The sequence below is a fragment of the Pseudomonas sp. efr-133-TYG-103a genome (assembly GCF_030209235.1).
Taxonomy (GTDB): domain Bacteria; phylum Pseudomonadota; class Gammaproteobacteria; order Pseudomonadales; family Pseudomonadaceae; genus Aquipseudomonas.
In genome coordinates, this window is record NZ_JARVSK010000034.1 from 1 (window position 1) to 43,145 (window position 43,145).

30 protein-coding genes are annotated in these 43,145 nt (G+C 61.4%); 9 read left to right on the forward strand and 21 right to left on the reverse strand.

Translation table 11 applies throughout. The features are described from left to right. Positions 1-213: 213 nt before the first annotated feature. Positions 214-1,668, reverse strand: a complete 1,455-nt coding sequence (locus tag QRN36_RS23960; RefSeq protein ID WP_373568796.1) for an MFS transporter — start codon at positions 1,666-1,668, stop codon at positions 214-216. 230 nt (positions 1,669-1,898) lie between these two features. Beyond that, positions 1,899-3,140, reverse strand: a complete 1,242-nt coding sequence (locus tag QRN36_RS23965; RefSeq protein ID WP_285426338.1) for a glutamine synthetase family protein — start codon at positions 3,138-3,140, stop codon at positions 1,899-1,901. Between the two features lie 422 nt (positions 3,141-3,562). Between QRN36_RS23965 and QRN36_RS23970 the strand changes: the two genes are divergently transcribed. Beyond that, positions 3,563-7,063, forward strand: coding sequence for a glycosyltransferase (locus QRN36_RS23970; RefSeq protein ID WP_285426317.1), 3,501 nt, complete (start codon positions 3,563-3,565; stop codon positions 7,061-7,063). A 9-nt stretch (positions 7,064-7,072) separates the two neighbouring features. On the opposite strand, the gene QRN36_RS23975 is transcribed toward QRN36_RS23970, so the two are convergent. Then, positions 7,073-8,098 carry an AraC family transcriptional regulator gene (locus QRN36_RS23975; protein WP_285426318.1) on the reverse strand — a complete coding sequence of 342 codons (1,026 nt, stop codon included), beginning with the start codon at positions 8,096-8,098 and terminating at the stop codon, positions 7,073-7,075. 189 nt (positions 8,099-8,287) lie between these two features. Here QRN36_RS23975 and QRN36_RS23980 point away from each other — a divergent pair, with 189 nt between their 5' ends. Then, complete coding sequence (locus tag QRN36_RS23980) at positions 8,288-9,472, forward strand: acetyl-CoA C-acyltransferase family protein (protein WP_285426319.1); 1,185 nt, start codon at positions 8,288-8,290, stop codon at positions 9,470-9,472. A gap of 14 nt (positions 9,473-9,486) precedes the next feature. Beyond that, positions 9,487-10,338, forward strand: coding sequence for a 3-hydroxybutyryl-CoA dehydrogenase (locus QRN36_RS23985; RefSeq protein ID WP_285426320.1), 852 nt, complete (start codon positions 9,487-9,489; stop codon positions 10,336-10,338). A gap of 119 nt (positions 10,339-10,457) precedes the next feature. Here the strand turns inward: QRN36_RS23985 and QRN36_RS23990 are convergent, their stop codons facing one another. The 9 genes from QRN36_RS23990 to QRN36_RS24030 all read right to left on the reverse strand — a co-directional run bounded on the left by QRN36_RS23990 (position 10,458) and on the right by QRN36_RS24030 (position 22,280). Next, a complete protein-coding gene (locus tag QRN36_RS23990; RefSeq protein WP_285426321.1) occupies positions 10,458-12,839 on the reverse strand; it encodes an RND family transporter in 2,382 nt (793 codons plus the stop codon). 27 nt (positions 12,840-12,866) lie between these two features. Further along, positions 12,867-13,967, reverse strand: coding sequence for a YCF48-related protein (locus tag QRN36_RS23995; RefSeq protein WP_285426322.1), 1,101 nt, complete (start codon positions 13,965-13,967; stop codon positions 12,867-12,869). A gap of 511 nt (positions 13,968-14,478) precedes the next feature. Further along, the gene (locus QRN36_RS24000; RefSeq protein ID WP_285426323.1) at positions 14,479-15,438 is read right to left on the reverse strand and encodes an omptin family outer membrane protease; all 960 of its coding nucleotides are present in this window, start codon (positions 15,436-15,438) and stop codon (positions 14,479-14,481) included. Positions 15,439-15,733: 295 nt separating this feature from the next. Further along, positions 15,734-18,400, reverse strand: coding sequence for an aminopeptidase N (gene pepN / locus QRN36_RS24005; protein ID WP_285426324.1), 2,667 nt, complete (start codon positions 18,398-18,400; stop codon positions 15,734-15,736). A 32-nt stretch (positions 18,401-18,432) separates the two neighbouring features. Beyond that, on the reverse strand, positions 18,433-19,263 hold the full coding sequence (locus tag QRN36_RS24010; RefSeq protein WP_285426339.1) for a DUF2797 domain-containing protein: 831 nt from the start codon (positions 19,261-19,263) through the stop codon (positions 18,433-18,435). Continuing rightward, positions 19,260-19,520 carry a YeaC family protein gene (locus tag QRN36_RS24015; RefSeq protein ID WP_093459806.1) on the reverse strand — a complete coding sequence of 87 codons (261 nt, stop codon included), beginning with the start codon at positions 19,518-19,520 and terminating at the stop codon, positions 19,260-19,262. Before QRN36_RS24015 ends, QRN36_RS24010 begins: the two co-directional genes overlap by 4 nt. A gap of 29 nt (positions 19,521-19,549) precedes the next feature. Continuing rightward, positions 19,550-20,422 (reverse strand): rhomboid family intramembrane serine protease, encoded by an 873-nt coding sequence (locus tag QRN36_RS24020; protein WP_285426325.1) that lies wholly within the window; start codon positions 20,420-20,422, stop codon positions 19,550-19,552. Next, positions 20,419-21,390 (reverse strand): metallophosphoesterase, encoded by a 972-nt coding sequence (locus QRN36_RS24025; protein WP_285426326.1) that lies wholly within the window; start codon positions 21,388-21,390, stop codon positions 20,419-20,421. The genes QRN36_RS24020 and QRN36_RS24025 overlap by 4 nt, the downstream gene beginning before the upstream one ends. Next, entirely contained in the window at positions 21,390-22,280 is an 891-nt protein-coding gene (locus QRN36_RS24030) for an NAD(+) kinase (protein WP_093459812.1), read from the reverse strand. Before QRN36_RS24030 ends, QRN36_RS24025 begins: the two co-directional genes overlap by 1 nt. A 181-nt stretch (positions 22,281-22,461) precedes the next feature. On the opposite strand from QRN36_RS24030, the gene QRN36_RS24035 reads away from it, so the two are divergent. Beyond that, positions 22,462-23,460 carry a DUF1853 family protein gene (locus tag QRN36_RS24035; protein WP_285426327.1) on the forward strand — a complete coding sequence of 333 codons (999 nt, stop codon included), beginning with the start codon at positions 22,462-22,464 and terminating at the stop codon, positions 23,458-23,460. Here the strand turns inward: QRN36_RS24035 and QRN36_RS24040 are convergent. The 6 genes from QRN36_RS24040 to QRN36_RS24065 form a co-directional block, all read right to left on the reverse strand. Continuing rightward, entirely contained in the window at positions 23,423-24,706 is a 1,284-nt protein-coding gene (locus QRN36_RS24040; RefSeq protein ID WP_285426340.1) for an arsenic transporter, read from the reverse strand. The two genes, QRN36_RS24035 and QRN36_RS24040, sit on opposite strands and share 38 nt — an antisense overlap. Then, positions 24,706-25,911, reverse strand: coding sequence for an MFS transporter (locus tag QRN36_RS24045; protein WP_285426328.1), 1,206 nt, complete (start codon positions 25,909-25,911; stop codon positions 24,706-24,708). Before QRN36_RS24045 ends, QRN36_RS24040 begins: the two co-directional genes overlap by 1 nt. A 242-nt stretch (positions 25,912-26,153) precedes the next feature. Next, positions 26,154-27,494, reverse strand: coding sequence for an MFS transporter (locus QRN36_RS24050; protein ID WP_285426329.1), 1,341 nt, complete (start codon positions 27,492-27,494; stop codon positions 26,154-26,156). Between the two features lie 282 nt (positions 27,495-27,776). After that, complete coding sequence (locus tag QRN36_RS24055) at positions 27,777-28,682, reverse strand: 1-aminocyclopropane-1-carboxylate deaminase/D-cysteine desulfhydrase (protein ID WP_285426330.1); 906 nt, start codon at positions 28,680-28,682, stop codon at positions 27,777-27,779. 550 nt (positions 28,683-29,232) lie between these two features. After that, positions 29,233-31,272 (reverse strand): NADPH-dependent 2,4-dienoyl-CoA reductase, encoded by a 2,040-nt coding sequence (locus QRN36_RS24060; RefSeq protein ID WP_285426331.1) that lies wholly within the window; start codon positions 31,270-31,272, stop codon positions 29,233-29,235. A gap of 250 nt (positions 31,273-31,522) precedes the next feature. Next, complete coding sequence (locus tag QRN36_RS24065) at positions 31,523-32,350, reverse strand: alpha/beta fold hydrolase (protein WP_285426341.1); 828 nt, start codon at positions 32,348-32,350, stop codon at positions 31,523-31,525. Positions 32,351-32,858: 508 nt separating this feature from the next. Here QRN36_RS24065 and QRN36_RS24070 point away from each other — a divergent pair. Then, complete coding sequence (locus QRN36_RS24070; RefSeq protein WP_285426332.1) at positions 32,859-33,950, forward strand: SLAC1 anion channel family protein; 1,092 nt, start codon at positions 32,859-32,861, stop codon at positions 33,948-33,950. Positions 33,951-34,071: 121 nt separating this feature from the next. Here QRN36_RS24070 and QRN36_RS24075 read toward each other — a convergent pair whose 3' ends face one another. Genes QRN36_RS24075 through QRN36_RS24085 form a run of 3 tightly spaced genes read right to left on the reverse strand, consistent with a single transcriptional unit; the run spans position 34,072 to position 37,631 of the window. Beyond that, a complete protein-coding gene (locus QRN36_RS24075) occupies positions 34,072-35,706 on the reverse strand; it encodes a GMC family oxidoreductase (RefSeq protein ID WP_093459826.1) in 1,635 nt (544 codons plus the stop codon). Beyond that, on the reverse strand, positions 35,703-36,245 hold the full coding sequence (locus QRN36_RS24080; RefSeq protein ID WP_285426333.1) for a sugar dehydrogenase complex small subunit: 543 nt from the start codon (positions 36,243-36,245) through the stop codon (positions 35,703-35,705). Before QRN36_RS24080 ends, QRN36_RS24075 begins: the two co-directional genes overlap by 4 nt. 15 nt (positions 36,246-36,260) lie before the next feature. Beyond that, positions 36,261-37,631, reverse strand: coding sequence for a cytochrome c (locus QRN36_RS24085; protein ID WP_285426334.1), 1,371 nt, complete (start codon positions 37,629-37,631; stop codon positions 36,261-36,263). Between the two features lie 625 nt (positions 37,632-38,256). Here QRN36_RS24085 and QRN36_RS24090 point away from each other — a divergent pair. The 4 genes from QRN36_RS24090 to QRN36_RS27760 form a co-directional block, all read left to right on the forward strand. Further along, the gene (locus QRN36_RS24090; RefSeq protein ID WP_285426335.1) at positions 38,257-39,897 is read left to right on the forward strand and encodes a methyl-accepting chemotaxis protein; all 1,641 of its coding nucleotides are present in this window, start codon (positions 38,257-38,259) and stop codon (positions 39,895-39,897) included. 226 nt (positions 39,898-40,123) lie between these two features. Further along, positions 40,124-41,275: a carbon-nitrogen hydrolase family protein gene (locus tag QRN36_RS24095; protein ID WP_285426336.1), complete on the forward strand. Its 1,152-nt coding sequence runs from the start codon at positions 40,124-40,126 to the stop codon at positions 41,273-41,275. Positions 41,276-41,278: 3 nt separating this feature from the next. Continuing rightward, entirely contained in the window at positions 41,279-42,319 is a 1,041-nt protein-coding gene (locus QRN36_RS24100; protein ID WP_285426337.1) for an AraC family transcriptional regulator, read from the forward strand. A gap of 750 nt (positions 42,320-43,069) precedes the next feature. Then, positions 43,070-43,145 (forward strand): hypothetical protein (locus QRN36_RS27760; protein WP_373568797.1); only part of this gene is annotated, 76 nt, incomplete at its 3' end.

Here is a 43,145-nt window from a genome sequence, read left to right on the forward strand (position 1 = left end):
ATACGTGAGCAAAACGGCCTGAAAACCGTTGTTTGCAACCATAGAATCTCCCACAAGGTTCGCGCAAGCATCGGATGCCAAGTCGTACGCTGGATTTCTGTGGCTCTCACCCGCTCGCGCAAGCATCGGATGACGGCAACACGCAGAACTTATGTGGGCTTGCTCGCGAAGAGGCCGGGAACCGGGCGGCGTTTGCAGCCGCCAAGTCTCGCGTCAGAGCGGGCGGTCGACGCCGACATCCCGCGATGCATCGTGAACCGCGTCGGGCCGGGCGTCTTGCGCGTCGGTGGTGACATCGCCATCGACCACCGCAACCGGCCGCACGACGCCTTCGCCTGACGGCACCACGCGTTCCGGGCCGGCTTCGGTTTCGGCACCGGGCTGCTCCGGTTCGGTCGCGTCGGTCGCGGTCTGCATCTGGTCCTGAACCACTTGTTCATCGACCCGAGGGTCAAGCGCCACGACCAGCGGCGAGCTGGACATGCTGTCCGGCATGGCAATGTGATGCAGCGGCGCATCCTCCACCTGGTGCAGGTTGGTGACGGCTTTGGGACGAATACGCAGCACCAGCACCAGCGCCGTGAAGCAGACGAAGGCGTACAGCATGTTGCTGCCGAACATCTTCATCAGCACACCCGAGACCAGCGGCCCGATACTGGCGCCCACGCCGTAGGTCATCAGCAACATGGCCGTCAGCGACACGCGGCGCTCGCCTTCGACGTGGTCATTGGAAAAGGCGACCGCCAGCGGGTAGAGCGAGAACTGCAGCAGCGATGCCACGAACCCGACCGCCAGCAACACCTCCATCGGCACGCTGGGGAAAATCGCCAGTGGCAGCGCGGCCAGCACCAGCAACCCCGCCACACCGCGAATCAGCCAGGCACGATCGTAGCGGTCCGACAACCTGCCCAACGGGCCTTGCACCAGCAGGCCTGCGCCGATGCAACTGGCCATGAACATACCGACATGTTCGGTGGACAGCCCCTGCTGCGCGGCATACAGCGGCGCCAGGCCATAAAATGAGCCGATGATCAGACCGGCGCTCAACACCGTGGTCAGCGACTGCGGTACGCGGCGCATGAAGAACAAGGGTTCGAGCGGGGCCGGACGCATCGGCGCCGGGTGAATACTGCGGGTCATCGCCACCGGCACCAGGCACAGGGTGAAACACAGCGCCACCAGCATCAGCAGTTCGGGGCCCAGCTGCGGATGGATCACCAGGATCAGCTGGCCGAGCACCAGCCCAAGGTACGAGGCGATCATGTAGCCACTGAAGACCAGACCGCGCTGCTTGGGCGATGCCTGCTCGTTCAGCCAGCTCTCGATAACCATGTACTGGCACATCATCCCGAGGCCGACGATCATGCGCAAAAAGATCCACGCCGGCAGGTAATCCACCAGACCATGCCCCAGAACGGCAGCGCCGACGATACCAGCGCACGTCGCATACGCACGAATGTGCCCGACCCGGCCGATCAGCCGGTGGCCGATCTTGCCGCCCAGCGCCAGACCGACATAGTTGGCGGCCATCAGCGCACCGACCCAAAGGCCATCGACCTGATCGGCCGCCAGACGCAAGGCAAGGTAGGTGCTCAAAAGGCCCGAGCCGATCAACATCATCAGCGAGGCGAAATACAGCGCTCTAAAGGACTTCCAGATTTGGCGCATCGGCTTTCCAAAAACGGGAAGCCCCCATCAGAGAGGATTCCCGAACCGCGGTTCTTGAGCCTGGGTGCTTCAGGCTGTGTGAAACCATCATGAACAAACGTCAGACGTCGCACAGAACACGCGATAAGGCCGCAAGCGCCCTACCTCGGGCGCTCTGATCGAGCCTGCTCGCCTGTTTCCAACGACGTACCACGTGCATCACTCCGAAGGAGCATGGCTCGCAATGGTGTTCACACATCCTGGGCCAATACTCGGCGCTCCCAGGGCGTGATTTCATCGAAGAAACTGGTCAGTTCCAGGGTCTTCGATGCGATGTAGCCTTCGATGAATTCGGTCCCAAACAGTTCCTTGGCCAATGGGCTGCGTTTCAGACGCTCCAGAGCGGCATGCAAGGTACATGGCAGGGAAAGATTATCCGGCACGACAAACTCCCCTTGAATCGGCGCCGACGGTTCCAGTTTCTGCTCGATTCCGTACAGCCCGGCTGCAAGACTAGCTGCAATGGCCAGATACGGGTTGGCATCTGCACCGGGGAGCCGGTTTTCCACCCGTCGGGCAACCGGCGCGCTGGCCGGAATGCGAAGGCCGGCGGCGCGATTGTCGTGTGACCAACAGGCATTGTTCGGCGAGGCGAACGGATGGCACAACCGCTGGTAGGAATTGACGTTGGGCGCGAACAGCGCGGTGAAGTCCGCCATCGCCGCCTGCTGCCCGCCGAGAAAATGGTGGAATTCGGCGGTGGCCGCGCCCTGCTCGTCACTGAAAATAGTGTTGCCGGTCGCCGTCTCCACCACGCTCTGATGAATGTGCATGGAGCTGCCCGGCGTGTGCGCCAGCGGTTTGGCCATGCACACCACGGTCAGACCATGCTTGAGCGCGATTTCCTTGAGCAGGTGCTTGAACAGGAACGTCTGATCGGCGAGCAGCAACGGGTCGCCGTGCAGCAGGTTGATCTCGAACTGGCTGACGCCCATTTCGTGCATGAACGTGTCGCGCGGCAGGCCTAGAGCAGCCATGCCCTTGTAGACCTCGCTGAAGAAGGGTCGCAGGCCGTTATTGGAACTGACGCTGAACGCCGAGCGTCCTTCTTCGCGACGGCCGTCCAGCCCGACCGGCGGCTTGAATGGTTGAGTCGGGTCGCTGTTGGGGGCGAACACAAAGAACTCAAGCTCGGTCGCGACCACCGGCGACCAGCCATGGCGGGCGTAACGGGCGATTACCGACTTGAGCTGGCCGCGGGTCGAGAGACTGGAGCTTTCGCCGGTCAACTCGTCTGCATCGCAGATGGCCAGCGCACGAGGCTCGTCACTCCAGGGCAGGCGGTGAATCTGTTGCGGATCGGCGACCAGCGCCAGATCACCATCGTCGCTGCCGTAGAATTTTGCAGGCGGGTAACCGCCCATGATGCATTGCAGCAGCACGCCACGGGCCATCTGCAGGCGTCGGCCTTCCAGAAACCCTTGCGCCGTCATCACCTTCCCGCGTGGCACACCGTTGAGGTCCGGGGTGACACATTCAATTTCATCAATGCCCATCAATCGCTGCGCGAGTGAATTGTGGCCATCGCTACTCATGACTCAAATCCTTTGTTTTTCTGGCAGACCGCACAGCGGCAAGGCGTACAAAATAAGCGTCAGCCGTTCGAAATATCAAGCAAAGTCGGCAAACGTCAGCCAACGGACTGGCCGGTTTTTTGCTGCGCCTGTCAGTTATCGGCAGCAGCGCCCAGATACTGACGCGACGACGCAAACTGTCAGTGCGCTGCGAAGAGCCCGGCGGCGAAGTTGATCTGAAGAATAGCGACCGGCGGACGATAACCTTCTATCCCAAGAAAATTTCAGTGCCTGAGAGCAGGTTTCAGGCACCGGGCAATGAATTCAAATCAGGCATCCAGATGAACGCTCGTCGATTGGTCAGCATCGTAATTCCGGCGCAAAAGCCCGACTTCCTCGAAGCCGCGCTGCGCAGCGCCTTCAGTCAGACCCATGACGCCGTAGAAATCATCGTCTGCGATGACTGCCCCGACGACGGCGTGCAGCAAGTCCTCGAACAGCTGCGGCCTCACAGCCCCTGGCCGCTTCGCCACCTGCGCAACGACACGCCGCTGGGTGAGTCGCTCAGCCTCGTGCGCGGCATCCGCGAAGCTCAGGGCGAGTACATCAAGTTTCTGCACGACGATGCTCTGCTGCAGCCGGAGAACGTGAGCTCACTGCTGGCGCAACTGGAATCCCGTGATGGGCTGACACTGGTCAGCTCCCGCCGCCACGTCATCGACGCGCATCAGCAGGTCCTGCCGGACACTCGGGAAAGCGGCTTTCCGTTCAGCCACGACCTGCTTTTTACCGGCATTCCACTGGCATCGTTCCTTGGCCAGTTCCCGGTCAACCTCATCGGCACACTGAGCTGCGTGATGGTCCATCGCGCCGATGTGCTGGCGTTCGGCGACGATCTGCTGTCGCTCAATGGCGCGCCAATGGCCGAACAGGGCGATCTGGCGCTGTACCTCAAATTGTTGCGCCAGGGCGACCTGGTCATGCTCGAAACGGCCTTGTCGTTCGTCCGCGCCTCCAGCGCCGACGGCGTGCAGCCGCTCAGGACGCTGGAGCAGGCGCGTGGTCCGTTGACCCAGCGCGTGAACGAACTGGGCTGGGCGCACAGTCTTGATGAATACCGGATGCTCAAGGTCTCGACGCTGGACGAAGGCGCGTGCATCAACGAAGTCGACTTGCTGTCGTATTTCGCCGATGTGTTCCCTGGCGAACAGTTCGGATTCGGCGTGGGAAAATGGCTGGAGCAGCGCAAGATCAATCCGGTTCAGCAGCAGCTGATCAATGAACGGATCGATGCCAGCAGCGCAGGCTCGTCGTTGCTCGTGGTGGTGCTCGATCCGGATCGACAGACCCGCAAAGTGATCGCCACGCTGGAGAGCATCCTGACCCATCAGTCCCTGTCGCAGGACCTGAACGTGGTGGTGCTCTCGGCCAGCCCGGTGCCTGAGGATTTCCCGGTCAGCGCACTGGTGCAATGGAGGACATCGCCGTCTTCCCTGCTGGTGCCGTCGCTGAACCCACTCATCGAAAGCCGCGCGTGCGACTGGTTCATGGTCGTCGAAGCAGGCGCAGCCTTCACGGCCCAAGGGCTGTCCCGGGTGCGTCTGGAACTGCCGCAATTGCCTCATTGCACGGCGCTGTTCGCCGATGAACTGCATCGCTCGCCCGACGGCACGCTGGCACCGGCTTTCCGCCCTGATTTCAATCTGGACTTTCTGCTCAGCTACCCCTCGGCACTGAGCAAACACTGGATTTTCCATCGTCACACGTTCATCGGCCTCGGTGGTTTCGACGCCAGCTTCGCCCACGCGATGGAGCTGGACCTGATCCTGCGCCTGATCGAAAACGAGGGTGTCGGCGATCTGCATCACCTCGCCGAACCGCTGCTCACCTGCGACGCCTGGCCCGAGCAGAACGAGGACGAAGTCCGCACCTTGAGCCGCCACCTGCAGGTGCGCGGCTACGCCGACAGCCAGATTTTCCAGACTGACGTCGGTCACTATCAGATCCGCTACAACCATGCCGCGCAGCCGCTTGTGTCGATCCTGATTCCTACCAAGGATCAGTTGGGCATTCTCAGCCGCTGCGTCGAGAGCGTTCTGGAGAAAACCGCCTACAGCCACTACGAAATCATCATCATCGACAACAACAGTGAAGAGGCCGATGCGCTGGAGTGGCTGGCCGGTGTGGAGTCGATGCAGAGCGAAAAGGTACGCGTACTGCGTCATCCTTTTCCCTTCAACTATTCAGAGATCAACAACGTCGCGGCGCAGCACGCACGCGGCGAGTATTTGGTGCTGTTGAACAACGACACCGCCGTGCTGCACCCGGAATGGCTGGATAACCTGCTCAACCACGGTCTGCGGCCGGAAGTCGGGATCGTCGGCGCCAAGCTGTATTACCCCAGTTCGACGATCCAGCACGCCGGCGTCGTGATGGGCATCACCGGGCCTGCTGGCCACGTGTTCAGCAATGCCGGCCGGGACAGCGCAGGTTACATGCAGCGCTTGCAGGTCGATCAGAACTACAGCGTGGTTACTGCCGCGTGCCTGATGGTTCGCAAATCCTTGTACGAAGAAGTCGCAGGCCTGGACGAGGTCAACTTCAGGATTTCCTACAACGATGTCGATCTGTGTCTGAAGGTACGTGAAGCAGGCTATCTGGTGGTGTGGACGCCTCACGTGAAGCTGCTCCACGAATCCAGCGTGAGCCAGATCAATACGGACACCACGGCGTTCAAGAAGAAGATCGAACGCTTCCAGGGTGAACAACTGGCGATGTACCGCAAGTGGCTGCCGATCATGGCCGCCGATCCCGCCTACAACGCCAATTTTGCGCTGACCGGCAACGGTTTCGAACTGGAAACCAACGTCGAGCTGACCTGGCGACCGCTGCCATGGCGGCCGCAGCCGTTGGTGCTGCTACAACGGCAACTGCGCTGGGAATCGGCCGACCATCGTGTGACAACGCCGCTCGACGCCCTGCGCGAACGGGCATTGCTGGACGGCGCGGTTTCCACCCGCCTGCTCAGCATTGCTGAGGTCGAGCGCCTGCGCCCTGCTGCGATCGTGTTCCAGCAAACGTTCGAGGAGCCTGACTTCCACGCCCTCGAGGTGCTCGCAGCCGTGTCGCCGGCGCTGCGCGTGCTGGATCTGGACCGCTTGCCTGAATCCGGGACGGACGATCCGGCGTTCCTGCGCACGCTGGGGCTGATCGATCGCGTCGTGGTGCCGGTCCCGGCACTGGCCGGTGCGCTGGAGGGTTTGCACAGCGACATTCGCGTGGTGGCCGACTATCTGCCGGTCGACTGGAAAAAGAACCTGAGCCCGCAGCGACGCGTGAGCCAACGGCTGCGCGTCGGCTGGTGTGGCAACGACCCGACGCTGGATCTGACGCTGCTCGCCCAAGTGTTGAGCGCGCTGGCCACTGACGTGGATTTTGTGGTCATGGGCGACTGCCCCGTCGAGTTACGCGCGCATGTCCGCGAATACCATCCTCAGGCCGCGCGGGAATCACTGCCTGCAGCGCTGACCGAGATGAAGCTCGATGTGGCCCTGCTGCCGCAGCTCGACGACTTGCGCAAGGGCCAGAGTCTGGCCCAGCTGCTGCGGTTCGGCGCATGCGGCGTTCCGGTCATTGCCTGCGCTCGGCGCGGTGACGATGCCAGCCTGCCCGTGACGCACCTGCCCGCAGACGCAGCCGTGTGGATCGAGGCGATTCGCGCGCTCATCGCCGACGCTGACGCCCTCGCAGGTCAAGGCGATGCCCTCAGGCGGGTCGTTCATGAGCAATGGGTACTGGATGAGGATCGGCAGCACGTCTGGCGCAATGCCTGGCTGCCTTGACCTCCCGCGTCAGCGCCTGTCCGCAGGCACGGGCATCGCCGCCGCGCGGTAATGCCCCGGGCTTTCTCCCGTCCATTTCTTGAACGCCCGGTGAAACGCGCTGGGCTCCTGAAAGCCGACCAGCGCGGCGATGTCCACCACGCTCATGTCGGTTTCACGCAGCGTCTGCTGCGCGATGCCACGCCTGACATCGTCCTTGATGCCCTGAAACGCACAGCCCTCACGCTCCAGACGGCGCCGAAAGGTGGTCGGGCTGAGTTTCAGTTCATCGGCCATTTCCAGCAGGGTCGGCCAGTGACCGTAATGGCTGTTGCGAAGACGCTGATACACCTGCGCCGCCAGCCCGCGCTGATTGCGGAAGCGGATCACCAGCCACTGCGGCGCGGTGCGCAAAAACGATTTGAGCGACGGCAGCGACTGCACCACCGGCAGTCGCAGGTAATGACTGGAGAACTCGATCTCGGTGCGCTGCTCGCCAAAACTCAGGTTGAATCCCCACAGCAGCGAGTCGTCGCTGAGTCGCTCGCGGTGCTGGCGAAACTGCGCGCGGTCAATGGTGATCCGTCGTCCGCCCAGCCAGCACAGCAGGCTGATCATCAGCAGCAGAAAGGTTTCTTCGCCAAAGCGTTGCTTGACGGGATCCTCCGTGCGGGTTTCCACGGCAATCACCGCTCGCTGGCCGCGCACGATGAGGCTGCCGCGAAAATCGCGCAGGAACAGGCCAAAATTGTTCAGGCACTGACGCAGCGCTTTTTCAAGGTTCGGTTCCTGGATGAGCGCCCGGCAGATCAAGGCGAAGCTGCCCAACGGCATGCCGTGCGAGTCGAGGGCGAAAAACTCATCGCCCAGCTCCTTGATCTGAATGAGCCACAGCGCTGCGAACGCGCTGGCCGACACCCTGGCGGCCGGATCATCGAGCAGGGCCATGTCGATGCCCGCCGCTTCCAGCACCGATTGCAGGCGTAACGGTTCGTCCCGCAAGGCGTGCACCACCAACTGGACGAAGTAAATCGACACTGAATCCTTTTCCCGCATGAGCAGCTTTTCCTCTTATTGGTATGCGCCACTGGCCAGACCGTGATGGTAAAGAACGCCAGCTGATCTGGACAGTTTTGGCATAGGCCCGCTGCAAACGTCGATCTAGACTTGCCCGCAATCAGCCCTGGCCGAAATGCCGTCTGTCGGTGCTGCCCACCCTAAATACAAAAGGTTTCAGGAGTCGACATGAGCACTACCGAAGTTTTCGTCGTCAGCGCGCTGCGCACCGCCATCGGTGGATTCGGCGGTTCCCTCAAGGATGTCTCGCCCATCGAACTGGGCACCCAGGTCAGCCGCGCTGCCATTGCCGGGTCGGGGCTCGCCGCCGAGCACATCGGCCACGTGGTCATGGGTCATGTCATTCCGACAGAAGTGCGCGATGCCTACCTGTCCCGCGTCATCGCCCTTGAAGCGGGCCTGACCAAGGAAACCCCGGCCATGAACGTCAACCGCCTGTGCGGCTCGGGCCTGCAAGCCATTGTGTCGGCCGCCCAGTCGGTGATGCTCGGCGACGCAAAAGCGGTGCTGGCCGGCGGCGCCGAATCCATGAGCCGCGGCGCTTACATCATGCCGCAAGCCCGCTGGGGTGCGCGCATGGGCAACGTTCAGGCGTACGACTACATGCTCGGCGCGCTGCACGATCCGTTCGCCAACATTCACATGGGCATCACCGCCGAAAACATCGCAGAGAATTACGGCATCACCCGAGCCGACCAGGATGCACTGGCGCTCACCAGCCAGCAGCGCGCGGCCCGGGCCATTGCCGAAGGCCGCTTCGCAAGTCAGATCGTGCCCATTGAAATCGCCAGCCGCAAAGGCACCGTGACCTTCGCTCAGGACGAACACGTGCGCGGCGATGTCACCGCTGAGCAGCTGGAAAAGATGAAAACCGCATTCAAGAAGGACGGCACCGTGACCGCCGGCAACGCCTCGGGCTTGAACGATGGCGCCGCAGCGCTGGTGATGGCCAGTGGCAACATGGTCCGCGAACAGGGCCTCAAGCCGCTCGCGCGCCTGGTCGCGTACGCGCACGCCGGGGTCGAGCCGTCGATGATGGGCCTGGGGCCGATTCCCGCCAGCCGCAAGGTTTTGGAACGCGCAGGCCTGACCGTCGCAGACCTGGACGTGATCGAATCCAACGAGGCATTCGCCGCCCAGGCCTGCGCGGTCGCCCGCGAGCTGGGTTTCGATCCGGAAAAGGTTAACCCTAATGGCTCCGGTATTTCGCTGGGTCACCCGGTCGGCGCGACGGGCGCCATCATCGCGACCAAGGCGATTCACGAGTTGCACCGGACTCAGGGCCGCTACGCACTGGTGACCATGTGCATCGGCGGCGGTCAGGGCATCGCTGTCATCTTCGAACGCGTTTGAGCGAGGAGTCTCCAATGAGCCTGCAACACATTGCCGTGATCGGCGCCGGCACCATGGGTAACGGCATCGCCCAGGTGTGCGCCGTCGCGGGTTTTGACGTGATCTTGGTGGATATTTCCGACACGGCGCTGGAGCGCGGTGTCGCGACCGTGCGCAAGAACCTCGAACGTCAGGTGAACAAGCAGACGATCGACAACGATCTTGCGCAAGCCGCCTTGCAACGTATTCAGACGACCACCGACTACGCGCAGCTGGACGGCGCGCAACTGGTGATCGAGGCAGCCACCGAGAACCTGGACCTCAAGCTGCAGCTGCTGAAGATGATCGCCAGTCATGTGGGGCGGGACTGCGTGATTGCCTCCAACACCTCGTCGCTGTCGATCACGGAGCTGGCGGCCAGCGTGGAATTTCCGGAGCGTTTCATCGGGCTGCATTTCTTCAATCCGGTGCCGATGATGGGCCTGATCGAAGTCATCCGCGGCTTGCAGACGGCCGATGAAACCCACGTCGCCGCGATCAAGCTGGCCGAACGCCTGAACAAGACGGCGATCACGGCAGGTAACCGCCCAGGCTTTGTGGTCAACCGGATCCTGGTGCCGATGATCAACGAAGCGATTCTGGTGTTGCAGGAAGGCTTGGCGACTGCACAGGACATCGACGACGGCATGCGCCTGGGCTGCAACCAGCCAATCGGTCCGCTGGCCCTGGCGGACCTGATCGGCCTGGACACATTGCTGGCCATTGTCGAAGCGTTCCATGACGGCTTCAACGACAGCAAATACCGCCCTGCCCCGCTGCTCAAGGAAATGGTCGCCGCAGGCTATCTGGGACGTAAGAGCGGACGAGGTTTCTTCGTCTACAACTGACAGGCTGGGCGAAAAATACAGGTCAGCTGTACCGGGCAGTTGCGGCGAACGCCTCGTTCTTCGCCCTCATAAAAAACCGCAGGCTGCGTACGGCCTGCGGTTTTTTTGTTCCCGGTCGATCAGTGCGAGAACAGCGAGTTGCCGACCTTGCCGGCCATCTTCTCCGGTTTGATGAGGAAACGCGCCAGCGCTGGCAACAGCCACAGGGCGCCGAACATGTTCCACAACAGCATGAACGTCAGCATCAGGCCCATGTCGGCCTGGAACTTGATCGCCGAGAAAATCCACGTGCACACACCGATCGCCAGGCACAGGCCGGTGAACAGCACGGCCTTGCCGGTCGATTTCAGCGTCTCGTAATACGCCTCCTGCAACGGCAGCCCCGCACGCAGGAAACTCTCCAGACGGCTGTAGATGTAGATGCCGTAATCGACGCCGATCCCCACGCCCAGCGCCACCACCGGCAAGGTCGCGACCTTGACGCCGATGCCCATGAACGCCATCAGCGCGTTGCCCAGCACCGAGGTCAGTACGAGCGGCAAGACGATGCACAACGTCGCGGCCCACGAGCGGAAAGTGATCATGCACATCACGGCCACGCAGATGTACACCAGGATCAGAATCGTCAGCTCAGCCTGCTTGATCACCTCGTTTGTTGCGGCCTCGATTCCGGCGTTACCCGCCGCCAGCAGGAATTCCAGGCCTTCCTTGTTGTTCTGCTGCGCGAATTCCTGCACTGCATGCACCGCCCGGTCCAGGGTTTCTGCCTTGTGGTCGTTGAGGAAAATCAACAGCGGAGCCAGCGAACAGGTGTTGTTGTACAGCCCGTCCGCCCGGGAAATGGAGCTGTTGAGCACGTCCTTGTTGCGCGACAGCGACTCCCATTTCAGGTTGCCCTCGTTCATGCCCTTGATCACTTGCTTGGACACAGTGACCAGTGAAATGGCCGACTGCACGCCCGGCGTGTTTTCCATTTTCCACGACAACTCGTTGATCGCCGACAGCGTCTGAAAGGCAGAGCAGCCCTCGGGCGGTGTCTTGACCATGACCACCAGCACATCGGAACTGGTCGAGTAGTTGTTGATGATGAAGTTGTTGTCCTGGTTGTACCGCGAATCCGGCCGCAGCTCCGGCGCCCCTTGATCGAGATCGCCGATCTTCAGGTTATGCCCGTACCAGAGGCCTGCGCCCAACGCCACCAGCGCCAGAATCACCGACACCCGCGCAACCTTCGGCGCGGCAAAGTTCGACAACAGTCGCCAGAAAGGATGCTCGCGTACGGCGTCCTGCTTGCTGCGCACCACGGCCTTTTTGCTGATGCCCACGTAGGAAATCGCCACTGGCAGCAGGATCAGGTTGGTGAACACGATCACCGCGACGCCGATCGAGGCGCCAATGGCCAACTCGCGGATCACGCCGATGTCGATGATCAGTAACGTGATGAACCCCACGGCATCGGCCAGAATCGCGATCATTCCCGGCAGAAAGAGCTGGCGGAACGTGCGTCGTGCCGCCGTCAGGGCGTTCTCGGCGTCACTCGATTGCAGCGCAATGCCGTTGATCTTCTGCACGCCGTGGGAAATACCGATCGCGAAGATCAGAAACGGCACCAGCATCGAGTAAGGATCGAGCCCGAAACCCACGACATGCATCAGGCCCAACTGCCAGATCACGGCGATCAGCGTCGTGCTCAACACGGCAATCGTGCTGCGCAGGCAGCGGGTGAACCACATCAGCAGCACCAGCGTGATCAGAAACGCGACGCCGAAGAACATGACGACCATGATCAGGCCGTCGATCAGATCACCCACTTTCTTGGCAAAGCCGACGATGTGGATATCGACGTTGGGATTCTGTGCTTCGTATTTGTCGCGGATCTTTTCTTCGAGCTGATGGGAAAACTGGCGATAGTCCAGCGGCAACAGCCTGCTCTGATCGGCCGGATCCGGATAGAACTCCTGCAGCGGCACGTCGACGATGCTGGACTTGAAGTTGTTGGCGACGAGACGACCCACCTGCCCGGATTTCAGAACGTTATTGCGCAGCTTGTCGAGGCTTTCCTGCGAACCGTCGTAGCTCTGCGGAATCACCTCGCCACCGGCAAAACCCTCCTCGGTGACCTCGGTCCAGCGCACGCTCGGGCTCCAGAGCGACTTGAGGCCCGAACGGTCGACGCCTGAAATGTAGAACACCTCGTCGTTGATCTGCCGCAGGGTCTCCATGTACTCCTTGGAGAAGATATCGCCCTGCCGGGCCTCCACTGAAATCCGGACGGTATTGCCCAGGTTGGCCAGGTCGTTGCGGTGTTCCATCATGTTCTGAATGAACGGATGCCCGAGCGGGATCATCTTTTCGAAGCTGGTGGAGGGGCGCACCAGGGTGGCCTGCCAGAACAGGAAAATACTGACCAGCAGGCAAAGGCCGATCACTGTCGGCCGATTGTTGAAGATCAGGCGTTCCAGCAGTGTCGGCTTGTCGTGATGCTGTTGAAGATTGGTCATGGGAAAGCGTCCTGGCCTGGTCGGTTCTTATTGTTGAGCGACATCGGCGCCCGTTGGCGAGGTGACGCGAACGCCGCCCTGTCCCACCAGAATCAGATTGCCCTTATCGTCTTCGGTCACGCCGGCAAGCGAAATACGGTCCGAGCGGTTCGAGACCGTGAAGCTCTCCCCATCGTCGGTACTGCGCATCACGCTACCGCCATTTCCTACGAGCACTATGGAGTTGTCCGGCAACAGCGAGGCGTTGGCGATACTGAATTCCAGCGGCCCGCGTTCGCCCTGCAGCGCAACGGGCTCCCAGTGACTGCCGAAATCCGTGGAGCGGAACAGGTTGCCGCGCAGACCATAGGCCAGCAACGTGTTGGCCTGCGAGGTGCCGACCACGCCGAACAGCGATCCCTGATAAGGGCCTTCGAGTTTTTCCCAGGTCTGGCCGTCATCGGGCGAGCGAAACATGCTGCCCTGCTCCCCTACGGCGAACAGTCCGGCGTCCTTCACGTAGGCAATGCCGTTGAGGTGAAACTGGTCTTCGTTATCGAGACGCTCGCCGATGTCCTGCCAATGCTGGCCGCCGTCAGTGGTTTCCAGCAACGCGCCGTAGGCACCCACAGCGAAGCCGGTCTGCAGGTCTTTGAACCAGACGTCCAGCAATGGCGCTTCACGCTTGAGGTCTTCGAACTGTTTGCTCCAGGAAGCCCCGCCGTCATTGCTGGCGAGGATCTGTGCGTCATGGCCGACCGCCCAGCCGTGCTGGTCGTCGACGAAGTAAACCGCTGTCAGCAACTGGCGCGTCGGCACTTTGGCCTGGGTCCAGGTTCTGCCCTCGTCATCGGAAAAGAGAATGTGGCCGCGATCCCCCACCACGACCACGCGCTTGCCGGCATGGGTCACGTCCAGCAACAGACTGCGGGAAGCTTTGGCGGATTCGAGGGCGAAAACAGCGGAGTCACCGACGTTGGCGGGCGCATCAGCTGGCGTGCTGTCGGCTGCGAACGCGGCGCCGCAGAAGGTCATTGAGATGAGCAACGACAACACCGTGCTCAGAGGCTTGCCCGTGTGCGACGTCCGGGAATCGTCACTGCCTCGAATGACCGCGGACCAAGTGCGCCGAATGACTGGCTCACGCATGGAGCTTCCCCTTCCTTTATTTTTATTAGGTTCTCCGCAGCCCCCGTCGAAAGCCGCAAGCGCTCTAGCTCGCGTACGACATGGCCCTGCCGAAGCGAACCCATCCTATCCAGCTTTGGAAACGTATGACAATCGACATGACGTTATCTTTTGTTAAGCAACGACCCGGTGATTGCAGCGTTATCACCAGGATTGATTGAGAACTCTAGACGCTGCAATTGGCTGTGGAGCAACATACAAGCGAAGCGCCACCTTTTGCGCTGTTTGCCCAGCTGAGAGTCAGACCCCGTGGCCGCAATGATCGACGGGCAGGCTCATTGCGAGCACCTCTTGCCAAACCGAATCGGCTATCGCATCACCTTAAAGCCTGAAATGGGCGCCTGCGTAAGACTGGCCGTCTCGGGCGATGCATGGCCACTGTTCTGGCCATGCATTTGCGGCCGCGCGCGCCTGAGGATCTGACTGATGTCAGGGTCAGGCTTGCGAGGATTAGCGTCGTCAGGGTCGATCGTCAGAAAGCGTAACTGACCGCCAGCGTCGACAGGGTTGTGCGCGCAGACTGTCCGGCGACTTTGCCCGAATAGTGATCGGTTTCGCCTTCTGCCCTGTCCTCTACCGCCATGCTGCCCCTGGATTCGGCGTAAACCTGGTGATCCACGCCGGCCTTCATCGACAACTGAGGGTTGAAGCGATAGGACAATGCCAAGGCAAAGCTTTGCATACGCCCCGAGTTTCCATCGTGGCGGGTGAAGGTAGTGTCGCGCAGATAATGTTGGTCGACATCCCGAGCTCTGACCCACTGACTGTGTTTGAAACGACCTTCCAGGCTCCAGTCTCGAAAATGCAACAGCCCTACCAGCCCGACATAAGGTGTGTCGTACGTCTGCTCATAGCCGATAGCTTTTTCGGCGTCCGGAATCTTCCCGGAAATGTCGCGGTATCCGGCTCCGGAGGAATACGTGTAACGCCCGCCGCGTGATTCCCAGCCATATTGGCTGCGCTGGTAACCGATCGTGGCGCCGATGGCAGCGTGTTCATTTCTGAAGAGCCAGGCGGTGCCCGCAATCTCCGCCTGCCAAGCCTTTTCGACACGGGTATCAGGATGGTCGGAGTAATCACTCCAGCTCTTGTGGTCATCTTTCAACCAGTCGTAGTCCTTCATATGGCTGTTGCCCTTGGTGACTGCCGTCCAGCCACGCAGATCGAGGGAAAGCCACTGCGCCGGATAGTACGTCAGGCCCAGATGCAACGTGGGAACCTGCTTCATGTCCCAGTTCAACTGGCTCATCTTCTTGCCGTTGTCCGGGCGAAACACCTTCTCGCGAGCCTGACCGTTCAACAGTCCCACGCCCAGATTCATCTCGATACTGCCCAGCTCAAACCGTTGCTCACCCGTAACCTGAGCGGTCGCCATCGCCTCATGGCCAAACGCGACCAGACCCAGCATCAACAGCGTTTTCCGTCCCTTCATCAACACTTCCGCACCTTTCATAAGAGGATGTGCGTTGCGCCAGCAACCTGCCGCAACAAAGCGTTTAAAGAATGAACGCCACTGAAGGATGTTTCTGCCGGCCCGCTCCTACCGGGTCGTATGAAAGCCAGACATTGGGTGATGGAAATTGCCTACAACAATTGATTGCCACGCAGTCCGTGGTGATGGTGCCGGGAGAAACCAGGAAGCGTTTTATAAGAAAAGCGGAAATAAAAACGCGCAAAAAAAGGGCCTTCCGCTCTCACGCAAGGCCCTTCTTACCCCAGGTGATCGATCAATCAGCCAGGCTTTTGCTCACCACTTCATACACGTCGGGCGAGAGTTCACCGGATGCGCGGATGCGCTCCAGTTCGGCTTTCATCAGTGCCTGACGCGCGCTGTCGTATTTGCGCCAGCGGGTCAGTGGCGCCAGTTGACGGGAGGCGATCTGCGGATTGAAGCCGTTCAGCTCGATGACCAGATCGGCCAGGAAGCGATAACCCGAGCCATCGGCGGCGTGGAAGTTGATCAGGTTTTGCCCGGCGAACGCGCCGATCAGGGCACGCACCTTGTTCGGGTTCTTCAGGGTGAAGGCCGAGTGCTGCATGAGTGCTTTCACACGATCCAGACCGCCCGGCAGCGTGCTGCCAGCCTGCACGCTGAACCACTGATCCATGACCAGCGCGTTGTCTTTGAAGTTCTCGGCGAACACCGCGAGCGCCTTGGCTTTCTCGTCCTCGAATGGCGAGTTGACCAGCACCGCAAGGGCAGTAAGGCGTTCGGTCATGTTGTCGGCGGTATCGAACTGGTCGATCGCGGCGGCCAGCACGTCCTGCCTTTCAGTGAGCATCAGGTAAGACAGTGCGATGTTCTGCAGCGCGCGGCGGGCAAAGTGCTCGGACTCGGCCACGTATGCGGTCGTTTTCGACAGCTCGCGGTTAGTCTGGTAGCGCTTCCACAGCGCGTCACTGAGGCCGTTCGCCAGTTGCTTGCGGGCAAACTCACGGGCAGCGTGGATAGCATCGACGTCCGCCACTTCGCTGATCTCGATCAGATACGCCTCGCCCGGCAGGGACAGCATTTCCGCGACCATGGCCTGATCCAGGCTTTCATCCGCCAGCACCGTGCCCAACGCGGTCATCAGTCGTTGATCCAGAACCAGTGGCTCGCCTTTCTGATGCTGGGCGATCAGTTCTTGCAACACTTGCACCGACAGTTGTTGACCGGCATCCCAGCGATTGAAACCGTCGCTGTCGTGCTGCATCAGGAACATCAGCTGATCGCGGTTGTACGGGAAGCTCAGCTTGACCGGTGCCGAGAAACCGCGCAGCAGCGAAGGCAGCGGCTGTTCGGCGACGTCGACAAAGGTGAAGGTCTGCTCGGCCTCGGTGACCGAGATCACGCGCGAATGACCCGATGCAGCTGTCTCGCCCTGCAGGCGCAGCGGAATTTCGTTGCCTTGCTTGTCCAGCAAGCCCAATGAAACCGGGATGACGAAAGGCTTTTTGGCGTCGCCCGGCTGGCCTGGCGTGGTGGGCGCGGACTGGCGGAACGTCAGGCTGTAGGTCTTGGCCGATGCGTCGTAGGACTCGGTCACCGCCAGACGTGGCGTGCCGGCCTGGGAGTACCAGCGCTTGAACTGGGTCAGGTCGACGCCGTTGGCGTCTTCCATCGCTTTGACGAAGTCGTCGCACGTCACGGCTTGACCGTCATGGCGCTCGAAATACAGATCGCTGCCTTTGCGGAAGCCCTCGGCGCCCAGCAAGGTATGAATCATGCCGACGACTTCCGAGCCTTTTTCGTACACGGTCAGGGTGTAGAAGTTCGAGATCTCGATGAAGCTGTCCGGGCGAACGGCGTGGGCCATCGGGCCGGCGTCTTCGGCGAACTGGTGGGTGCGCAGGTAGGCAACGTCCTGGATGCGTTTGACCGTCGCCGAGTTCATGTCGGCGGAGAAACCCGAATCGCGGAAGACCGTGAAGCCTTCCTTGAGCGACAGCTGGAACCAGTCGCGGCAGGTCACGCGGTTGCCCGACCAGTTATGGAAGTATTCGTGGGCGACAATGGCCTCGACGCGCTGGTGCGCAGCGTCAGTCGCGGTTTCGGCGCGGGCCAGCACGGCGCTGGAGTTGAAGATGTTCAGGCCCTTGTTTTCCATCGCGCCCATGTTGAAGTCGTTGACCGCGACGATCATGAAGATGTCCAGATCGTATTCGCGGCCATACACCTCTTCGTCCCAGCGCATGGACTTCTTCAGGCTGTCCATCGCGTGCTGGCATTTGTCGATGTTTTCGGGCTCGACGAAGATGCGCAGCGTGACCTTGCGCTGGCTCATGGTGACGAAGGTGTCCTCGACGCACCACAAATCTCCTGCGACCAGCGCAAACAGGTAGGCGGGCTTCTTGAACGGGTCTTCCCAGGTCGCCCAGTGGCGGTCGTCGCCTTCAGGGCCCAGGTCGATCAGGTTGCCGTTGGACAGCAGGATCGGGAACGCCTGCTTGTTAGCAATGACCGTCGTGGTGAAGGTGCTCATCACGTCCGGGCGATCGAGGTAATAGGTGATCTTGCGGAAACCTTCGGCCTCGCACTGCGTGCAGAACATGCCGCTGGACTTGTACAGGCCCTCCAGCGCAGTGTTGGTTTCCGGGTGGATCTTCACGCTGGTGTCCAGGGTGAAGGTCGCGGATTCAGGCTGAATCGTCAGGCTGTCGGGCGTCAGCTGGTAATCGCCGGGCGCCAGGTCCACGTCGGCCAGCTTGACCGACAGCAGCTCCAGCAACTGGCCGTCCAGAACCAGCGGGGGCAAGCCGGCGCCTCGCTCGGGATTGCGACGCATGACCAACTGCGCATGCACCAGCGAGTGGTCGTCGAACAATTCGAATGTCAGGTGCGTCTCGTCGATGAGGTACTCAGGCGCCTGATAATCCTTCAGGTAAATCATTTTCGGCTGTTCGGTGCGCATGATTCTGTCCTTATGCTTTTTCTGTTACACGGCTACTGGTGCACGGCAAGTTGATACGCCGTGTACTTGCGGATGTTGATCACGCCCGTGTCGAAGATCAGGTATTGACCCTTGACGCCCAGCAGCGTGCCTTCGGCGATGGGATCTTTGTCCAGATTGAAGCTGACGATCTTGGTCGGATAAGCCTCGACCGGGTAACGGATCTGGATGGGCTCGACATCGTGCAGCAACTGAATCGCCTGCAGGCCGAAACGCGTTTGCAGCGCAGTCAGACCTTCGGCGCAGGACTCGAACAATTGCTGACGGATGGCACTGAGGTCAACCGATGGCGCATCGCCTTTAAGCAGCGCCCGCCAGTTGGTGCGATCCGCCACCTGGCTGCGAAACAGGTCCTCGACGAATCCGGACTGCTGACGGGTGGCCACACGCACGATCGGCAGGGCCTGACTGGCACCCTGATCCAGCCAGCGCGTCGGCAACTGCGTGGCGCGGGTGATGCCGACTTTGACGCCCGACGAATTGGCCAGATAGACCACATGGTCAGTCATGCAGAATTGCTGGCCCCACGAAGGATCGCGGCATGTGCCGTGTTCATGATGGCATTTCTCGGGGCTCATGATGCAGACATCGCATTGCGCCAGCTTCTGCATGCACGGGTAGCAATAACCCTGGCTGAAGCTGGTCTTGGTCCGACGCCCGCAATGGCTGCAGTGAATGGCGCCCAGATACTCCAGCCGCACAGTCTTGCCGATCAGCGGGTTGACCGGAATTTCCGACTCACCCAGACGAAAAGCGTATTCCACGTTCGAGGCGTCCAGACGCGCCGACATTTTATTAACGGATCCGCGGCCAATCTCGATCAATGGATAGCGTCCGATTTGAACAGGATGTTGGGCACCGGTGCGGATTTGGAGGCGCATTCCTGCGGCCCCATGTAACCAATGCGCTGGTCCTCCGGCACATTGCGCACTTCCCAGGCGATGAGCGCCTGCAGCGACAGTTCACGTTGTTCCTGAGTCAGCTTGCGGCCATCGGACCACTTGCCGATTTCCACGGCCAGTTTCAGGCTCTCGTAGATGTCCGGGGTGATGTTTTCAATCATTTCTACAAACGAGGACATGGGTTTCTCCCAGAATTGAGCGGGCGATTTTAATGTGTACGGCGGGCCAATGCACCGCCCACAAGACCTGTTGCACAACCGATGATCAGTCCGCCGACATGGGCACCGTTGGCGATTTCGCCGAAACCGAGCAGGCTGATCAGGCCGGACATGCACAGCACCAGCCAGCCCAGCATCATCACCAGCACACCGCGCGGCAGACGATAAATGGGGTTTGGCGCCAGCCATTGAAAGAGCCAGCAGTGACCGAGCAGGGCGTAAAGCACGCCCGACAACCCGCCAAACAGGCTCGGACCGCTCCAGAAATACTGGCCGTAGTTGGAAAAAGCGGCGAATGCCAGCGTCAGACCGAGCAACTGCCAGCTGCCCTGACGCATTTCGATGCGCCGTCCCAGCTCCCAGAACCACAGCGCGTTCATGACCAGGTGCAAGAGACCGAAGTGAATCAGCATCGGCGACACGACGCGCCACCATTGCCCCGCTGCCAGCGACACCTGAACCGGCGTGAACATGACGTAGTCGCCACTGACCCGGAAGTCGTTGAAGGTCAGCCAGCTGAGCGCTTCGAAATTGTCGCCCAGCAGCGTCACGCCCGCCACGATCAGGCACAGCAGCAAGATCACGCTGGTCACCGGGCTGCTGCGGACCTGAACCAGCGGACTTGGCCGGGTCAATGCCACCACTTCCCGACCGGGCGGCAACTGTGCAGTCGGGTCGCCCTGCGGGTATTGCTGATACAGCTGGCGAACGTCGTCGGCCAGTTGCGGCGCATCGGGCACCCAGAGCACCTGCTCTCCCGCTTCCTCACTGACCCGATGAGGCACATTGAGGCGGCGGAGCAGTTCGACAAAACCGCTCAGATCGGTGTTGAGCGGCAGACGTAATACGGCAACCGGATTCATCGGGCAGTCTCCGGCCGAGTGACGTCGACCCAGACGAACTTGTTCGGGTCTATTCGGGTTTCCTGGTCCAGCCGGTACGCCACCAGCTTGCCGTACAGCACCGCGCTGTAATCCAGGCACGCCAGGTTGGGACGGATCGGCGCGGGCACGCCGCTGCGCCAGTAATGACCGACGAACAGCAACGGCTCGTCGACGCCATAACGCAGCAACGCGCTTTTTTCGCTGTCCGACAGCGGCCGTTTCGCGACAGGCTCCGGCAGCGCATCCGGCTGGAACACGACGTCACCATAGGTCTGCGGATCATCTTCCCAGAACTTGGTGCGGAACGAGGCGCGGGTCAGGCCATCGCCGCCGGTCAAGGTCATGCCATGGGGCAAGCGCATGTCAGTCCCGCGCAGCAGGCGGTCGAACACCCCGCTGGCGAAGCTGCCCGGAATGGCCGAGGCCTGCACGAACGCCTGATCGACCCGGCCGTCGCCGTGACGACTGCGCAGCGGCTCGATCAGACTGGCGTCCCAACACGCGTGCACCAGCCGAAAGCGCTCGGCGTCGATGAACAGCGGCAGTTCGTAGAACCATTTCAGGAAATCTTTCCAGTCACCGGGATGCTGCTCGAACTGAGCCAGCGTTTCACCCAGCAGGCGCGCATGACGCGGTGTATGTTCGCGCACGAACTGCTTGCCGCTTTCCGGCGGCGCCGGCGTGCTCCAGCCCAGCGCGTTGAATTCATGGTTGCCCATGATGCAGAACGCCTGGCCGGCCTCAACCATGTCGTGAACGATGTGCAGCGCTTCGCGGATGCGAGGGCCGCGGTCGATGATGTCGCCCAGAAACAGGGCGATGCGTTCAGGGTGGCGCCAGACGCCAGCCTGAAAGCGGTAACCAAGGGTGTCGAGCAAGTGCTCAAGGGTCTGGGCACATCCATGCACGTCACCGATCAGATCGTAGCTACGCGCGGGATCGAGCATCAGTCGCTCCCGCCGCCAAGCCGACTGCCCCAACCGAGTTTGGTCCGGCAGACTTCGTAATAATTGTGATCGAGCGGGTGAATGAGTCGCAGCTTCTGGGGCTTCTTTTTCACGGTCACGGTGTCACCCGGCGCGCAGGTGAAGTGATTCTGTCCATCGCAGGAAACCTGTGGGTAAATCGTCATGTCCTTTGAGACAACGATTTTCAGCTCACTGTTTCCATCGACGACAATCGGCCTTCCCGACAGCGTGTGCGGGTACATCGGCACGATGACGATGGCGTCCAGCTTGGGGTGCATGATCGGCCCGCCCGCCGACAGCGCGTAGGCGGTCGAACCGGTGGGCGTGGCGACGATGAGCCCGTCGGCCTTCTGGCTGCAGACGAACTGCCCGTCGATGTAGATCTCGAATTCGATCATGCGCGTGGACTTGCCAGGGTGCAGCACCACGTCATTGAGGGCGTCGCCCTGACCGATGGCCTCGCCATGACGGCGGACTTCGGCCTGCAGCAGGAAGCGGTTTTCCACCAGATAGTGGCCGTCCAGCACCTCGGCGACTTTCACTTCCAGCTCATCGGGGCGAATGTCGGTGAGAAATCCCAGGCTGCCGCGGTTGATCCCCAGCACCGGCACATTGTGTTTGGCCAGCGCACGCGCGGCGCCGAGCAGGCTGCCATCACCGCCGACGACGATGACCATGTCGCAGACCTCGCCGAGCATCTTGCGCGAGGACGTCTGCAGCCCGTGCCCGGGCAGCACTTCAGCGATGGTGTCTTCGAGGATGACGTGCAGATGCCGCGATATCAGGAATTTCTTGAGTCGGCGAACGGTCTCGAGCACTTGGGAACTGCCCAGGCGACCAATGATGCCGATGTTACGAAATTGCTCCATGGGGCTCCCGCAGGTTCGATGCACGTCTATAAAGTAGGCGATTATGGGCGAAGGGGTCGGCAGCGGCAAACCAACAAACGTGATCGGCCTGATGAATGCATGAGGTAATGCATGAGGTGTTGAATACGTTTCGCATTCACCCCTGACAATCCACCTGGACGCGTCCTGCTATCCTCAGCCGATGACCCCATTTCCGACCCTCACCGCCCTGCCCCGTCAATTGCGCACGCCTGCGGTGCGTGACCTGGCGTGGGTGATCCTGTCACCGCCCATGCTTGCCGTCACCGAATGGCCGCAGCGCCACCCGCTGAGCGCCAGCGGCTGGGTGGAGGAACCGCAAGCGCTCGAGGCGTTTCTGCAACGACTGGATGACGACAGCAGCGCCTTGCAGGACTGGCTGGCGAAAAGCTCGATTCGTCGTCTGGGCCTGTATTACGAACGACTGTGGCAATTCGCGATTGAGCATGCGCCAGGCGTCGAGATGATCGCTGCCAACCTGCCCATCCGCGTCGCCGGCCATACGCTGGGCGAGCTCGACATGCTGCTGCGTGATCGCGAAGGTGTTCATCACGTCGAACTGGCGGTCAAGTTCTACCTCGGCCAGGAAGACGCTGACGGCCACCGCACGGAAAACTGGCTGGGGCCGGGTTCTCACGATCGGCTGGACTTGAAGCTGGCGCACCTGAACAGCCACCAGTTGCCGATTTCCGCACGCGCTGAAAGCCGCCAGGCGCTGACGGCGTCAGGCATCGAGCCCTCGAGCGCCGAGGGGCTGAAAGCCGAACTGTGGCTGGGTGGCTACCTGTTTTATCCCTGGCCCGTCACCACGGCCTCGCCCGATGAGGCCGCCGAAGACCACGCCCGTGGACAATGGGTGCATCGAAAGGACTGGGCCAGCTTTGCCGCCAGCCGTGCGCAAGGGCGCTGGCAACTGCTGCCGCGTCCCGCCTGGCTGGCGCCGGCGCGGTACGAAGAAGCGTGGAGCGTCAGCCAGTTCGACGCGTGGCTGGAACGGCTCGATCCGCTGGCGCCAGCGCAGTTACTGGTGCGCCTGACCGAGCACGCCGACGGCCATTGGCTGGAAGCCGAGCGGCTGTTTCTGGTGTCGGACATCTGGCCTGCCCAGTGCGACGCTGTCGACGTCACACACTCAATCGCAGCACCAGCGCCGCCAGGGTGATCAACAGCACCGGCAGGGTCAGCACGATGCCGACGCGGAAATAATAACCCCAGCCGATGCTGACGCCCTTGCGCGCCAGCACGTGCAGCCACAACAACGTCGCCAGGCTGCCGATAGGCGTGATTTTCGGCCCCAGATCGCTGCCGATGACGTTGGCATAAATCATCGCTTCCTGCAGCGGGCCGTGGGCGTGGCTTGCATCGATGGACAACAGCCCGATCAACACCGTCGGCAGGTTGTTCATCACCGAAGACAGCAACGCCGTGAGCAAGCCGGTCCCCATCGCCGCGCCCCACAGACCGTGTTCGGCGAAGCGGTCCAGCCAGGTCGCAAGGTACGTGGTCAGGCCCTGATTGCGCAGGCCGTAGACGACCAGGTACATGCCCAGCGAAAAAATCACGATCTGCCACGGCGCGCCTTTCATGACCTTGCGCGTCGAGATCTGATGACCTCTGGCGGCCACGCCCAGCAGGATCGCCGCGCACACCGCCGAGATGGCGCTGATCGGAATGCCCAGCGGCTCGAGGGCGAAGCACCCCACCAGCAGAATGCCCAACACCCACCAGCCGGTCATGAACGTGGCCCGGTCGTGAATCGCCGAGGACGGCTCGGCCAGTTGCGAGGCGTCGAACGTGGCCGGAATGTCGCGACGAAAGAACAACAGCAAGACCGCGAGCGTCGCCGCCACGCTGACCAGATTGACCGGCACCATCACCGAGGCGTAGCGATTGAAACCGATGCCGAAGTAGTCGGCGGACACGATGTTGACCAGATTCGACACCACCAGCGGCAGGCTCGCGGTGTCGGCGATGAACCCTGCGGCCATGACGAACGCCAGCGTGGTGGCCGGCGAAAAACGCAGTGCCAGCAGCATCGACATGACAATCGGCGTGAGGATCAACGCGGCGCCGTCGTTGGCGAACAGCGCGGAAACCAGGGCGCCGAGCAGCACGATGAACGAGAACAGCCGACGACCCTTGCCCTGCCCCCAGCGCGCCACATGCAACGCCGCCCAGTTGAAGAAGCCGGCTTCGTCCAGCAACAGGCTGATGATGATCAGCGCGATGAACGTGCCGGTGGCGTTCCAGATGATGTGCCACACCTGCACGATGTCGGCCGGATGCACCACCCCGGCCAGCAGCGCCAGCACTGCGCCGAACGTCGCGCTCCAGCCCACACCCAGCCCTTTCGGCTGCCAGATCACCAGCGTGATGGTGACGAGAAAAATCAGGCCGGCGATCAGGATCAATGTCGGGTACTCGGCAGAAGGATCGCGAGGATGCCGAGCAGCGGCAGGAACGAACACAGGGTGTAGACGTAGACGATGCCGTGCAGGTCGGCGAGATGGCCGAGCAACGCGGCGCCGATCCCGCCGAAGCCGAACATCAGGCCGAAGAAGATGCCAGCGATCATGCCGACGTTCCCCGGCACCAGTTCCTGCGCATACACGACAATGGCGGAAAACGCCGACGCCAGAATGAAGCCGATGATCACGCTCAGGACGCTGGTCCAGAACAGGTCAGCGTACGGCAGCGCGAGGGTGAACGGCGCAACGCCAAGGATCGAGAACCAGATCACCGCTTTACGACCGATCTTGTCGCCGATCGGCCCGCCGAAAAACGTGCCCGCCGCCACAGCTGCCAGGAACAGGAACAGGTGCAGCTGCGAACTGGCGACGCTCAGCTGGAATTTTTCGATCAGGAAAAAGGTGAAGTAACTGGTGAAACTGGCCATGTAGAAGTATTTGGAGAACACCAGAAGCGCCAGCACCACCAGCGCCGACGTCACTCGCCCTTTCGACAGTCCGTGGGTCGCGGCGTGACCGGCCTTGAGCCTGAACAAGGCCAGATGCGCCTTGTACCAGCGGCTGATCGCGTACAGCAGGCCCACCGAAAACAACGCCACCAGGCCGAACCAGGCGATGTGCCCTTGCCCGAAAGGGATGATGATCGCCGCCGCCAGCAACGGCCCGATGGCAGACCCGCTGTTACCACCGACCTGGAAAGTCGACTGCGCCAGGCCAAAGCGTCCGCCGGACGCCAGTCGGGCGATACGTGATGCTTCGGGATGAAAGGTCGAAGAGCCGATGCCGATCAATCCCGCCGCCAGAAGGATCAGCGGGAAGCTTCCTACCGTCGCCAGCATCAGCACGCCCGCCAGAATGCACAGAGATCCGACGGGCAGCACCAGCGGATTGGGGTGGCGATCGGTGTAATAACCGACCCACGGCTGTAACAGGGACGCCGTGATCTGGAAGGTCAGGGTAATCAGCCCGACTTGGGTGAAACTCAGGCCATAGCTGGCTTTGAGCATCGGGTAGACCGACGGCAGAATCGACTGGATCAAGTCATTGAGCAGATGCGCCAGCGCCACGGCGCCGATGATGCGCAGCACCAGAGGGCTGGACTGGGGCGTTGCAGTGGTCGCAGTCGAAGGGCTGGTGACGGCCATCAGGGTTCATCCATCGAACGATTGATGTGCCGCGCGCATGGTCATTACAGAAGATGTCAGCGGCACAAGGGGTCGCCAATGTGCCATTTTTTGGGGCGCCGGTGCCATTTTTTGTTGCGCCGATGCCGACCGCGACACGTTTTCAAAGGCGCAGACGTGCCGTGATGCACGCCCTCTGCGCCATCGAATACCACGAGGCTGACCGGCGCGCGGGCAAACGCGCGCCGGTCAGCTCCGTCCAATCACGCGGCAGGCTGCAATGCCGCTTTGGGCAGCAACGAGCCCTCAACGTCATGCAGCGAAACCTTCGAGGTTTCCGGCAATGCCAAGCCGCCTGCCAGCGCAAGCAGCGACACGACGATCAGGTAGAACGCGGGAGACAGATTGCTGCCGGTCACGCCGATCAACCACGTCGCCATCAAGGGCGCTGTGCCACCGAAGATGGTGTACGCCATGTTGTAGGTAATCGCCGAGGCGGTGTAGCGAGTACGTGTAGGAAAAGTCTCCGACAGCAACGCAGCCGTCACCACGCCACACAATACGGCGCCTACCGCCAGCAGCATGACGCCGATGATCGAGGCGATGAAGGAGCCGGAACTCGCCATCAGGAAGGACGGATAAACGACCACGATCAGCAGGACGCAGGTGCTGATCAGTGTCTTGCGTCGCCCCACCTTGTCGGAAAACGCCCCCGCCAGCGGGCAGATCGCTGCCGCAAACAGTAATGCGATCAGGGAAACCAGCAAGGCCGTCGCACGGCTGAGGCCTCCGGCGACTTGCAGGTAGGTCGCGAAGTAAGTCGTGAACATGTAGAACGACAGCGCGGTCAGCGACACGAACGCGCCCAGGCAACAGATCGCCGCGCCGTGGTTGCGCAGGGTCTCCTTAAGCGGCGAGTGGGCGACGGCATGTTCTTGCGTCACCGCCTGAAAGGCCGGCGTCTCATCCAGTTTCCAGCGCAGATACAGGCCAACCAGCCCCAGTGGCGCGGCGATCAGAAACGGCAGGCGCCAGCCCCAACTGCTCATGGCCTCGGCAGACAGCGAAGCTTCGAGTGCGTAGGCAATGATGGCCGCGGCAGCGAATGCGGAAAAAGTCGAAACCGGGACGAAGCTGCCGTACCACGCGCGCTGGGTGCGCGGGGCGTGTTCCATGAGGTAGGCGCAGGCGCCCGCATATTCGCCACCCGCGGAGAAGCCTTGGGCGCAGCGGATGATCGTCAGCAGGATCGGCGCCATTACGCCGATTGCGGCATACGTGGGCAACAAGCCGATGATTGTGGTGGCCCCGGCCATCAGCAGGATGGTGAACGCCAGCGTGCGTTTGCGGCCGATCTTGTCGCCCAGCATGCCGAAGAACACACCGCCCAGCGGCCGGAAGGCGAAGGCCACGGCGAACACCGCGAAGGTTTTCAGCAACGCGGCGCTGGCATCGCCGCTGGGGAAAAACTGTTGGGCAATGGTGGTGGCGAGAAAGCCGTAGACCGCGAAATCGAACCATTCGACGAAATTGCCGATGGCGGCCGCAACGATGACTTTTCTCAAAGTGGCAGGGTCGACCTGCTCGATGGCTGGAGTTGTCATGCATACCTCGGCGCGCGTAGGAGAAAATCCGATTATCGATACAGCGCCTGAGTCGCCTTACTCCAGAAGAGTCGCCGACGTACTCAGGACCGACCTGTGGAGGTGTCTGTTCCGCAGGATTCGTGCCAGCGGAGGTGGGATGGACGTGGACGCTTTATCGTCGGGCGAAAAAGGTGATGAAGTGAATTCTTGGGCGATGTGATCGTGGAGCCGGCGCAGGTGCGGCGGATGTTCCACGTTCGGCGGCTGAATGTGTGGCATCAGCGGGCGTGGATGGTGGTATCAGCGCCGGCTCTCGCCCGTGAACCCTCGTTTGCCCTGGAGGCCGCCGGTGTGCACGAAGATCAGTCTCGAACCGTGAGCCAGTCGCCCCGCTTCAACGGCCTGCCGCAGCGCCAGCAACGCTTTGCCGGTGTACAACGGCTCGAAGGGAATGCCGCTTTGCGACTCACATTCGGCGATGAACGTCAGCAATTCCGGATCGGTTCTGGCGAAGCCGCCTCGGCTTGCGTCGAGTAACTCGTAGGCCCGATCCATCGAGGACCCGAGAATCTGCTGAATGTTTTGCGCGACGCCATGCCCCTCGGGCACCGCCATCGCGCCGTAGGCCTTGCGTCCCTGCGCTTCCGCCAGCACCAGGCCGGCCAGGGTCGTCCCGGTGCCGCAGGCCAGCCACCAACCGTCGTAATCGTCCCATCCGATATGGCCAAGCTGGCGACGCGCCTGAACCACGATGTCGGCACAGCCCGAAGCGCCATCCATCCCGCCTCCGCCCTCAGGAATCGGGTGAAGCTGCGGGTATCGCTGGCGCCAGGGCAGCCAGAAATCCGCTTCGTGACGCGCGCGATACCCGGCATACCCGAGCCAGTGCAGCTCCATGCCGAAGGCGTGCAGATCCAGGACCGTGGGGGTTTCGACGGGGTGACCGCGCAACAGGCCGACGGTGGCGAAACCGAAACGCTTGCCGGCCGCCGCCAGCGCATGAAGATGGTTGGAGTGCGCCCCGCCAAGGCTGATCACACCCTCGGCCCCGGCATCATTCGCAGCGCGCAGGTGATGCTTGAGCTTGAACCATTTGTTGCCGCTGATGAGCGGGTCGATCAGATCCAGTCGCAGAATGGCGACGTCGACGCCGGACTCGTGGAGCCAGTCAAGATCAAGGCGGTGCAGCGGAGCATCAGGCAGCATGGCGTGGTACTTCAGACAAAGACGACAAAGTCTAACCTGCCTGGCTGCACCACAACCCAAATGCCACCGCTGAACCTGTAGGAGTGAGCTTGCTCGCGATGACTGTATTCCGGTCAATGCATGTGCAGCGGGCGTACCGGCCTCTTCGCGAGCAAGCTCACTCCTACAGGGATCTCCGGGCATTCCCGAATTCTCCGGCCAGACACAAATTCGGTAGGAGCGAGCTTGCTCGCGATGACTATATTCCGGTCATTGCATGTGCAGCGGACGTACCGGCCTTTTCGCGAGCAAGCTCACTCCTACAGGGGTCTGCAGGCATTCCCGAATTCTCCGGCCAGACACAAATTCGGTAGGGGTGAGCTTGCGCGCGATGACTGTATTCCGGTCATTGCATGTGCAGCGGACGTACCGGCCTTTTCGTGAGCAAGCTCACTCCCACAGGGATCTGCGGGCATTCCCGAGTTCTCCGGGCAGACCCAGATCCTGTAGGAGCGAGCTTGCTCGCGATGACTGTATTCCGGTCAATGCATCTTCACAGCCATCCAAACCCTTACAGCTGCGCCGCCAGTCGCGATCCCTGATTGATGGCACGCTTGGCGTCGAGTTCTGCGGCCACGTCGGCGCCGCCGATGAGGTGCACGCTCTGCCCCGCCGCCGCCAACCCGTCGTGCAGCTCGCGCAGTGGATCCTGGCCGGCGCAGATGACGATGTTGTCCACCGCGAGCAGCTTTTCCTCGCCCTCCGCGCCGATGCGAATGTGCAGACCGGCGTCGTCGATCTTCAGGTACTCGACGCTGTTGAGCATTTGCACCTGCTTATTCTTCAGGCCCGTGCGGTGAATCCAGCCAGTGGTCTTGCCCAGGCCGTCGCCGACTTTGGAGGTCTTGCGCTGCAGCAGAAATACTTGACGCGCCGGCGCATGGGGATGGGGTTTGACGCCTGCAACGCCGCCGCGGGCCGACAGTGCGCCATCGATGCCCCACTCGTCCCAGAATCCGTCGCGATCCAGACTGGTGGCGACGCCCTGGTGCACCAGAAATTCGGACACATCGAAGCCGATACCGCCTGCACCGATCACCGCCACCGCCTTGCCCACCGGCTTGCGCTGCAGGATCACGTCGAGATAACTGAGCACTTTGTCGTTGTCGATGCCGGGAATGGCCGGTGTACGCGGCGCGATCCCCGTCGCCAGAATCACCTCATCGAAGCCCTTGCCGACCAGATCGTCCACTGACACGCGCGTGTTCAGGCGCACATCGACCCCGGTGGTCTGCAGCTTGCGGCCGAAGTAGCGCAGGGTTTCGTAAAATTCTTCCTTGCCCGGAATGCGCTTGGCAATGTTGAACTGCCCGCCGATTTCGCTCGCCGAATCGAACAGCGTCACCTCATGACCGCGCTCGGCGGCCACGGTCGCGGCCGCGAGCCCAGCGGGGCCTGCACCGATCACGGCGATTTTTCTGACCTGCGTGACGGGCAGATAATTGAGCTCGGTCTCGTGGCACGCCCGAGGGTTGACCAGGCAACTGGTGAGCTTGCCGCCGAACGTGTGGTCCAGACAGGCCTGGTTGCAACCGATGCAGGTGTTGATCTCATCGCCTCGTCCGGCGGCCGCCTTGTTGACGAAGTCAGGGTCAGCCAGGAAAGGCCGCGCCATCGACACCATGTCAGCATCGCCTTCGGCCAGCACTTGTTCGGCGACCTCCGGCGTATTGATGCGGTTGGTGGTGATCAGCGGGATCGACACCGAACCGCGCATTTTCGCCGTGACCTTGACGAACGCCGCGCGCGGCACCTTGGTGGCGATGGTCGGAATCCGCGCTTCGTGCCAGCCGATGCCGGTGTTGATCAGCGTCGCCCCGGCCTCCTCGATCGCCTTGGCCAGTTGCACGACCTCCTCCCAACTGCTGCCGCCTTCAATCAGGTCAAGCATCGACAAGCGATAGATGATGATGAAGTTAGCGCCGACGGCCTCGCGCACCCGACGCACGATTTCCACCGGCAGACGCATGCGGTTCTCGTAACTGCCGCCCCAGCGGTCCGTGCGATGGTTGGTGTGGGCGACGAGAAACTGGTTAATGAAATAGCCTTCCGACCCCATGATCTCGACGCCGTCATACTCGGCAGTCTGCGCCAGCGTCGCGCAGTGAACGAAGTCCTGAATCTGCTTCTCGATCCCCTCTTCATCCAGCTCTTTGGGCTTGAACGGGTTGATCGGTGCCTGAATCGCACTCGGCGCAACCTGCCTGGGGCTGTAGGCATAACGCCCGGCGTGAAGGATCTGCATGCAGATCTTGCCGCCCGCCTCGTGCACCGCCTTGGTCACGATGCGATGATGATCGGCCTCCTCGGACGTCGTCAGCTTGGCCGCGCCGGAATACACACCGCCCTCGTCGTTCGGCGCGATGCCCCCGGTGACCATCAGGCCGACACCACCGCGGGCGCGCTCGGCGAAGTAGGCCGCCATGCGCTCGAATCCGCCGGGTTTTTCTTCAAGCCCGGTGTGCATGGAACCCATCAGGGTGCGGTTGCGCAGCGTGGTGAAACCCAGGTCCAGGGGAGCCAGCAAATGCGGGTAGTGAGCAGCGGCCATACAAAACTCCATCGAGCGTCATCACGGGGGCGCGAGCGTCTACTGCACTCGTCGATTGCTTCAGGGACTTGAACTATAGCCCTGTTCATGACGCAAACAGTAAACAGCCCCCCGGTCACGCTCAATGACCGAAAGTGACAACTTGATGATCGTAATGAACAGCAGAAATCGGAGAGGTAGAACGAGGACGCAGCCAGGCTGCGATAAGGCAGGTGCGTTGGGCGCGTGTGCGCCCGCAGCGTAAAACGAATCAGCCCTGGACGAAGGCCAGCAAATCCTTGTTGATGACGTCGGCATGCGTGGTCGCCATGCCATGGGGATAGCCCGGATAGGTTTTCAGCGTGCCCTTTTTCAGCAGTTTGATCGCCAGGAGAGCCGAGTCGGCAATCGGCACGATCTGGTCATCTTCGCCATGCAGCACCAGCACCGGAACATTGATGGCCTTCAGGTCTTCGGTGAAGTCGGTTTCGGAGAACGCCTTGATGCAGTCGTACTGCGCTTTCGCGCCGCCGATCATGCCCTGACGCCACCAGTTGTCGACGACACCGTCGAGGGTCTGGACGCCCGGACGGTTGAAACCGTAGAACGGGCCCGACGGCACATCGCGATAGAACTGCGCACGATTGCCCGCCAACGCCGCGCGGAAACCGTCGAACACGTCCATCGGCAGACCGCCCGGGTTCTTTTCGGTCTTCAGCATGATGGGGGGCACCGCGCCGATCAGCACCGCTTTGGCCACACGCCCGTCTTTCCCGTATTTGGCGACATAGCGCGCCACTTCGCCACCGCCGGTCGAGTGACCGATATGCACGGCGTTCTTCAGGTTCAAGTGCGCGGCGAGTTCGGCGACATCGGCGGCATACGTGTCCATTTCGTTGCCCGTGGCGGTCTGCGAGGAACGCCCGTGCCCGCGACGGTCGTGAGCGATGACGCGATAGCCCTTGGAGACGAAGAACAGCATCTGTGCGTCCCAATCGTCGGCGCTCAGTGGCCAGCCGTGGTGAAAGACGATCGGCTGACCGCTGCCCCAGTCCTTGTAGAAAATCCGGGTGCCGTCTTTGGTAGTAATGGTGTCCATGCGCATCGGGCCTTTTTCAGAAGGTGAGGTGCCAGCGGACTGGCTTGACTGTGCGAAGAGAGGCAGCGGCAAAGCGGCGGCGGCCGCGACGCCGAGGGTGCTGATCATCACGGCACGCCGGGTAAGACCATTCGAAAAGATGTTGTCGTCGGTCATCGCAAACACTCGTAGGGAATCCAGCCTTGAGGGGCAATCAGCGACGCGGCGGTCACTGTCGGGCGCCGCAGGGTCACTGCATTTGAGCGAGCTGCAGATTAAGCGCGCCACGTGCCGTTCATCCATCATCCATGGAGTTAGCCGACCCACACGAAAGTATGAGCGCAAGGCCCGTCAGCCTGAAAACCTGCGCGTTGAACGGCCGCCTCAGCACGTGGCCACCGCGCGCCTACACCATCGTATGGCTTCAATTACGAGGGCGTGCGAGTAGTTTGCACAGCGTGACTGTTCGAACATCCTGCACAGCGCCCGACCCGCTCGCCCTCTGCCACTTCCACTCAGGTGAACGCCCTTGGACACAACGACCGATGCGACAACCCGATCCGTCGACACGCTCAACGCGCCAGGCCGCAAGGATCCTGCCTTCACCGATCAAGACGTTCGCGCGTACGGTGCGCAGCCGACTGCCACCGTCGTTGCAAACGAGGGCAAGCTGACCTACCTGCCGGTGGCGCTGTTCGGGTCGGTGATGGGCCTCACCGGCTTGTCTTCCGCCTGGAAACTGGCCCACGACCTCTACGGCGTGCCTTCATGGGTGGGCAGAATCATCGGCGTCGTGGCAATCCTGGCGTTCGTCCTGATGAGCGCAGGTTATGCACTGAAGGCGACCACAGGCTTCAAGGCAGTGAAGGCCGAATTCGAGCACCCGGTGGCAGGCAATCTGTTTGGCACCCTGTTCATCAGCCTGCTGCTGATCCCGATTCCGGTCGCCGATTACAGCCTGAAACTGGCGCAAGGGATCTGGATGATCGGCACGTTCGGGATGATCGTGTTCGCCTGGGTCATCGTCTCGCGCTGGCTGGGACGACGCCAGCAACCCACCCACGCGACCCCGGCCTGGATCGTGCCGGTGGTGGGCCTGATCGACATTCCACTGGCCGTGCCGGCCCTGAACATGCAGGGACTGGACGAACTGCTGATGTTTTCCCTGGCGCTGGGCCTGTTTTTCGCGATCCCGCTGTTCACGCTGGTCATGGCGCGGCTGATGTTCGAAGAACCTCTCGGCACTGCATTGCAGGCATCGCTGATGATTCTGCTGGCACCGTTCGCCGTGGGTTTCTCGGCTTACGTGACGGTGGTCGGCACCGTCGATCGGTTCGCCAGTGCGCTCTACATGCTGACGGTTTTCCTGCTCACGGTACTGGCGGGTCGCTTGCGTCATCTGGCGACGAGTTGCCCGTTCCGCCTGTCCTGGTGGGCCGTGAGTTTTCCGCTGGCGGCGGCGTCGGTCTGCGCGCTGCGGTATGCCGCGAGCACACCGAACCTGTTCACCCACGGCGTGGCGATTGTCTTGCTGATCGGGGTGACGGCACTGTTGCTGGCGATGGCGTTCAGAACCCTGCGCGGGGCATTGCGCGGCGAGCTGAAATCATTGGTCGGGTGAGCTCAAGGCAAATTGATAGCCGCTAGGCGAACCGCAAACGTGGCGTTCGCGGAGGAGGCACATCGAAAGGGCCGGGCACCTCGCATGAAGCTCACGCAAGGTGCCCGGCGATGTTGCCTTATCAGACTTCGCCCACCAGCACGTCGGCGATGCGAATGCTCAACGCAGCGCCCGTCAGCGTCGGGTTGACGCACGACGACGACGGCATGACGCTGGTGCCGGCGATGAACAGGTTCGGGTGGTCATGGGTACGGCAATCGCGGTCGACCACCGAATCCTTCGGATCGTCACCCATGATGGTCGTGCCCATGATGTGCTGACGGTTCTGGAAGCCGGTGTCCGTGCTCAGGATATCGGCGTCGAGCAGCTTGGCGAACTGTTTGAAGTCCTCCAGCGCTTTCTCTTTGCCAGCATGCCAGTAGTCCGGAACGCTGTAGTAGATTTCCGGGACCGGCAGCCCGATCGCATCGAACTTGGTCTTGCTCGGCGTGACGCGGTTTTCCGGCAGCGGCAAGGTTTCGAAATCCACCGCCCAGTTCAGCGAACGCGCCGATTGCAGACGAATCTGCTCATCGAGTTTGGAGCCTAGAACGCCCTTCGCGATCAGATTGGAGGTGATCTGCGAGGTCGGCACCGTGTTGCGCACCTTGATCTTGTAGCTTGGGAAGTCCTTGCGGAACTCGCCGTCGCGACTGTTCAAATAAACCAGCAACTGAGTCGGACCTTCGCCCGGCCACATGTCTTCCTTGGCCATGACGTTCATGCTGATGCCGGTGTGGTCCATCAGATTGCGGCCGACCTGATCAGAGGAGTTGGCAATGCCGTTCGGGTATTTTTCCGACGTCGACATCAGCAGCAGTTTCGGCGATTCGATACCGTAAGCGGCAAGCACGAAGTAACGGGCGGTCAGCTTGTGCTGCGACTTGTCCGGGCGCATGTACCAGATCGAGGTGATCTTGCCATCGTCACCGGCCTCGATTTTGTAAACCACCGAGTTCTCGAGCACTTTGGCACCATGACGCTCGGCTTCGTCGATGTGCATCGAGCCATCATACTTGGCGGCAATCGGACACACCGGGTTGCAGTTGTTGTTGCCGGCACACGGCGGGCGCTTGCCGTAAGGGCGCGTGGCGCGGCCGTTGGGCTCCAGAATCGGGTTGTAACCGCCTTTGCTCAAAAGCTCCGACAGGCGCTTGAACATGTAGCTCGGCTTGAGGCCTTCCATCGGGTACGGAATCGAGCGCGGCGGGTAGGCTTGACCGCCCTGCCCGCTCTCGTCCTGACCGTCGACGCCGGACACGCCCAGCTCGGTTTCGGCGCGGGCGTAGAAAGGCTCCAGCTCGTCATAACTGATCGGCCAGTCACGGCCACGGCCATACAGCGATTTGAGGCGGAAATCGTTCGGCAGCATGCGCCACAACGAAGAACCGAAGTGCCAGGTGGTGCCGCCGACCACACGCAGGTACGAGGTGTTGTATTTGACCGGACCGACCTGCTGCAGGTAGTCGCCATACGTGGATGGCGCGTGGGGCATGCTCGGGTAAGGGGAACCGGCGCCTTGCAGCTTGGCGTTGGCCAGCGACAACTTGACCGGGGCATTGCGGAACGTTTCCACGACATCACGACGGTTCACCCGAGGGCCAGCCTCGAGCACGATGACCGACTTGCCCGCTTTGGCCAGGCCAGTGGCGATCAGGCCGCCCATGACGCCGGAGCCGATGATGACCACGTCGGCATCGAATTGATCGCTGCTCATACTTTCGAATCCTGAATAGCTGCTGGTTTGGCGCCCCACGAAGCAGGGCCGCCACCGTAAGTGGGGATGGCGAGAATGCCGTGGGTAGGCTGGTACATCATGGCCAGCGAGTAGCTGATCAGTTCGGCATCGGCAGGCTCGCCGACAATGCCCAGATACCAGGCGGAAATGATGCTGGTGGCCGTGGCTTTCAGCGAAGCATCGGCATTGGCCTGGGCCAGATATTCATCGACGTGCTTGTAGCCCTGGGCGCCGATCAGCTGCTTGAGAGCGATGACGTTGGTCGAAAAATTGGGCGCACGCTTGTCCAGCGCTGCGTAGTAACGCGAGGCCAGCACGGCGTTCACCGGGCGACTCACCAGAAACTGCGACAGGGCGATGAAATCGTCGTTGGAAACCTCAGCGGCCATCACCGACTGCCATGGCATCACGCTGCCAACCAGCGCCGCCAGGCCCAACGTGATCGAGCCTCGCAGCAGGTTGCGGCGCGAGACGCCCGCCGAGCCCAGGTCTTGAACCGATACATTTTTTTGCGTCATTGAACTGTCCATTACTCAAGCCCCCTTGCGACGGCGGGAGATCAACGCCATCACGACCAGGCCGATCAGCACGCAGACGAGGATGATGGCCGGGATGGTGAACTTGGCGAGCACGGCGAGCGGCGCTTTCGGGCCGCCTTCACGGGCCAGCGCAACGTCGGCGGCCGTTACGGTTTGCTCGGCATTGCCGTAACGCGACAGCACGTAGTTGCTGACGTCGGCGATCTGCTGATCGTTGAGGCGATCCGTGAACAGTGCGTCTGGGCCGAAGGCAGGCATGTCGATCGCCACGCCGTCGACTTCGCGGTGCACGCCATACACGATGGCGGCGATCAGGTTGTCGCTGCGGCTGGTCGCGGTGTTGTGAAACAGCGACGGGTATTCCTTGTTGCCTTGACCATCGGCCTGATGGCAGTTGGCGCAGGTGCCGCTGAAGATGTGCCAGCCTGGATTGTCCTCAGGTTTACCGCCGCGCAGGGTCAGTTCGTCAGTCGATGCCTGGCCGAATTCATGGCGCGCCTTCGCTTCGCCCGTCTTGACCGGCTGGGTCTGCAACAGGTACGCCGCGATGGCTTTGAGGTCGGTATCACTGAGGTGCTGCAGGCTGTTTTCAACCGCCTCGGCCATGGGACCGGCGGCCTGAGCCTTGCCTTCGACGTGCCCGGTGCGCAAGTACGCCACGATCTCGTCGCTCGACCAGGCGCCAATGCCACTGACTTTGTCGGAGGTGATGTTCGGCGCGTACCAACTGCCCAATGCGCCGCCCGCCAGCGCCTTGCTGTTGTCGGCCGCCATCAGCACGTTGCGCGGGGTGTGGCAGGTGTCGCAGTGCGCCAGCCCGTTGACCAGGTAATCGCCGCGGTTGACCTCTGCGGATTTGGCCGGATCCGGCGTGAAGCGTTTGTCACTGTGAAACAACGCGTTCCAGCCGATCATCGAGGCGCGGATGTTGAACGGGAAATCCAGCGAGGTTTTCCGGGTCGGCGTGTCCACCGGCTCCACTTCTTTCATGAAGTAGTCGTAGAGGGCCGCGATATCGCTGTCGGTCATTTTCGAATACGAGGTGTACGGCATGGCCGGGTACAGATGCGTGCCATCGGCCGTTACGCCATCACGCACCGCACGCGCGAACTGGTCGGCGGTGTAGTTGCCGATACCCGCGGTTTTCGAAGGCGTGATGTTGGTCGAGTAGATGATGCCCATCGGCGAACTGAGCGGATAGCCGCCCGCGAACGCCTTGCCGCCCGGCGCGGTATGGCACGCCACGCAGTCAGCCGCAACCGCCAGACGTTTGCCCGCCGAAGCGCTGCTTTCAAGCTCCTCGCCGAAGGCTGGACCCGCCGCGGCGATCATCAGTGTGAACAATCCTGCAAAGGCATACCCCATGCTTTTTCCCTTATCAATGCGACGCGACATGAGTTCAACCCCAGGAAACTGCGTTCTCTGTTTTTTCAAGGATCTGGAAACATGCGAACACGCGGACGCCTGACCTCACTGGGTGCAGGTCAAGAAGTACGATGTCGTATGAATTTTCACGAATATTTCACAGAATGTAACATTAAGCAACAAACAAAAAAGGCTATGTGCCATCTTTTATTTTTTTGATCGAAGGCTCTAGCACGGCGCTTTGAGGATGATTCTCAACAAGCGCCCTCAGTGCAGTGTGAAAATCGAAGTGAGGATATGAGGTTTTCTGTTACAGAGCGTGAGTGATTTAGGAACGTTTGTGCGCTTATTTCGTCGCGGGTCTCGAATTCTCGTTACTTATGCCGAAAATACCCCCACAAATCGGGCTCCCTGCCCAGCGATACGCGGCGTCGAGCGCCTGAACAGAGCCACCGAGCAGCATTCCATATCACGCTGAAACGTCAGAGCCAGAGCCTTTTCTCAAAGAAACATCCCGTAACCCTATAGCTGTAGACAAACCCGCCGATAGACATACGACAACTCGCCCAACCTTTCTTGGTAACGGCGAAATTCCCCCTTTGAAACTCCGTCAGCAGGATGCCCCATGAGCTGGATCAATGATGCAAAACTCTCCACTAAATTGATTACAGCCTTTGCGCTGTGCGCATTCATCACGCTGGGGGTCGGCGTATTGGGAAGTCGGGGGGTCAGCGCACTTTCGGGAAGCCTGAAGTCGGTGTTTGAAAACAACCTTGTCTCGGTAGCCAATACCGCCCAGACAAAAACCAAGGCCGTCGGCCAGAGCCGTGACCTGTACCGCTTGTACATCGCCACCGCAGCCGGCCTGCCGCAAAGCGTGAAGGACGAATACATTGCGTCGATGAACGCCAACCAGCTGGCCAGCGAAAAGGCCTTCGCCGATTATCGCAAGACGCCGCTGGCAGACGATGAACGCGCCGCGGGTGACAAAATGGAGCGGGACTGGCCGGTGTATCAGGCCATGGTGCAGAAGTACGTCGGGCTCATGAGGGCCGGTGATCTGGAAAATGGTCGCAACCTGCTGCTCGGTGACCTGCAGAAAACCTACCGCGTGGTGATGGACGAATTGACCGTCATGGTCGACTCCAATGACCGTCAGGTCGGGGAAGGCGCCGAAGCGGCGGGCCAGCTGGAATCGTCGGCCAAGACCTCGCTATACATCGGCATCACCCTGGCGTTCATCGCGGCCATCGTTCTGGGTCTGTTCATCAGCCGTCTGATCAGCCGCCCTATCGCCAGCGCGGTGGCGAGCGCCCGACGCATCGCGCAAGGCGACCTGACTCAGCACATCGTCAGCACCGGGCGCGACGAAGCCGGCCAACTGCTGACCGCGCTGGCGGAGATGCAAAGCAGCCTGAAATCCACCATTCAACAGATCGCCAGCGCGTCGGACCAGCTGGCTTCAGCGGCGGAAGAGCTGACCGCCGTGACCGACAACGGCAGTCGCGGGCTGCTGCGCCAGAACGACGAAATCCAGCAGGCCGCCACCGCCGTGACGGAAATGACTTCCGCCGTGGAAGAGGTCGCCCGCAACGCCGTCTCGACATCCGAAGCCTCGAAAGCCACCAGCCTGCAAGCCAGCAACGGTCGCGATCAGGCGCGCAATGCGGTGTCGGCGATCAACAGCGCGACCACGGAAATTGCCGCGTCCACCACCATGGTCAAGGACCTGGCCGTGCAGGTGCGCGACATCGGCAAAGTGCTGGACGTGATCCGTGGCATCGCCGAGCAGACCAACCTGCTGGCCCTGAACGCCGCCATCGAAGCCGCGCGGGCTGGCGAGCAAGGCCGTGGCTTTGCGGTGGTTGCCGATGAAGTTCGCGCGCTGGCCGCCCGCACTCAGGCGTCCACCGGTGAAATCGAAGGCATGATCAACAGCGTGCAGACCAGCGCCGATCAGGCCGTGGGCGCGATGGGCAAAAGCCAGTCGCTGGTCACCGACACCCAAGCGCTGGCGCAGGCAACCGGCCAGGCGCTGGAGCTGATCGCCGACGGCATCGCACAGATCAACGACCGCAATCTGGTCATCGCCACCGCGTCGGAAGAGCAAGCCAACGTCGCCCGCGAAGTCGACCGCAACCTGGTCAACATCCAGGACTTGTCGACCCAGACCGCAGCGGGTGCGCATCAGACCAACGCGTCGACTCAGGAACTGTCGAGCCTGGCAGTCTCGTTCAATACGCTGGTAAGCCGCTTCCGTCTGTAACGGCGCAATACCGTACATGGACCGCAGCCGTACACGACGGCTGCGGTCTCGGCGTGTCGTTCCATGCCACGCCGGCGTCAGGTCGCCAGACCGCACAGCCTTCTCTCCTCGCTCCCGCCTGCACGCCCGAATACCCAGCAAAACCTTTCTATAAGCCCCTGTTTGCCGTAGCCTTCGCACACCCCAGTGCCACCCACGCGTCGTCAAAGGCAGCTCTCGTTTCTTCATGCGCAAAGTTCTCGGCTCACTCACCGCAACCGTGCTGGTGGTCCTTCTTGTCAGCTACGGCTTGTGGACCAGCAAGCGGCATGTCGGGCATTACCTGGCGGACTTGCGCATCCAGCTGGTGATCAACGACGGCCAGCCCGGTGAGCGCGGTAACTTGCTGGGCATCCAGCCCGAACTGTTCCCGTCCGATTACTCAAGCGTCAAGCGTCTGCACCGCAAGCTGGCGGCGTACCTTGAGCAAGCCCGCGAGCACGGGCTGATCAACGACAAAACCATCGTGGTGCTGCCCGAGCACGTCGGCACCTGGCTGTTCGCGATCAACGAGAAATCCCAGTTCTATCAGGCGACCACGCTGGAGGAGGCGTTGAACTGGCTGGCCTTCAGCAATCCGCTGCTGTTCGTCGACGCGATGTTCCATGCACGAGGACGCGACCGACTGCAAGACGCGCACCTGCGCATGAAGGCGAACAGCATGGCGCAGGATTATCAGGACGTGTTCGGCGGTCTTGCCCGAGAATTCGGCGTCACGCTGGTCGCCGGCTCGATCGTCCTGCCCAGCCCGCAGGTTAACAATGGGCAACTGAAGGCCGGCCATGGCGCGCTGTATAACAGCAGTCTGGTGTTCGGTCGCGACGGCGTGCCCCTCGGCCAGCCGCAACGGCAGCTGTTTCCCAGCGGTTATCAGCGGGGCTATATCCGCCCCGGCAAGGACGCCCCGCTGCGCGTGATCGACACCCCGGCCGGTCGGCTGGCCGTTCTCATCGGCAGTGACAGCTGGTATCCGGACAACTACGCACGCCTCAACGACAGCGGTGCCGAGCTGATTGCCGTGCCTGCGTTCGTCGCGGGCAGCAGCAGCTGGTCGCGCCCCTGGCATGGGGAAAAACATAATCCGCGAGCGGCTCATCTGGACCTGGGTCCGAAGCCGCTGACCGAAGGCGAAGCCTGGCGTCGGCTGGCGCTCACACCTGCCAGCACGGCAAAAGCGGGCATCAGTGTGTTCATGCGAGGGCAGTTCTGGGATCAAGGTGTCGCCGGACACAGTTTCGCCACACGTGGCGGGCAAAGCATCGCCGAACAGTCCATCACCGCAGCGCCCAAGGGAGCCCGACCCGGGCATGGCGCCCGCTTGATCAACCTGTGGCTGTGACCGATGAACACGCCTCGGGTCCGTCTCGGTGATCTGTCAGTCGGCTTCGTTCACAGCCTGGCCGACGCCGTTCGCAGCTTCGACCAGGACCCGCAGCCACTGCTCGATCAGTTCGGCCTGGACGCTGCTCGGCTGAGCGAGCCCGGTGCCCGGCTGTCGATTCCGCGCTACATGCGCCTGGGTCACGCCGCCATCGAGTTGACTGGCAACGCGGGGCTGGGTTTGCGCATGGGACGCTTGAGCCATTTCAGTCAGGCGGGTCTGGCGGGCATCACCGCCGCTCAGGCTCCGACTGTCCGCGAAGCCGCACGCACGCTGATCCGCTTCGAACCCCTGTACGGCTCCAATTATCGAGGGCAGTCCAGTTTCCATGAAGACAGCACCGGCGCCTGGCTGCGTTTCTATTCCATCAGCCCGTACAACGGTTACAACCGGTTTGTGGTGGATTCGATCCTGAGTGGCTGGCTGCAGCAGCTTTCCACGCTGTCGGGCAGCGCATTGCAGGCCGAGCGCCTGGAGATCGAATTCGAAGCGCCCACCTATGCGGCGGATTATGCGGGCCTCAGCGAACAGCCGGTGAGCTTTGCCGCCGGCGCCAATCAACTGCGCCTGGGCCTGCGCGAACTCGGGCTGCGCAATCCGGATCATGTGCCGAGCACCTGGCGGCATCTGCTGCACGTGTGCGAGCGCGAACTGGAGCAACTCACGCGAACGCGCGGGCTGCGCGAGCGAATCACCCAGATGCTGGGGCCGCTGTTGAATGGCGGGCGCGAGCCGGATCTGCAAGAAGTCGCCGCCCGGCTGAAGCTGCCGAGCTGGACGTTGCGCCGCAAGCTGGCGGAAGAAGGTACACGCTTTCGCGCGATCCTCAACGACACGCGCCGGGATCTTGCGATGACTTATATAAGGGATACCGAACTGGCGTTCGGAGAGATTGCTTATCTGTTGGGTTTTGCGTCGGCCGAGGCTTTTCAACGCGCCTTCAAACGCTGGAACGGACAGACGCCGGGAGAGTTCCGCCGCAGCCAGCGTCATTCAGTCTGACGCATTCACCCACGCAGGCTTAAAGCTCGGTTGCGTCATCAGCGGGCTCGACGGGGTCGAGTTCGTAGGCCTGATACTCCAGCAGTTCTTCTTGGTAATCGTCCATCACTCAAGCCCTCGTGGCTGTTCTCTGTTGCTTCGGGAGTCGTGTTTGCGGGTCGTTTCAGCGACTGATCACTGCTGCGATCTCCACCCTAAAGCGCCCTCATGACTGAAAAATGAAGGCTTCTTGAACAGTAGACGAGGTCAATAGCAGAAAATTTACCGACACATCCCTGTCAAGGCTCTAGCGCGTGGCCTGTCGCCAATCCTCAATGTTTAGCCCACCGTTAAAATTCACGCAAGTGGTCAGGAAAAATCTGACGAAATAGCATTATTTGGCTGACTGTCGTGTAGGCGTTTTCCCAGCGCAAGGTTGCTGGATGACGAAAGCAGTGCACGATTGCCACTTGACGGCATGGAACAGCTCGCCATAGTCTTCGAGCCATGAACGTAACCAAGCATTTCTTCGGCCAGATAATTATTACCGCCATTCCAGTCATGGCGGGTTAGCCGACGTTTGCACCCAACCCGCCCTCGAGGCGGGTTTTCTCTCTCTGTCTCCCGGGCCAAAAAATCGAACCAGGAGCCAGACATGATCATCATCCGCCCTACCCTCGCCGCCCCTGCCCTGTACCTGATCGATGCTTCGACCTCGACGGGGACCACGCGATGAATCAACTCCTCGACGGCTTGCAGGCTCACAGTCACCTGCTCAGTGATTACGTGCGCAAAATCCTCACCTCCCGCGTCTACGACGTCGCCGTGGAAACCCCGCTGCAGGGCG

Excerpts from the sequence above, each read along its gene's own strand:
- QRN36_RS23970 (WP_285426317.1), top strand. The coding sequence starts at position 3,563 with ATGAACGCTCGTCGATTGGTCAGCATCGTAATTCCGGCGCAAAAGCCC.
- QRN36_RS24075 (WP_093459826.1), bottom strand. The coding sequence starts at position 35,706 with ATGAGCAGCGATCAATTCGATGCCGACGTGGTCATCATCGGCTCCGGC.
- QRN36_RS24090 (WP_285426335.1), top strand. The coding sequence starts at position 38,257 with ATGAGCTGGATCAATGATGCAAAACTCTCCACTAAATTGATTACAGCC.
- QRN36_RS23990 (WP_285426321.1), bottom strand. The coding sequence starts at position 12,839 with ATGACCAATCTTCAACAGCATCACGACAAGCCGACACTGCTGGAACGC.
- QRN36_RS24015 (WP_093459806.1), bottom strand. The coding sequence starts at position 19,520 with ATGTCCTCGTTTGTAGAAATGATTGAAAACATCACCCCGGACATCTAC.
- QRN36_RS23985 (WP_285426320.1), top strand. The coding sequence starts at position 9,487 with ATGAGCCTGCAACACATTGCCGTGATCGGCGCCGGCACCATGGGTAAC.
- QRN36_RS23975 (WP_285426318.1), bottom strand. The coding sequence starts at position 8,098 with ATGCGGGAAAAGGATTCAGTGTCGATTTACTTCGTCCAGTTGGTGGTG.
- QRN36_RS24030 (WP_093459812.1), bottom strand. The coding sequence starts at position 22,280 with ATGGAGCAATTTCGTAACATCGGCATCATTGGTCGCCTGGGCAGTTCC.
- QRN36_RS23965 (WP_285426338.1), bottom strand. The coding sequence starts at position 3,140 with ATGACGGCGCAAGGGTTTCTGGAAGGCCGACGCCTGCAGATGGCCCGT.
- QRN36_RS24045 (WP_285426328.1), bottom strand. The coding sequence starts at position 25,911 with ATGGCCGTCACCAGCCCTTCGACTGCGACCACTGCAACGCCCCAGTCC.
- QRN36_RS24095 (WP_285426336.1), top strand. The coding sequence starts at position 40,124 with ATGCGCAAAGTTCTCGGCTCACTCACCGCAACCGTGCTGGTGGTCCTT.
- QRN36_RS23995 (WP_285426322.1), bottom strand. The coding sequence starts at position 13,967 with ATGCGTGAGCCAGTCATTCGGCGCACTTGGTCCGCGGTCATTCGAGGC.
- QRN36_RS24000 (WP_285426323.1), bottom strand. The coding sequence starts at position 15,438 with ATGAAGGGACGGAAAACGCTGTTGATGCTGGGTCTGGTCGCGTTTGGC.
- QRN36_RS23960 (WP_373568796.1), bottom strand. The coding sequence starts at position 1,668 with ATGCGCCAAATCTGGAAGTCCTTTAGAGCGCTGTATTTCGCCTCGCTG.
- QRN36_RS24100 (WP_285426337.1), top strand. The coding sequence starts at position 41,279 with ATGAACACGCCTCGGGTCCGTCTCGGTGATCTGTCAGTCGGCTTCGTT.
- pepN (WP_285426324.1), bottom strand. The coding sequence starts at position 18,400 with ATGCGCACCGAACAGCCGAAAATGATTTACCTGAAGGATTATCAGGCG.
- QRN36_RS24055 (WP_285426330.1), bottom strand. The coding sequence starts at position 28,682 with ATGCTGCCTGATGCTCCGCTGCACCGCCTTGATCTTGACTGGCTCCAC.
- QRN36_RS24060 (WP_285426331.1), bottom strand. The coding sequence starts at position 31,272 with ATGGCCGCTGCTCACTACCCGCATTTGCTGGCTCCCCTGGACCTGGGT.
- QRN36_RS24020 (WP_285426325.1), bottom strand. The coding sequence starts at position 20,422 with ATGAATCCGGTTGCCGTATTACGTCTGCCGCTCAACACCGATCTGAGC.
- QRN36_RS23980 (WP_285426319.1), top strand. The coding sequence starts at position 8,288 with ATGAGCACTACCGAAGTTTTCGTCGTCAGCGCGCTGCGCACCGCCATC.
- QRN36_RS24050 (WP_285426329.1), bottom strand. The coding sequence starts at position 27,494 with ATGACAACTCCAGCCATCGAGCAGGTCGACCCTGCCACTTTGAGAAAA.
- QRN36_RS24085 (WP_285426334.1), bottom strand. The coding sequence starts at position 37,631 with ATGGGGTATGCCTTTGCAGGATTGTTCACACTGATGATCGCCGCGGCG.
- QRN36_RS24065 (WP_285426341.1), bottom strand. The coding sequence starts at position 32,350 with ATGGACACCATTACTACCAAAGACGGCACCCGGATTTTCTACAAGGAC.
- QRN36_RS24080 (WP_285426333.1), bottom strand. The coding sequence starts at position 36,245 with ATGACGCAAAAAAATGTATCGGTTCAAGACCTGGGCTCGGCGGGCGTC.
- QRN36_RS24035 (WP_285426327.1), top strand. The coding sequence starts at position 22,462 with ATGACCCCATTTCCGACCCTCACCGCCCTGCCCCGTCAATTGCGCACG.
- QRN36_RS24025 (WP_285426326.1), bottom strand. The coding sequence starts at position 21,390 with ATGCTCGATCCCGCGCGTAGCTACGATCTGATCGGTGACGTGCATGGA.